Raw genomic sequence first — 54,864 nt, 5'->3', positions numbered from 1 at the left:
GACAAATCCACGCGTGAGCAACGCGTCAAGCACGCGTGAGAAGTCAACCTCATCGTATGGCATCACGGCCACCTTTAGCTGCCGCGGTCGCCAAGCGAACCTCCCTTCCCGATCGCACTGCGTCCACAGGCCAGCAAATGCCAGCCGCAACGGCAGACTAGTCTGATGTTCAGCCTCGAACAGATCTTCGTGTGTGAAGAATTCGGGTTTGATCGTTCGAATCCTGGACATCAAAAAGACCTCGCTGCGTTCCGAACAGCCGAGCAGGCGATGTCGACGAATAGGTCGACGGTCTTCACCGCTCCGTTGCGCTGTTTGGCGATGATGAATTCAAGCTTGTTCTGGCAGTCGGCGAGCTTCTCCGAGCGTTCAAACTCCTCTTCCTCGTCCTTCCCCTTGGCCTTCTCTAGGTAGTAGGCCTCGCGGTAGAGAAACGCGACGGTGTCGGCGTCCTGTTCAAGGGATCCGGAATCACGAAGGTCCGACAGCATCGGCCGCTTGTCCTCGCGACCTTCGACACCGCGGCTGAGCTGCGAAAGCGCGATCATGGCGAGGTCTTTTTCGCGGGCGATCTGACGCAGGCCGGCCGAAATCTCCGAGACCTCGTTATTGCGGTTTCCTGAGTATCGCGACGACGCTGCGACGAGCTGCAGATAGTCTACGATCAGGAGATCGATCTTGCTGCCGGCGCGTTCTGCGACGTCCTGCATGCGCTCAACCTTCACTCGAAGGTCGGAGATCGAAAGGCCAGATTGCTGTTCGATCCAAAGCGGCAGAGAGTTTAACCGCTGCTTTGCGTCGCAGATTTTCTCGAAGTCCTTTTCGGACACATTGCCGGTGATCAGATCGGAGTAAGGAATCCTCACATTCCAATCATAGGCGATATCTGTCAGGGCGCGCATCGCAAGGCGATTTGCACCCATCTCCAGTGAAATAAATCCAACCCCAGCGCCTGCCTGTGCCGCCTTAACACCTACCCCAAGTCCGACCGCCGTCTTGCCCATAGAAGGCCTGGCGCCGAGAACAACCATCTCCCCGCGGTGAATGCCGCCGGTCAGCCTGTTGATGTCACTAAGGCCCCAGGTAATCCCGGTGATGCCGCCGCCGTTGCTCATGGCATGCTGGACTTCGTCCAGAGCTACGTCGGCAGCCTCGGAAAGGGAAAACCTTGTTCTGCTGCGGGTGCCGCTACGAAGCCCGGATGCAATATCGTCGAAAGCCCGCGTCGCGTTGCGGATCAGCGCGCCCGGATCGACGCCGGGGTAGTTCGCCGCGGCGGCGATATTCTCGGCCTCGACCGCCAGACTTATCCGCGCGGATTGCGAAAGGAGATTCGGGATACTGTTCTTGAAACCGGCAACGCCGTGAACGGTGTTCGAAGCGAGCGCGGCCAGATAGGCAGACAGCGGGCGCCCAAGAGACTTGCTCCACTGCGCTGCTTCGTCTTCAGGAAACAGCTTAAACACGATGGCGATGCTTGAACTGCCGTATCGATCATGCGCAAGGAGCATGTTCTCGAATATGCGGCGATGCAGCGGCTCAACAAAATGCTCGGGCTTCACGATGCCCAGCGCTGCCGTCACGCTACCGACCATCAGCAGAGACCCGAGAATTTCTTGCTCTATCTCAGCAATGAAATTAGAAGCCGGCGCAGCCGTCATCCGATGACTCCTCCGCGCGGGCCTTCGACGAAGTTCCGCTGCTCGGACGTCATGAACAGATCAAGCCATCGGCGCCAAGCACGGCCGGCGGTTATGCCGTCCTCAACGCTGCCAGTCGATTGAGCCAAGCGCTGCGCGGAGACATATGCGTCCCAAGACTCAATTTGCGCCTCCAGCGATGGCAGATCATCGTTGGCGACATTCGTGGCGCGCAGCGCGCTTCCGCGGGTGTATGCGTTAGGGCCCGTCATGATGACATTTCCTCCTAGCGCTGCACTGTGGCTTCCGGTGGGTAGAGATCGGGGCGAAGATCCGATCGGTCGACGCCGGAAATCTTCTCGATTTGTAGGACACGAAAATATGGGGCCTGCGTCCACTGGCTGATGGCCTGGGGTCGGATACCAAGCTTTCGGGCAAGTTCGACGCGACCACCCGATTTCTCGATCGCTAATTTGAGGGCGAGATTCATGTTTCGGAAACCTTTGCGATGTATGCAATGTAAGTAAGACAGACTTTCCTTGCTTACGCAAGTAATTTTTGCGAGATTTCAAACATGACAAGTTCGCTAGGTACTCTCATCAAAGAACGACGCCAGGGTCGCGCTTGGTCTCAGCAGGCGCTCGCCGACAAAATGGAAGTCTCGCGCGTGGCAATCGGCCAATGGGAAAAAGGCGAGACAATGCCGGCGCTTGAGCGATTGCTGAAGCTCTGCGATCTTCTCGAGATCAATTTTGAAGAAGTCGTCTCAACAAAGGATCGAGCGCTAGCGCGTGACCACCGTCTTACTGCAGATGCGAATCCGTCGTCGGTGGGCACTCCGAACACGATTCCTGTCTTCCTGACCGTCTATGCCAGCGATGAAGCGGATTATCTCAAGGGCAGTACCGTAATATCGACCGTGCGACGACCGCCTGGCTTGGCCGATGTATCGGGAGATGGCGCGGTATACGCCGTTTACCTTCCGTCAAGCGCTCTCTCGCCTCGATTTAAAGAGGGCGAGATGATCTTCCTGAATAAGAACCGGCCACCCTCTCCTGGCGATATGGTCTCGGTAGAGCTGCCTAATCCGGCAGAACCTGAAAAGGATCGATGGATTTTGCGGCGATTGCTTGAGCGAAAGCAGGGGAAAATCATCCTGGAAAAAATAAATTCCGGTGAAAAGGAAACCTTGCAAAATCAGGAGTTTCTTTCGGTACATCGCATTGCGGACTGGCCGGAATTGCTAGGCTGAAGAAAGTTTACTTTACAAAAATAGGAAAGAATGACTTTCTATTCTCCATCCACCGATGGAGCTGCTATGCATCTGAACATCAACCCGATTAATTCTGACATCGTCGGCGACCTGCTGTTTGACCAGTTGCGCCGCAGCGACGCTTTTGACGCGATCAACGCTCATCTCGTCGCAGTCCACTCAGACGAAGCTCGATTCACCGACGCCGGCTTCGCGATCGACGGCGCAGCAGCCGAGGAAACGCATACCGTCGAGGTCAAGAGCTTCAACGCCCTAATCCGCACGCCCTGCCAGTCCGGGGAAGATGTCCAGGCGAAGCTCCTATGATCAACGCGGTAGCGACCTTGGGTCAATCCTCCGTTGGTCTGTTTGCAGAATTCGCATCGATGTTCGGACGGCCCAGCACTCTGAACGCGGAGTCGGGTGCGAGACCAGCGTCAAAATTTCTCAAGAAATGGGCATCGACAAACGTTACTGCGTTTTTCCCCGATTTTGCAATGATAGGGATCAGCCTGAGTTCAGATCCATCACCTTCGAGGAACGCGTTCGCAATGTCGGTTAATACCCATATTCTTTTTGGGTCGCTTTCCTGTGAAATTGGGTCGACAAACTTCTTCACAAATTCGAACAGCGCGTTCGGAGGAGCCGGATATGCCTCTTCCAGCGTGGCAACGATCTCGGCATTCATCGACCTGTTATTCGCCTCCGCCGCAGACTTGATCCGATCTCGGAGGCCGTCTGGCAAGCGTACGATAAACTGGTCGGAGGCGCGGCTCGGTCTGCCCATCGTAAAATCCTTAAGTTTTCATATCACTGTGCGATTACCGCTCTTGCGTCAATCATCGCTCCGTGCGATGTTATCGCACAGTGATACACGTCATCCCTTAAGAAATGGAGAATGAAATGAAGGGAGCGCGCGGAGCACCTGGAATTTTGGTCCGAATGCCAGAAGAGTTGAAGACCTTTCTTGCGGATCAGGCGGCTCGCTACGGCAGCAGCCAGAATAGCGAAATCATACGCTGCATCAGAGAGCGCATGGATCGAGTAACTGAAAAGGAAATGTCGGCTTCAGCCGTGAAGTGACCCGAAAACCCTTATGGCTGTTTTGTTCGGCCGCGACAGTGAATTATGCCGAAATGAAAACGGCGACCTAACGAGGCTGCAACCTCATCGATCGCCGATTTCGAAGACTGCCGCGTTAGCGCGCGGAAATCCGATGTCCAAATAACATAAGGAGGTTTTTATGGACTCCCTGACAGATAGCATGCCGCCCAATGGCGGTAAAGGCATACGCATGTCCAGCCGCGAAATTGCGGAGCTGACCGGTAAGCGGCATGATCATGTGAAGCGCGATATCGAAAAGCTGCTTGCGGACCTTGGCGAGGATATCCCCAAGTTTGGGGGTATCTATCTGGACAGCATGAACCGCGAGCAGACAGAATACCTGCTCGATCGGGATATGACCGAAAACCTGCTCATGGGTTACAGCGCCCTCGTTCGGCAGAAGGTCATCGCTCGGATGCGCGAACTGGAGGCGCTGCTGGCGGAGCCAAAAATCCCAACCACGGCCGAAGCATTCGCAAACGCCTTCAGGCTCTTGGCTGACAGCGAGCGCCGGCAGGCGCAGCAAGCCGCCGAAATGAAGTACGTCACGACCCGTATCGACATCATCGAGCAGCAGGCCCCGTTGAAGGCAAAACCTCAAAATGCCGAGACGCGGTCAGAAGTTCGGATTCGGATGAACCGGCGGTATGGGCTGTCTAGTCCGATCGTCGACAGCGTGCTCGACCATGAGGCTTACGGCCTACGTCCCTTCGGCATGGTGAAAAACGGCCATGAGGATGCCCAGGGCAGCAGCTATGGCGTTTATTGGATCAGGGATATCAGCGCCTTGTTCAAACGCTTCGCCAGCGAGTGCAGACCGCACTCGGAGACAATGGTCCGTCACGACATCATCGCCAGGCCGTTCAAGCTGAGCCAACCATTGGAGGCATAACCAGCGACCGGCGTAATTTTGCGCCGATCTCCTCCCCACATTTTGGAGACTACTATGCCGAATACGATTCCGGCCACCGGCGAAGCCGTGACCAAACAAGCCCACTCCCTCAATCTTCTCGACGTTGCCGCTAAGTCCGGCGACAATGTCATGTCCACCACTCGCAGATCATTTCTTTCGGCGCTGCCTGGATTGGCAGCTGCGTCTGCCATCCCGGTGGTGATTGCCATCGACGGACGAACCGCCCATGCCGCGCCTGGGCCGTCTGCAATCGTAGCAGGGCCACGGGAAAATCCTGAGCTGCTTCGAGCTTATGACGAGCTGATTGCCGCCCGTGCTGAACTGGCAGAGGCGCAAGACGCGCTGGAGTGGCTGGCAGATGAGTGGCGTCATCTCTGGCCCCTTGCTCCCGAAGAGCTCTTGGAAGGAGCCAACGCTCATCAAGGCTATCCGCGCAACGACAACGCCGAGAGAGACATAATCGGTCGTTTCATGATGCGAGACACTGCCGATCTTACGAATAGGCTAAATCGCCAATTCCGGGAGATGAACGAAAAACAATGTTTCAATGTCTGCACTGTGGCGGAAGCAGAAAAATACATTGCCAATCTTTCGCGGCAAACACCGAAGGGACGCACAGAAAAGGCGTTGGCCCGCGACCGCGCCTGGATCAAGGATAGGCTAGCCATATGGAACAAGAGGCTCGTGCTTGCCCGCGAATACGAAGCCGAAACGGCACGTCTTCGTCATGAATCTGGGGTTCAGAGAGTAAAGCAACAAATTTCCGTTGCTGAACTGGCGGTGGTCAAGTCTCGCGTGGAGATATCAAAGATCCCGGCATTCACGCACGAAGGCCTGCGCATCAAGGCTGAAGCCCTTAAGATGTATAGCCTGTTTGACGGCCAAATTGATTTAGGTGGTCCCCTCGATGAAGCGGCTCGTTTCATCAAGTCTGTTCTCGACGTGGCAGGGAATCAGAAATCGGAGAGCGCCCAATGAGCCAGCGCATCACGCCGCCTCACCTGAACGCGGCCGACCTTTCCACCCACGACCTGTGCCGCCTCTATCGCATCCTCGACAATCTGGAAGAGACCGCCAACATGGCTCTTCACTATATCATTTGTCTGGATGGTGGTGCCACAATGGCCGGAGCATATGTGGACAAGTTCCAAGAATACCTTTCCGAGGAAAGGGGCAATATCATCGATGCCCTTCGGGAACGGCCCAACACCACCGACGGCGACGGTCAGAGGCGCATGGGGACCATCGTCCAGTTTGAGGCTTGGTGCCAAGAATTCCACAAGTCCACTTTGGATGAACTCATCACCAATCCCCTTTCAACTGAAGCTATTTGAGTTGGCCGCGATGGAAACGAACTCCAACGAAAAATATACGCTCGACGATATCCATGGCGATATCGGTCACCTCGTCCATCTGCTCGACGGGAGCATGACAAAGATCCTCGACGTCGACCACGACTCTCTCGAATCCCTTGACAAGCACTGCCTAAACCGCGCTTCGGCTTTCTGCTGGATCGCTCGGGATATCGCTGAGCGCGTCGACGGGCAATTCTCGAACGCCGGGATTGCAGCAAAGCTGACGCTTAGCGAAACCGTCAAGGCCAAGATTGGCGCTTGGCAGGCGGCAGAAACCCGATACCGCAAGGAAATCACGCTCAATCCAGAGAGTGACCACGACGAGCTTTGGAAAGCCAAAGAGAGTGCCGAAGATGCGATGATAGAAGCGCCCTGCCAGTCGATCGAGGACATCAGAGCAAAAGTTTTGATCGCAATGCGAGACGAAAATGTTTTCGGCAGCATAGCTGACTGCACATGGAACGGAGAGCATGGACTGAAGATATTTCTTCGTTCGCTGATGGGCGCACCGCCTGTGGATAATGGGGGAAACTGATCGATGTCAGCCGAAAATCCCCTCATCGCCCTTGTCAAGGCACTCGCCAGGCGCCGGGCGCGACTTGACGCCATTCCGCCAACTCCCGCTAATGAGAACCTTCCGAGGGATGAGCAGGCGATAAAACAATGAAACGCGCAGCGATCTATGCCCGGTACTCGACCGACTTGCAAAACGACAAGTCGGTCGAGGATCAGATCAGCCTTTGCAGGGCATATGCCGAGCGCCACGCCTTCAAGGTAATCCGGGAGTATTTTGACCGCGCCAAATCCGGCGCATCGATGTTCGGACGCCCAGGCCTTGCAGATCTGATGCAGGCTGCCGAGCGCGGCGAGTTTGACGTTCTAGTGTCGGAATCGCCAGACCGCATCTCCCGTGACATTGCCGATCTCGCGAGCGTTCACAAGACTCTAAGGTTCCGCAGCATCGTCATGAACTGCGTCAACGGTGGCGAAATGGATACGATCCAGATCGGCATGCACGGCGTCATCGGCCAAATGCAACGCGAGGAAGGCGCCAAGAAGGTCAAGCGCGGCATGACCGGCGTCGTTCGCTCCGGCCGCAATGCCGGCGGCAAGGCGTACGGCTATCGACCTGTCTACGGGAAAAGGGGAGAGCTAGAGATCGTCGAGGAAGAGGCCGCTGTCGTCCGCCGGATATTCGACCTTTATTCGGCCGGCATCGGACCAAGGTCAATTGCTGCGATGCTGAACGACGAAGGCGTAGCTGCACCACGTGGGAGGCAATGGAACGGCTCCACCATCAACGGTAATGAAAAGCGCGGATATGGCATCCTGCGCAATCCTCTCTATGTGGGGAAAATCCTGTGGAATCGGGTCCGGATGGTGAAGGACCCGGCAACCGGACGGCGCGTATCGAGGGAAAATGAAGAGACCGCAATCGAAACTATCGATGCCCCTCACCTTCGGATCATCGATGACGCGCTGTTTCAGGCTGTTCGGAGCCGGAAGGAGGCGGTCGGCGGCAAACATGCTCATACCGCCCCCAGGAACAAGCGATTGCTGTCGGGGCTGCTGAAGTGCGGGGCCTGCGGGGGCGGCTTGTCCATCATCGGCACCGATCGCAGCGGCCCACGCGTCAGCTGCAGCACATGGAAGGAATCAAAGAGCTGTTCAAACAACGCGCGCTACTATGTCCAGAAGATCGAACGCGACGTGATTGATCGCTTGCGCATCATGTTCGCCGACACTTCCGCCATAGACGCCTATGTCGAAGAATATAGGGCTGAGAGCAAGCGAATTGCCACCGAGCGACGCAATAGCCGCGGCGCAAAGGAAAACGCGCTGGCAGACGTGCAGATCAGAATTACGCGTGTGATTGAGCAGGTTTCGAGGGGAACAATCGCGGATGAGGACGTTCTGGCCATTCTTCCCGGGCTCAAAGCTGAGCGGATGCGCCTGAAAGCTGAACTTGAGGCCGAAGAGGCTCCAACCAACATCATCGAGCTGAAACCAAAGGCTGTCGAGAAATTCAGGGAGGATGTCGAGCAGCTCGCCGATATCGCCAATAGTACCGGCGCTGAACCGTCGATCCAGCTTGGAAAGGCCTTCAGGGAAGTGGTCTCGGGTGTAATCGTCCACCCACGCCAACCAGGCAAAAAATATCAATACGAAATTAAGGGCTGGCTGTCCGCAATTGTCGGCGAAGAGTTGTCGGCTGTTTTGATGGTAGCGGAGGAGGGATTTGAACCCCCGACACAAGGATTATGATTCCTCTGCTCTGACCTACTGAGCTACTCCGCCACGTCTGCGCATAATAATTGCCTATGATGCACAAAGGTCAAACGAACCACTGCTCGAAAAGCGTTGGCCCGTCGGTTGAGCGGCTTATAAGGTGCAGCTCGGCTTGGTGTCAAGCGGATGATTTGGAAAAATCAGTGCTTTCTCTTGGCCGGGCCGCTTGCCCCTTAAGCCGCGACAGGGCTTGCCAGCAAAGCCTTCAGGGAGGCCTCGGCAATCGGCTCGCGCTCGGAGCGCTCGATGAAGCCGCCGCCGTAGACGCGGGCGTCGTCGCCTGGCGCCGAATAGAGCGCGCAGGCCTGCCCCGGAGCAACGCCGGCCTCGCCGATCGTCAGGTCGACATAGATGCCGCTGGCATCGGTGTGCAACACGGCCGGCGACGGTGCGCGGGTGGAGCGGACCTTGGCGTAGCAGGCAAAGCCCTCGCCTGAAGCTGCCTGTGTCAGCGTTTCGTCGCCCAGCCAGTTAACGTCGCGCAGATAGACGCGGTGCGTTTCCAGCGCTTCCTTGGGGCCGACGATGACGCGGCGCGAGCGGGCGTCGAGATAGACGACGTAGAGCGGCTCGCCAGTGGCGATGCCGATGCCGCGGCGCTGGCCGATCGTATAGTGCAGGATGCCTTCGTGCTGGCCGAGCACGCGGCCATCGAGATGGACGATCTCGCCGGCGAGCGCCGCATTCGGCTTCAGCTTGGCGATCACATCGGAATATTTGCCCTGCGGCACGAAACAGATGTCCTGGCTGTCGGCCTTCTTGGCGACGACAAGGCCCATTTCCTCGGCAAGCGCGCGCGTCTCCGCCTTCGGCATGCCGCCGAGCGGAAAGCGCAGATAGTCGATCTGCTCCTGCGTCGTGGCGAAGAGGAAATAGCTCTGGTCACGATCGGCATCGGCCGGGCGATAGAGCGCACGCCGGCCGGGATTGTCGGCAGAAGGGTTCGGGCGCGAGCGAATGTAGTGGCCTGTCGCCAGAGCATCAGCGCCGAGCTCTTTGGCGGTCAACAGAAGGTCGGCGAACTTGACGGTCTGGTTGCAGGCAACGCAGGGGATCGGCGTCTCGCCGGCGACATAGCTCTCGGCGAAAGGATTGATCACCGTCTCGCGGAAGCGCTTTTCGTAATCGAGCACGTAATGCGGGATGCCGAGCGTCTCGCAGACGCGGCGCGCATCGTCGATATCCTGGCCGGCGCAACAGGAGCCGGCGCGATGCACGGCAGCGCCATGATCGTAGAGCTGCAGCGTGATGCCGAGCACATCATAGCCCTGCCGCTTCAAAATGCCGGCGACGACGGAGCTGTCAACGCCGCCCGACATGGCGACGACGACGCGGGTATCTTCCGGCCTCTTGTCAAAATCCAGTGTATTCACGGTCGTTGCCGCCAGTCTTGAACGATCTTCGATGCTGCCGAGCGGGATGACTTTTTTTTCGAAACGTCGTCACGCTCTCGCTATTTGATGTCGCATGATCTTATCCAAAAACCGCTGCACACTTTTTGGGATCATGCTCTTCTCGCCGAATGCCATGCAAAAGCGGCGAATTTTCATGCGGGACAATGGGCCGCACACTTTGCAGCCCGCCTCAATTGTGGACGGATATAGAAAGGATTGCCATCCGGCGCAAGGGGCAGGCCGATATGCGAATCACCCCTTGGCCTTCAAATGCCCGATCAGATTGCGCCCGCGCCGCAGCACGGTGACGGCCGACCCGATCGCAACGACCCAGAGGGCAACGGTCAGGACCCATATGCCGCCGCTCCACAACGCCTCGACAACAGAGAGGAGCGCCGCAGCGGTGACGACCGCCATGCGATGCTGCTTGGCCATCGGGCCGGAGAAATCGCTGGGGTTGCCGGTGGCGCGTCCGAGTTCGCGGACGTAGGCGGTCAGCACCGCGAAAGCGGCCGCAGCCCAGCCGAGCCCCGGCGCTGCAATGCCGTAGCCGATGCCGGCAAGGATGAGAATATCGGCGATACGGTCCGGGAATTCGTTCCAGAAGGGTCCGTCAGCCTCGCCCTTGCCGCCCTCTACCGCCACCATTCCATCGAGCAGGTTGCAGAGCAGGCGCAATTGGCAGAACAGCGCCGAAAGGATCAGCAGCAGCACGCGCATACCGACGCCGCCGGATCCGGAAAGCCAGAAGCAACCTCCGGCCAGCGCCGCCATCGCCATGCTCGCCTGCGAAATCTGGTTCGGCGTCACCGAAAGCGCGGTCATGCGCCGCGCCAAGGCCTGCGCCCAGCGCGTGTTGCGGCTGGCTAGAGGCCGCCTGTCGCCTGTTCCCTCACCCTTCATGGCCCTCACCTGTCATACTTCGACGCCTCCCGCCGGAAATCGAATAATTGTAGATCGCCGCATAGCTCGATGACACCAGCAGCGGCACCGCGATCGTCTTCAGGATCTCCGGCGTGCCGCTGAGAGCATGGATCGTCACCAGGATCGCCGCGGAACCCAGACAGGCGATCAGCGGCGGCGCCCAGAGGACTGTAAAGCCGCCGAACCGCCGCGACAGGGCCTCGACGGCCGACTTCAGAAACAGCGTCAGGCAGCCCGAAAGCACGCCTTGCACAAGACCCGCAATCAAAGGCCGCGGCATCGGATGCGTGCGATTGGCGAAGACGGCCCAGCCGCCCATGGCAAGGAACGCGAAAAGCACATGCACGATGCTGCTGCCGGCAAGTGCTTTCAGCCTGCCTGTCATGACACTGACCACCAGAAGCGGACGAGGTGGAAGAAGATGGGCGCCGAGAAGACGACCGAATCCAGCCGGTCGATCAGCCCGCCATGGCCTTCGATCAGGTGGCCCCAATCCTTGACGCCGCGATCCCGCTTGATTGCCGACATCACCAAGCCGCCGAAGAAGCCCATGATCGTGATGACAAAGGCGAGCAGGCCCGCCTGCAGCGGCGTGAACGGCGTTACCCACCAGAGCGCCGCCCCGATCAGCGAAGCGCTGATGACGCCGCCGACGAAGCCCTCCACCGTCTTCGACGGCGACAGCCGCGGAGCGATCTTGGTTTTCCCGAAGAGCTTGCCCCAGACATATTGCAACACGTCGCTCAATTGGACGACGATCACCAGGAAGGCGATGAGCAGCACGTTGCGGCCTTCATAGCCCGGAATATGCAGGGTGAGCAGTGCGGGCACATGCGAGGCGCAGAAGACGCAGATCATCAGCGCCCATTGCACTTCGGCGATGCGCACCAGGAACCGCTCGGTATCGCCGCGCAGCACCGCGACGATGGGCATGAACAGGAAGGCATAAACGGGAATGAAGATCGAATAGATGCCGTATTGCTCGGCCCAGAGCAGGTAATATTGCACCGGCAGGGCAACGAAGAAGGCGGCGGCAAGCGCCCAATGATCGGCGCGTCTTGTGTTGATCAGCGTCACAAATTCGCGGAGCGCGGCAAAGGAGCAGAAGGCAAAGAGCAAGATGACGCCGGCACGCCCGGCCACGAAGGCGATGCCGATCAGCACCACCATCACCCACCAGGCCTTGATGCGTGCATTCAGGTTTTCGATCGCCGCATTCGATCCATCCGGCGACAAGCGCCGCTGCAGCACGTAGCCGACGATGGAAGCGACGATCAGCACGCCAAAAATGCCGAGGACAAGGTGGATCAGATCGGCGCTGGCAGCATTCATGCTCAGTCTCCCGCCCGCTTCGGCGCAAGCGCCAGCAACGCCGATTCGGCTCTCGCCAGGAAACCCGCCTTTTCCTCGGTCTCGCCGATATGCAGCGCCTCGCCGAAGGTAACGGTGCAGATCAGTGGAATGGGCACGAACTCGCCCTTGGGCATGACGCGATTGAGATTGTCGATCCAGACGGGGACGAGATCGATATCCGGGCGGGCCTGGGCAAGATGGAAGAGCCCGCTCTTGAACGGCTGCAGCGGCACCTCCGTCAGATTGCGCGTACCCTCCGGAAACAGGATCAACGAAGAGCCGGCATCGAGTGCCTGCGCCATCTGCGTGACCGGATCTTCCTTGCGCGCCTCGCGATCCCGCTCGATCAGCACCGCATTGAAGACATCGCGGCCGATGAAACTGTTGAGCTTCGATTTCAGCCAGTAGTCGGCGCCGGCCACGGGCCGCACGCGCCGGCGCAGCCGGGGCGGCAGCACTGCCCAGATGAGGATGAAATCACCATGGCTGGAATGATTGGCGAAATAGATGCAACGGCCGGTATGCATGCCGCTCTCGGGCCAGATCGCCCTGACGGCGGTAACGGCTCGCGCAAACAGCACGATCGCAACGGATACGGGCTTTGCCAGCCACTCGATCGGCTTGCCCATCCCTTCCCCAAAAATCGTTTTCCAGAGTGCCTCCATGGCAAAGAGATAGGCCCGTTTGACCGGCCTCGATAGCCCGCCCGGCCGACTTATCCACAACCCTGCCAACAGTAGTGGAAACCCGGCGCAACTTACGTCGCGCCGGGTTTCAGGACGGCTCTTGGGAGGAGCAAATGGATCGCCCCGCCTCCTCCTTTGCGAAGGCGGCGGGCTTAGTCGACGTTGAAGACCAACGGCTTGGCCTGGCGGATCGCGTGATGGGCGGTCAGCTTGGCCAACACATCATCGCTGATTGGGCCATCGACATAAAGCAGCGCGATCGCGTCGCCGCCCTGCTTGTCTCGGCCGAGCTGGAAGTTGGCGATGTTGACGCCAGCGGAGCCGAGCGTCGTGCCGATGAAGCCGATCATGCCGGGAACGTCGGTATTGGCGAGGTAGACCATGTGGTTGCCGACATCGGCGTCGAGGTTGATGCCCTTGATCTGGATGAAGCGCGGCTTGCCATCCGAGAAGACGGTGCCGGCAACGGAGCGGGTCATGGTATCGGTGGTGACAGTCAGCTTGATGTAGCCGTCATAGACGCCGGTTTTGTCGCGCTTGACTTCGGCAAGCACGATGCCCTTTTCCTTGATCATGATCGGCGCCGAAACCATGTTGACATCGGCGACCTGATTGCGGATGAGGCCGGCCAGCAGCGCGCTCGTCAACGCCTTGGTGTTCATGCCGGCGGTGATGCCGTCATAAAGGATCTCGATTTCCTTGATCGGGTCTTCCGTGACCTGGCCGACGAAGGCGCCGAGCACGTCGGCAAGCTTGATGAACGGCTTCAGGATCGGCGCTTCCTCGGCGGTGATCGACGGCATGTTGATCGCGTTGGAAACCGCACCCTTGACGAGGTAGTCAGCCATCTGTTCGGCGACCTGGAGAGCGACGTTCTCCTGCGCTTCCGTTGTGGACGCGCCGAGATGCGGCGTGCAGACGACGTTCGGCAGGCCGAATAGCGGGCTTTCCTTGGCGGGCTCGACTTCGAAGACGTCGAAGGCGGCACCGGCGACATGGCCCGACTTGATAGCAGCGGCAAGAGCCGCCTCATCCACGAGACCGCCACGGGCGCAGTTGATGATGCGCACGCCCGGCTTGATCTTGGCGAGCGCTGCGGCGTCGATGATGTTGCGGGTCTTGTCCGTCAGCGGCACGTGCAGCGTAATGAAATCGGCGCGGGCGAACAGCTCGTCGAGCTCGACCTTGGTGACGCCCATTTCCTCGGCACGTTCCTTCGAAAGGAACGGGTCATAGGCAACGACATGCATCTTCAGGCCGATGGCGCGGGCAATGACGATAGAACCGATATTGCCGGCGCCGATGACGCCGAGCGTCTTGCCGGTGATCTCGACACCCATGAACTTTGACTTTTCCCACTTGCCGGCCTGAGTCGAGGCGTCGGCAGAGGGAAGCTGGCGGGCAACGGCGAACATCAGGGCGATGGCATGCTCGGCCGTGGTGATCGAATTGCCGAACGGCGTGTTCATGACGATGATACCGCGACGCGAAGCGGCGGGAATATCGACATTGTCGACACCGATACCGGCGCGGCCGACAACCTTGAGGTTCTTGGCCGCTTCGATGATCTTCTCGGTCACCTTGGTGGCGGAACGGATGGCGAGACCATCATAATTGCCGATGATTTCGAACAGCTTGTCCTTGTCCTTGCCGAGCTGTGGCTGGAAATCGACTTCGACGCCGCGATCGCGGAAAATCTGGACGGCGGTTTCCGACAGTTCGTCGGATACGAGAACGCGAGGTGCCATGATAGGCCTCCTGAAAGGGTCAGCGGTGATGAGCAATTCCAGGAAGATGCGAAGCGGTTTTCCGTCCGGAATTGCGTGAAAGCAAACAGATAATTCGGAATGCTGGGCTCCGCCCCATCGGCGGAGCCGTGAACGCTTGAAGTCTCAGGCAGCGGCCTGGGAGAGCGTCGCCTTCTGCGTTTCGAAGGCCCAGGAAAGCCAGGGCATCAGCTTCTGCATGTCGGCGGCTTCGATCGTCGCACCGGCCCAGATGCGCAGGCCCGACGGTGCGTCGCGATAGTGACCGACGTCGTAGGCGACGCCTTCCTTTTCGAGAAGCGCGACCAGACCCTTGGCGAAATTCGCCTGGCCGTCTTCGTCCAGAGCGGCGATATCCTTGTCGACGATCTTCAGGCAGACGGACGTGTTGGACTGCGTCTCGGCCTTGGCGGCGAGATTGGCGATCCAGCCGTTGGCGGCGACGAAGTCATGGATGACCTTGGCGTTGGCGTCGGCGCGGCCGATCAGCGCCTTGAGGCCGCCGATCTCCTTGGCCCAGAGCAGAGCATCGATATAATCCTCGACGCAAAGCATCGACGGCGTGTTGATCGTCTCGCCGGTGAAGATGCCTTCGATGAGCTTGCCGCCGCTGGTCATGCGGAAGATCTTCGGCAGCGGCCAGGCGGGCTGATAGGTGGTCAGACGCTCGACGGCGCGCGGCGACAGGATGATGACGCCGTGTGCGCCTTCGCCGCCGAGAACCTTCTGCCAGGAGAAGGTGACGACATCGAGCTTGGCAAAGTCGAGGTTCTGCGCGAAAGCGGCCGAGGTGGCATCGCAGATCGTCAGGCCCTTGCGGTCGGCCGGGATGAAATCGGCGTTCGGAACGCGGACACCGGAGGTGGTGCCGTTCCAGGTGAAGACCACGTCGCGGTCGAAATCGACGGTGGAAAGATCGGGCAGTTCGCCGTAGCCGGCTTCGAGCTTGCGGACGTCCTTGAGCTTCAGCTGCTTGACGACGTCGGTGACCCAGCCAGCGCCGAAGCTTTCCCAGGCGAGCATGTCGACACCGCGCTCTCCAAGCAGCGACCAAAGCGCCATTTCCACGGCGCCGGTATCTGAAGCGGGAACGATGCCGATGCGGTAATCCGCCGGCACTTCCAGAATTTCGCGGGTAAGATCAATGGCCTGCTTCAGCTTGGCTTTGCCAACCTTCGCGCGGTGCGAACGGCCAAGGGCCGCGTCGGAAAGAGCGTCGAGCGACCAACCGGGGCGCTTCGAGCAGGGGCCAGAAGAAAAATGGGTATTCTCCGGACGCGTGTCCGGCTTGGCGAGCTTAGTCATGATGCTATCCTCTCAGATAGAAAGCCCTTCGTTGGGGAAGGGTGTCCCGCCGCCGGATATATTGGAAGCCGCCTGCAAGCGCAACAGAAAAATATACTCGTGTTGCTGCATCACGGATTCGTGCGAAAAGTTTGATGGGGCAAGTTACACGCAATGAAATTAGGTCAAATTCAGCCTCACAAAAGCTGGTTTCTGTGCCGACACGCAATCATATAAAGCATGGCGCTTATTGACTTGCGCCGACAGGAAATAACAAGTGTGCTCGATGTCTCTAACTGCACTCGCCGAAAGCCACTTCATGCCCGCGCAGCCAGTGCCTGTCTATCTGATCAACATTGATCGAGCGACAGACAGACTGGCGGAAATTCAACGGCAGAGCGATGAACTCGGCATTCGGTTCGAGCGCGTCGACGGCGTCGATGGCGGACTCTTGCCGCGCGACCAATGGGTCGACGTCGATCACCTTCGCTTTCAACGCCGCCACGGCAGGATCATCCTTCCCGGAGAATACGGCTGCTATCGCAGCCATCTGATGGCCTTGCGCCAATTTTTGGCCAATGGCGGCGAAATGGCGGTCATCATCGAAGACGATGTGGCCTTGGACGCTGATTTCCTCGCCCGCGCCATGGCAGCCAAGAAAGCAGCTCCCACGGCCGATCTGATCAAGCTCGTCAATCACCGCTGGGGCGGCTTCCGCGTCGCAACGCGCAGCGACAAGGGAGATGCGATCGGTCGTTGCCTCTTCGGTCCCCAGGGATCAACTGCGTGTTATCTGGTGACGCGAAGCGGGGCTCAAAAGATCGTGAAGTCGCTGGCCATCATGTCCCTGCCCTGGGATGTCGCGGTCGAGCGCGGCTGGGACATGCAGACGTCCATCTTCAGCACGCGCACCAATATCGTCGGCTTCAGCCGCTTGCAGAAAAGCACGATGATCGGCTGGCGCCGCGACTATCGCGCGGCCAAATCCTCAGCGTGGCGACGTGTTCCCGCACACCTCTTCCGGACCTGGGATTTTTTTCGCCGGATCGCCTATGTGCTGACGACGCAGTAGGCACCCGACCTACCAGGTGGTTACCCGCAAACCGATGCGTATCTCGTGGCGCGACAGGGCGCCATCGCGGCCCGTCGTCCCGCCGGCGCTTGCGGATGAATCGCCGAACATATCGCCGCCGGCGATGTGGGAGAAACGATAGCCGAGATCGACCTTTACATTCGGCGCCACCTCGTAGGCGACGCCGGCCATCAGGGCATAGGTCATGCGCCAGTCGCTGTCGCCGGGATAGCGTGCGCTGACCGAGGCCGCGCCACCGCAACCCGAAGCGCCGTCGATGCACGAGCCGACCGCATCGACGCTGCTCCAGGAAACCCGCGTCGCGCCGAGGCCGGCACCGAGATAGGGCGTGAATCCGGCAAGCGTCCCCAGATCGACGTAGCCATTCACCATCAAGCTGCCCGCCCTGAAGGAAGAGCGCGCCTTGGTGGAGCAGCCGGTACCGCCTGCCCCGCCGGAACAAGGCGAAGCGCTTGAGACGCTGCCATTGAAGTCACCGCTGAAGAAATCGCCGGTGACGTCGGCGCGCAACAGGTCATTGAACTGGTAACCGACACCGAGACCACCGGAAAAGTTGCCGCCGAACCGATCCGAATCGAAGCGTCCGGAGCTGTTATCGCCGCCAGCCGGATCATAGGCACGGAACGTCGTGTCGTTGCGGCTGGCGTTGACGGCGTAGCCGAGATCCCCGCGGACATACCACCCCTTCGCATCCTTGACGCTGACTTCGGGCATCTTGATTTCCGGCGGCGCGTCGCCTGCAAGGGCAGCACCCGCCGATGCGCCTGCCATCACCGTGGCCAGCGCCAGAGCGTCGAAACGGATCATTACCCCTCGCCTTCCATCCTTCGGGCGCAGCCCGCACACCGACCCGGCTGATTTTTGTCTTCCGCTCCGGGCTCCAGCACGAGGATCCGCGACGGAATGACCATCATTCTCATTTCATTAACCATAGGGAATTCATGGTTAATGAAGCTTTAAAACGCCGAACAATTGCTTAACGAGGGAGATGAAAAAGCAAAAAGCCGCCCGGATGAAACCGGACGGCTTTTCAATGACTTGCGCGAGAGACGCTTACTTGTAGACCGGCTGCGGCTGGATCGGGATATCGGCCGGCGGCATGTAGCTTGCGGTCTGGCAACCGCCGAAGGTGTAGCGGGCGCCGATGCGGGCTTCATGCAGGTTGAGGCCCTTGTCGTAGCCAGGACCGCCGTTTTCCGCGTAACCGAACATGTCGCCGCCCTGGATGTGACGGAAGCGATAGCCAACGTCGGCCTTGAGGTTACATGTGAGGTCGATGGACGTACCTGCCATCAACGCATAGGTGAAGCGCCAGCTGCCGCGGCCATTATGCGTGACGGAGCCGTCGCAGGAATCCGGATTGGCGTCCGAGCACGAGGTGTTCTTCAGATTGCTCCATTTGACATAGGTGCCGCCGAGACCGCCACCGACATAAGGGGTGAACGCGCCATAGGTGCCGAGATCGACATAGGCGTTGGCAAGCAAGCTGTAGGCCGTCAAGGACGCCACGTCGCGGGAAGTCGCCGGAACAGCCGTGAAATCAGGGCCGCAGCCGCCGCAATCACCCTTCGTCGAGCCCTTGAAGTCCGACTTGAAGAGATAGTCCAGCGTCACGTCCGTCCGGAGGTAGTTGTTGATCTGGTAACCGACACCGCCGCCAAGCGTAACGTTGCCATCCAGCTTTGCGCTGTTGAAATCCACCAGGCTGGAATTCGAACCCTGGAAGTAGTTCGAGCCGCGCAGGTGGGTAAAGGCGTAGCCGACATCGCCACGCAGATACCAACCGCTGGATTGGGCGACTGCCACTTCCTGCGCCGGCTGCTGGGGCTCCGGTGTATAAAGATCAGCGGAGAACGCTGACGTGCCGACTAGCAACGTGGCAAGTGCTCCAATCAGGAATTTCATCATGGTTTTGGCTCCAAATTTCTTGCCATTGGCACAGCAGATGCTTGCCAATCAAAACGACATGGCACGGATAATGATGAAAAGGAGTTAAAACCTGATTAACTACGAATATTTACCCTATCTATTCACGAATTATACTTTAATTTATACATTAGGAATAGATTATTTTATAATGAAGAGAACGGGATGCGCCCGTCCAGCCCCCTCTTCGCGGCGGAAAACGCGTGTATCTGCAAGTACAGCCGGGGCCGGCTTTCTAAACCAATTGGCAACAATCGTACCATTACAGTGCGGCAGCCGGGGGTTAAGCCCAGGAGGGAGTCGTTGACTTACCATCGAAAATTATGCGCCGGCCTGTGCCTTGCCCTTGTCTTCCTGAATTCCGCGGCGCTTGCCGGCGCGATGCCGGTGAAGTCGGTTGCCGCTGCGGCATGGAACAAGGGACGCGAGACCGGATTGCCGATCCCACGCTATGTTTCGTTGAAGGCACACAAGGCGCGCATGCGGGTCGGCCCGTCGACGATCTATGCCACCAAATGGATCTATATCAAGCCCGGCCTTCCCATGGAGATCATCGACGAATACGGCCACTGGCGGCAGGTTCGCGACGATACCGGCGTCACCGGGTGGATGCACAGCGCCCTTCTTTCGGCGACGCGCACGGCGGTGGTCGCACCCTGGCTGACGAAGAATGCAATGCTGCGCGCCGATCCGGAGCCTACCGGAACACTGGTTGCCGAACTGCAACCACGGGTGCTGCTTTCACTGCACTCCTGCACCGGAGTTTGGTGCCGCGTTTCCGTCAGGGAACATGCGGCAAAAGGATACATCAGGCAGGACACGCTCTGGGGCGCCTATCCCGGCGAGATGTTCCAATAGAACAAGGCCACGCCGTCGCCGAAAGCAGCATGGCCGCCCTTAACGGAGCGGCCACGAATCTCATATGCCCGATGGATTGCTGATGCTCGATCAGGCAGCCGTGCGGACGCTTGAGATCACATCGATCAGCCCACCGACGATGCGCTCGATCTGGCTGCGATCGTCGCCCTCCGCCATGACGCGGATCAGCGGTTCCGTGCCGGAGGGGCGGATGACCAGGCGGCCGTTGCGGGCAAGCTCGCTTTCCGCATCGGCGATCGCCTTCCGTACCTGATTGTCCTCCAGAGGCTTGCCGCCGGAAATGCGCACGTTGCGCAGCAATTGCGGCACCGGTTCGAAACGCCGGCAGACTTCGCTCACCGGTTTGCCCGTGCGCTTGACCGCGACGAGGATCTGCAAGGCAGCAACGAGCCCGTCACCGGTCGTGCCATAGTCGGACAGCACGATATGGCCGGATTGCTCGCCGCCGACATTGTAATTGTGCTGGCGCATGTGCTCGACGACATAGCGGTCGCCGACCGCCGTACGTGCCAGCGACATGCTGCGCTCTTCCAGGAAACGTTCCAGCCCGAGATTGGACATCACGGTCGCCACGATGCCATTGCCGCGCAGCAGCTGGCTCTCGGCCCAGCTCTCGGCAATGACGGCCATGAGCTGATCGCCGTCGATGATCGTGCCTGTTTCGTCGACGATGATGACGCGATCGGCATCGCCATCCAATGCGATGCCGATATCGGCACGCACTTCATCCACCTTCCTCTGGAGCGCCACCGGGCTGGTGGAGCCGCAATTGAGGTTGATATTGGTGCCGTTCGGCTCGTTGCCGATGGTGACGACATCGGCGCCCAGCTCCCACAGGACGGCAGGCGCGACCTTGTAGGCAGCGCCATTTGCGCAGTCGATCGCAATCCGCAGCCCCTGCAGCGTGACGTCGCGCGGCAAGGTGCGCTTGGCATGTTCGATATAGCGGTCGTGCACGCCGTCAACACGCTTCGCGCGGCCGATATTCTCGGCCTTGGCAAGATGCTCGGTCATATCCTTTTCAAGCAGATCCTCGATCTTCATTTCGAGATCGTCCGACAGTTTGTACCCGTCGGGGCCAAAGAGCTTGATGCCGTTATCTTCGTAAGGGTTATGCGACGCGGAGATCATCACGCCGATATCGGCGCGCAATGACCGTGTGAGCATGGCGACGGCCGGCGTCGGGATCGGGCCGAGAACGAAGGCATCGACGCCGGCTGCGGTGAAGCCCGCGACCATTGCATTCTCCAGCATATAGCCGGAAAGGCGCGTATCCTTGCCGATAACCACCCGATGTCGATGACTACCTCGATGGAAGATCGTGCCGGCAGCGATACCCACGCGCATGGCAAGATCGGGCGTCATCGGATAGATGTTGGATTGACCGCGAATTCCGTCGGTTCCGAAATAGCGACGTTTCATATGCACTCCTGTCGTTGCGGCATCCCATGAGATGCAGCGGCATCGAAATCGCTGCCTCGGATTCCGGAGACACGACGAGCATCGATGCTTGTGGCTCATGCCACAGATTGTAAAAATCGGCACTTAAATTACCGAGAACGGCTATTACAACGCGTTACCATTAATAAGCACTAAAAAACTGCATAGGCGTGAGACAGGCAATATTCCGATTTCGCGGATCAAGGCGTTTGCGTTACTTCGCCCGGGTCCGTGGATTGTCATGCCGCTTCGCCAACGCTCAGTGCATTACCTCCTGTTGCACGCCGAAAAACAAAAGGCCAGCTCCCTATTCGAGGTAGCTGGCCCTTCATTTTTGCAGTTTGGTGCTCTTGATCCGCTAGCGCGGCTGCGGCTCGAAACCACCTTCAGGCTCATCGCCCTTGGTGCCGAGCGAACCATCCTTCTTGGCGCCGGTCTTCGGCACGGCCGAACCGCGGCTCGGCGGAGTGTCGTCGCCAAGATCGCGAGCAGGCTTTTCGCCGCGGATGAGGGCCTTGATCTCTTCGCCGCTCAGCGTTTCGTATTCAAGCAGGCCTTCGGCGATTGCCACGAACCCGTTATGCTGTTCGGTGAGGATATCCTTGGCCTGATGATAGGCCTGATCGATCAGGCGGCGCACCTCGTTGTCGATCGTCTGCGCGGTCGCTTCCGAAACGTTCTTCGACTGCGAGACGGAGTGGCCGAGGAAGACTTCCTGCTGGTTCTCGCCATAGGCGACCAGGCCGAGCTCGTCGGAGAAGCCCCATTGGGTCACCATCGCACGGGCCAGCTTGGTGGCCTGTTCGATATCGGAGGATGCACCTGACGTGATGTTCTCCTTGCCGAAAGTCAGCTCTTCCGCGACGCGGCCGCCCATCATGATGCAGAGGCGCGACACCATCCACTTGTAGCTCATCGAGTAGCGGTCGCCCTCGGGGAGCTGCATGACCATGCCGAGCGCACGGCCACGCGGAATGATGGTCGCCTTGTGCAGCGGATCGGCGACTGCGACATAGAGCGCCGTGATCGCGTGACCGGCTTCGTGATAGGCGGTGAGCTTCTTTTCCGCTTCGGTCATGGCCGAAGAGCGGCGCTCGGCGCCCATCATGATCTTGTCCTTGGCGTCTTCGAACTCCTGCATCGTCACCAGCCGCTTGTTGCGACGGGCGGCCATCAGCGCAGCTTCGTTGACGAGGTTCATCAGATCCGCACCGGAGAAGCCGGGCGTGCCGCGGGCAAGCGTCTTCAGATCGACGTTCGGAGCCAACGGGACATTGCGGGCATGAACCTTGAGGATACGCTCGCGGCCGACGATGTCCGGGTTCGGCACGACAACCTGACGGTCGAAACGGCCTGGACGCAGCAGCGCCGGGTCGAGAACGTCGGGACGGTTGGTCGCGGCAATCAGGATGATACCCTCATTGGCCTCGAAGCCGTCCATCTCGACCAGCAACTGGTTCAGCGTCTGCTCGCGCTCGTCGTTACCACCGCCGAGACCGGCGCCACGATGGCGGCCGACCGCGTCGATTTCGTCGATGAAGATGATGCAGGGTGCATTCTTCTTCGCCTGCTCGAACATGTCACGGACGCGGCTTGCGCCGACGCCGACGAACATTTCGACGAAGTCGGAACCGGAAATGGTGAAGAACGGCACATTGGCCTCGCCGGCGATGGCGCGCGCCAAAAGCGTCTTACCCGTACCGGGAGGTCCCACAAGCAGAACGCCGCGCGGGATGCGGCCACCTAGGCGCTGGAACTTCTGCGGATCGCGCAGGAATTCAACGATTTCCTCGAGATCCTGCTTGGCTTCATCGACACCGGCGACATCATCGAAGGTGACACGGCCATGCGCTTCCGTCAAAAGCTTAGCCTTCGACTTCCCGAAGCCCATCGCACCCCGCGAACCTCCCTGCATCTGCCGCATGAAAAACAGCCAGACGCCGAGGATCAGCAGCATCGGCAGCAGCGTGCCGAGATAGCTCAGGAAGCTCGAGGAGCCATCCGACTCCGGACGACCAACAATGTTGACGTTCTTGTTTTGCAGGCGTTCAAGCAAGCTGTCATCCACGACCGGAGCGTAGGTCTGGAATGGTGTACCGTTTTCCACATAGCTGCCGACGACGCGATTGCCGGTGACGGTGACGTCACGAACGCGGCCGGAATCAACTTCCCGGAGGAACTGCGAATACGGAATTTCCCTGGAGCCTGTTTGTGCCGGCGCGTTCTGAAACATACTGAACAGGGCAATCAACAGCAGAGCTATGATTGCCCACAGAGCGAAATTACGAAAATTAGGGTTCATCGAACTCCCCAGCACTGAAACTTCCGCCGCAAAGCGACGGCATTACTTGATCCCTAACATAGGGTTGCGCCAAGCCGTTGCCAAGGCAAACCGCGTCGGTGCATGTTTTTTCCGTCTATATGACTGAAAGCGGCAGCCGCCTATAGGCTTCACGACCAAAAGCGACCGAAAGCCGATCTGCGAATGTGAGATCGAATCGTGTCAAAAAGCGGTCGAACGGTGCAAGATAGGGCGAGATGGTGACGTCTGCAGCCATATTGGCCTTATCCGCCTCGATCAGAGGCATCGCGGCGCGGGCGCGCTGTGCAGCCCCTCTCGGCAAATCCGGAGGAAGAAAGGCCGCTCCCTCCGCCCCGGCGGCTTGCACATGGACAGGCGCCCGGCCTGGATTGACCACTTCGAAACGGCCATCCCAAATGGCCCTCGCGCCAGGCATGAGCGTCAGCGGCTCGATGTTGCGGCTTTCACGCATGAGGTAGAGCGCATCGCGGCGCAGGTCGAAGACCACCCCACCTGCCGTGCGTCGCCCAGGGCTTCCCGTAGTCACGAAATCGAGAATGCGTTCCATTTGCCCACGGCCAGGCCCGTAGGCTTTGCCGCCGAAAGCTGCTGCAAGATAGGACAAACTGTAGACGACAACCGTTTCGTCTGACGAAAAGGCCGCTCGGTCGATGACACAAAGCGCGTTCGCATGAATGGCGGCGTAATCATCCAGCCATGAGGCTGCTTTTGCGGAAAGCGCGGCTCGATTTGCTCCACCATCCACGAAAAGAGCAGGGGCCGGTTCCCGCGCGAGGCGCATGCGCGTGCGCACGCGCTCGAACCGGCTATCCTCATTGCTGGGGTCATCGAGCCAGGATACACCATGCCTTTCGAGATAGGCGCGTATATCCATGCGCCGGCAAGCCAGAAACGGTCTGGCGATCCAGATGCGACGATCAAACAGCACCGCGTCGGCAATGCCGGTGCCCATGCCATCCCCGCCCTCACCTCTGCGCGCGGCACGCATGGCCATCGTCTCGCGCTGATCATCCAGGGTATGAGCCGTAACGATCACATCCGCCGAGATTTCGGATGCCAGGTCGGCGAGTAGTCCGTAGCGCGCCTCGCGGGCAGCGGCCATGATGCCGCTCTTGGGCTTTTCGCCCTCCCAACGGCGCACGAAATGAGGAATGCCGTAAAGGGCACAGAGCGCGGCGACCTCTAGCGCTTCGTCCGTAGAGCCGGCGCGCAAGCCGTGATCAATGGTCGCGGCGGCAAGAGTAATCGCGGAATGGGGAGAGGATTTCAGCTGCTCGGCAAGGGCGATCAGAAGACCGGTGGAATCGCTGCCGCCGGAAATGGCGACCAGGATATGAGCAGGCTTCGAAAGGGAATGGAGAAAATCGGATGCTGCGGCTTCAGGCGTACGGGCTGTGGCAGCACCGGTCACAGCTTGAGTGGGCATGGCGATCAGCAGGCAAGCCGCTTCTCTTCGCTGGCAACCTTGCCGGTAACAGCTTTCGAAGCCTTGGGATAACGCTTGGTCACCTCGCGAAGCGTGGCGCAGGCCGTATCCTTGTTATCGAGCGCGGCAAGCGACATGCCGAGCTTCAGCAGCATTTCAGGCGCCTTTTCGGAACCGCTGTATTTCTGATGCGCATTCAGAAACGTCTTGGCAGCGTCGTTGTACTTGCCCTGGGAATAGAGCGCTTCGCCGAGCCAGAAATTGGCGTCCGCAGCCCGCGCGCTGCTCGGATAGCTGTCGAGATACTGGCGGAACTCCTGTTCGGCGACGCTGTAGTCGCCGGACAGGACGTGGCCGTAGGCAGCCTTATACTGGTCACCTTCATTGCCGAGCGACGCCGTCTGCGCTCCGGAGCTGGCGCTTGGCGGCGCGCCCGAGCCATTATTGGCCGGCGTCAAGGCAGAACCCACCTGTTTACCGCTCTGATCGAACTGGATCGAACCGAGTTGGCTCGGCGGCTTGCCCGTGCCGCTCCCCTGTTGGGGCGACACGCCGTTGCTACCGGAATCGCTGATGACGCTGGCGATGTCATCCTGCCGACTGCCGGCGCCCTGGGCCGGAACGTCGGCTTCGCTCTTCTTCATCGGCGCATTGCTGGCGGCAGGGGCGCTACCGCCGCGCTTCTCGAGCTGCTGGAAGCGGAACTCGTTGTCTTCCTGCGTCTTGCGAATCTGCTCCTGCATCTGCAGCAACTGATAGCTCATCTCCTCGACGCGGCCGTTCAGCTGGCGCATCTGGTCTTCGAGCTGCTGAAGACGCACTTCAGCATCGCTGTTCTGAACATTGACGACAGGCGCCTGGCCTTGTCTCTGATAAGCGTTGTTCGGAGCCGACTGCGCGGAGGCGTCGCGGCCTCCGAGGTGGATTCCGAACAGCGACAAGGCAGAAGCGTCGCGCTCACTGCCTGCAACGGCAGCGAGACAAAGCAGGCTCGCCACGACAAGTCTTCTCATATGGATCTTCCTGTCTCATTGATTCTTCGGGCCATGGGGCTCGAACAGGAGATTTTTACAATTGCTCTCAAAAAGCAACGGAGTTCGGCCAAAGTGTGGTCAAAAAAGTAAAGGCGGTCACGAGGACCGCCTTTATGTATTTCGACCGGTGCTTTGCCCTATCAGGAGCCAGCGCCGTTGAGCACGGTAACGGCACGACGGTTCTGCGACCAGCAGGAGATGTCGTCGCAGGTCGCGACCGGACGTTCCTTGCCGTAGGAGATCGTCTTCATGCGCTTAGCCGGAACGCCGCGCGAAGCGAGATAGTCCTTGGTGGCAGTCGCACGACGGGCGCCGAGCGCCAGGTTGTATTCGCGCGTGCCGCGTTCGTCGGCATGGCCTTCGACGGTGATCGAATAGTTCGGATAACGGGCAAGCCACTGAGCCTGACGATCGAGCGTCTGGCCGGCATCGGCGCGAATCGACGAGCTGTCGGTGTCGAAGAAGATGCGGTCGCCGACATTGACGGTGAAATCCTGCGGCGAACCCGGAGCAGCATTGCCGGCACCATTCAGGCCAAGACCATTGGCATCATTCGGCAAGCCCTTCTTGGATGCACAACCGGCGAGCGAAAGGCCGACGAAAAGCGCGATCAGGATCGGGTTGCGGGCGAGGTTTTGCATATGGCCAACGGCCGGGGTTGCGATGCGGCTCATTGCCGGTCTCTCCTTAGTCTCTATCAGGGTTGCCAGACTGTAACCGGGTTCGGTTAATCCGATTCCAACAAATATGGTTAATGGTGTCCTAAAATTGTCCCGAAACGGTCCACTCACAGGACTTTGCGGCGATAACGTGGCAAGCGCCCCGTTACTCGAGAAGCGGCGACCAGGCCGGGTCGGAAGCAAAGCCCGAGGTCGGGATCTTCTGCTCGTTATAACCTGTCAGATCGATGGAATAGAGTTGCGGACCGCTGGAGCCGGCCGGTTCGCGGAAGAACATGATGACACGGCCGTTCGGCGCCCAGGTCGGGCCCTCATTGTGGAAGCCGGTAGTCAACAGACGCTCGCCCGAACCGTCCGTCTTCATGACACCGATCGAGAAGCTTCCACCGGCCTGCTTGGTGAAGGCGATGAGATCGCCCCGCGGCGACCAGACCGGAGTGGAATAGGAGCCATCGCCGAAGGAGATGCGGTGCTGGTTGGAACCGTCAGCATTCATCACGTAAATCTGCTGCTTGCCCCCGCGGTCGCTTTCAAAGACGATCTGGGTGCCGTCGGGCGAATAGGACGGCGAAGTGTCGATCGCAGCCGTCGACGTCAGACGAGTCGTGGTGCGCGAGCGCAGGTCCATCGTATAGATGTTGGCGTTGCCTTCCTGCTGCAGGCTCATGATCACGCGCTGCCCGTCCGGCGAGAAGCGCGGCGAGAAGGTCATGCCGGGGAAATTGCCGACCAGTTCGCGCTGGCCCGTCTGCAACTGCAGCAGATAGACGCGCGGCTGCTGGTTGGCAAAGGACATGTAGGTGACTTCCTGCCGGTTCGGCGAGAAGCGCGGCGTCAGCACCAGGTCGCTGCCATCGGTCAGCATGCGCGCATTGGCGCCGTCCTGATCCATGATGCCGAGCTGCGTCTTGCGGGCCGTCTTCGGGCCGCTTTCCGCAACGAAGACGACGCGGGTATCGAAATAGCCCTTCTCGCCGGTGATCTTCTCGTAGATCCCGTCGGCGATGATATGGGCGACACGGCGCCAATTGTCCGGCTGGGCATAGAATTGCTGGCCGACCATTTGACTATTGCCAAACGTATCCCACAGACGGAATTCGGCGCGAAGGCGGCCGCCTTCCTGCGTGACGCGACCCGTCACCAGCGCCTGGGCGTTGATGGCCGTCCAGTCCGGGAAGCGCGGCGTCGAGTCCGGATTGCTGATCTTCTCGATGAAGGCCTGCTTGTTGATCGGCGCGAACAGGCCCGAACGCTGCAGGTCGGCCGCAATCACACCCGAGATCTGCTGGCCGAGGCTATCATTCGACAGAAGGTCGGTGATGGCGATCGGCATGGGCTGGACATTGCCCTTGTTGATGTTGAGCTCGACCACGGCATAGGCCGGAGTGGCGAGTGCTGCCGTCAGGCCCGCCAGCACCAGCAGGAGACGAACGAGGGAGTTTCTGATCATATGTGCCAAGCCTTTCAGCATTAAAGCGCCATGTCGCCGGGTTCGAAGTTCAAGATAACTTCGACCGAACTAGTTTCATTGTCGAATTGAGCGCGTGGCAAACCCGTGAAAGGCGCCGCCCTGAGGACGGCACGCACCGCACTTGCCGCCACAATTTTTTGGGTCTTCTCCGGACCGCCACGCGCGACGACTTCCGGTTGACCCATAATCTTTCCATCGCGATCGAGCTTCATGCGGACCTCGACATGAACCGCATTCATACTAGGCAGGTCCGTCGGGCGGAGCCAATTCCTCGTAATCTTGTCGCGGATACTATCTGCAGCCGCATGCTCAAGCTGATGTTCACCAGCGCCGTTCGCAGACTGGGCCGATGCTGTCCCCGAGAACACGACAGCCAGAGCCATGAGCAAAGACGGAGCGATATGCGGACAGTGGTTCGTCGAATGCTGCAGTTCCTGCATCAGAGCCCCAAGTCCCTCGGATCGAAGTTGAGCACCAACTCGTTCCAACCATCCGCGCCGTCATACTTATCCGGTGGCAACAATCCTCCGGCATTCACTTCCTTTTGCAGATCAGATCGGCTTTTCATCACCGCACGCTCAGCCGCCCCTCTCAGGGCATTCTGCGTCGTGGCCGGTCCACCGCTGACGGAAACTTCAGGCGCGCCGATAATCTGTCCTGATTTGTCGAGACGAACGTGAACCTTGATCGTGACATCGCTCGCCCCTTCCATGCCTGGGATGACGTTCCAGTTTTTACCGATCAGATCGCGCAAACCGTCCTTCTGGCTCTGGCTAAGCTTACCACCGCCGAGCGACTTCATCCCGCCGCGCGAGGCAACCTGAGTTTCTGCCCCGGCAGAAGCCTGCTTGGACGACCTTGCAGCACCGCCCTTCGACGATGTGTTGTTCAGCATGGCCGCAATATCATTCTCGTTGAAATCGCTCTGGGTCGACTTGGATCCCTTGGCGGACTCACGCTTCTTGTCCGCGTCCTTCTTGCCGTCGTCAGCTGATTTTTCCTTGCTGATACTCTGGGTTGCGGTCTTGTCCGTCGGCTTGGCTTCGGCCACCTTCACGTCCGGCTTCGGCGTCGGCTTGACTTCCGGCTTCTGCTCAGCGGTCTTCGGCGGCGTCGGTTGCGGCTTTATGTCCGGTACGGGAACATTATTCGGCAGTTGGATCTCGGCCTGCTGCGTAGGCTGTTGGGCCGGCGGCGGTGTCGGCGTCGCATCCGCTTTCGGGGTCGGCGGCGTCGGATCGGTCTTCGGCGTGGGAGTAGGCGTCACATCCGGCTTTTGTTGCGGAACGGCGGCCACTTCCTTGGGCGCAGCCTCGGTTTCCTTCTGCTCAATCGTCTTGGCATCGTTCGGGCGTGGATCGTCCTGTGGAACGGGCGTGTCCACCTTCTTGGGCGCCAATGCCGCGGTATCGCTTTCCGGCCGCTTGGTCGGCACGACCGGATTCTTGATGTCGACGTTGTTCTCGCCAACGTTCTGGGCGTTAGCGACCTGGTCCTGCCTCGTCGTCTGTTTGCGCGAGACGTGATCGGTTACCGGTGCCTTCTTCTCGCCCTGCTGGAGCTGTTCTGCCGGCACGATATCGACATCCATCGCCGTGCTTTCCGGCGTCGCCAACGGCGCCGGTGCACTCAGCGTCACCATGGCGCCGATGAGCACCAGGATGTGAACTACCGCAGATGTGGCAAGACTGCGCTTCATGGCGATTGATCAGTGATCCGTTATCTGCTGCGTGACGAGGCCGATATTCTTGTAACCGGCTTCCTGGATGCGTGACATGACGTCGGCGATGACGCCGTAAGGCGCCTTGCCGTCGCCACGCACGAAGATGCGCTCGTTGTAGCCTGTCGTCGCGATCGCCTGCAGCTTGGCGGCAATGTCTGCTGCCTGGATCTGCGTTTCCTGCAAGAAGACCTGGCCGTCGGCCTTGATCGAAATGGTGATCGGCTGGGTCTGCGCGTTCAGCGCGCCTGCCTGCGTCTGCGGCAGGTCGATCGGCACGCCCGACGTCATCATCGGCGCCGCCACCATGAAGATGATGAGCAGCACGAGCATGACGTCGACCAGCGGCGTCACGTTGATATCGGAAATGGGGCCGCCCCGGCCGCTGCCGCGACGGCTGCCCCGGCGGCCACCGCCGCCACCCTTGCCTCCAACAGACATTGCCATATGAGTTCTCCGGTTCTGTCCGCTACTTATTGTGCCGCTTGACGAGGCTGCAGCTTCTCATCGATCTGGCGCGAAAGAATGGCGGAGAATTCATCCGCGAAGCCTTCCATGCGCCCCGAAAGCTTGCCGGCATCGCCAGAGAACTTGTTGTAAGCGATAACGGCGGGAATAGCCGCGACCAGACCGATGGCGGTCGCCAGCAGCGCTTCGGCGATACCAGGCGCGACAACCGCAAGATTGGTCGATTTGGAACCGGCGATGGCCTGGAACGAGGTCATGATACCGACGACCGTGCCGAACAGACCGATGAACGGACCGGCCGAACCGATGGTGGCCAGAGATCCGAGGCGAGCCATCAGATGTTCCGATTCACGCGCCAAGGTAACGTCCATGGCCCGGTCGATACGCATCTGCAGGCCGATCGGCGACCGCGCGCCGCGCTCGAACGATTTCTTCCATTCCCGCATCGCCGCGACGAAGATGGCGCTGAGGCCCGTATTATTGCGCTCCGAAAGCGTCCGGTAAAGCTCTTCGAGCGATTGGCCCGACCAGAAGACCTGCTCGAAATGATCGAACTGCCGGCGCGCTCTCGCGTAGCTCAGATACTTGTCGATGACGATTGCCCACGTCCACACGGATGCGGCCAGAAGGCCGATCATGACAAGCTTGACCACCAGGCCCGCCTGCATGAATAGCGACCAGAGGGTGATGTCCGGTGTGGTGGCCGCTGCCAATGCTACTTGTTCCATTGATCCAAAATCCCCGAATCCAAACGCCCGGCGCTAGACCGGGCGGCTAAAAGTGATCTCACAAGAAATGTTTGGCAGCCGCCGCTGAACGCCCTGGTCAAGCCTTCCAAGCTTACAATTGCCTTCTTGCCGTCAAATTTGGTCAAAGGAAGGCGTGCACCGCACAAACTCCGACTTAACTAGTAAGACACTATTATGGTTAAAAGAATGTTAGCGTCGAAACATGAAGGATTTAACGGCGACGAAGGCTTATTCTAGCTCCTGGGAAGAAATGACAGGGCGAAACCGCCGGCAAACGCAGACAGATCTTGCGCCGCGAATTCCTTCACACAAAACTCAAGTTTTTGCAAGCACCGGCAGACAGTGGTCATATCTTTGCGTGCAGCCGCTTGCCCCACGAGACGTTGACTGCCTTGCTAGCCAGCGGATTGCGATGCCGAGAGCATCTGTGCCGCCAGCTTTTCCGGCAGCCGCCGCGGTCGCCCCTTCGCGTTGATTACGGCAATGATGACCTTGGCGGCGATCAGCAGCGTGTCGCCGCGGCGTATTTCCTGGGAGAGCACCATCTTCGCGCCGCCGGCTTTCTCGGTGACGGTGCGAATCAGCAGCACATCATCCATGCGGGCGGGCCCCTTGAAGTCGATCTCCATACGGTGGACCACGAAAACAAGCCCTTCCTCGTCGGCACTCAAAAGCTCGCGCTGTTCCACACCGAGACAGCGCAGGTAGTCCGTACGGCCGCGCTCGAGGAAATGCAGATACCGCGCGTGATAGACGAGGCCGGAAAAATCCGTATCTTCGTAATAGACTCGCTGCACCAGCCGGTGGCTTCCGGCTTCCAGTTCCCCAGCTATCAGAAAGGGGCTGTTCATCGTTGCCGCATCTCCTTGTATGTCCGGCATCTCTTTGGCCGAAGTTCTGCCATCAAGCAAGCTTTGAACAATTGTCATAAACTCCGACTATCCGGAATGGTGCCGGCTAGCGGTTCGGCGCAGAAGGAAAAATCTCATGAAAATAGCGGTAATGGGTGGCGACGGATTCATCGGTTGGCCAACCTCGCTCCATCTCTCCGATGCCGGTCATGAGGTCCATATCCTCGACAATCTCTCTCGCCGATGGATCGATACGGAACTCGGCGTCCAGTCCCTGACGCCGATGGACTCGATCCAGGAACGCACTCGCATCTGGCACGCCGAAACCGGCCGCCGCATCCACTTCAATCTCATCGACCTCGCCAAGGACTACGAGCTCCTGAAAACGTGGCTGGCCGAGCATCGCCCCGATGCGATCGTGCATTTCGCCGAGCAGCGCGCCGCCCCCTATTCGATGAAGAGCGACCGCCACAAGAATTACACGGTCAACAACAATGTCAGCGCCACGCATAATCTGCTGAACGCACTCGTCGAACTCAATCTCGATGCCCATCTCGTGCATCTCGGCACCATGGGCGTCTATGGCTATTCCACGGTCGGCGCCGCCATTCCGGAGGGCTATCTGCCTGTTGGTATCGAGACGGCCGACGGGCGGTCCGTCAGCCAGGAGATTCTCTATCCGGCCAATCCCGGCTCGATCTATCACATGACGAAATGCCTCGATCAGCTTCTCTTCCAATTCTACGCCAAGAACGACGGCCTCAGGATCACCGATCTGCACCAGGGCATCGTCTGGGGCACACATACGGAGCAAACCCGCCGGCATCAGCAGCTGATCAACCGTTTCGACTATGACGGCGACTACGGCACGGTGCTCAACCGCTTCCTCATCCAGGCGGCGATCGGCTATCCCCTGACCGTACACGGCACCGGCGGCCAGACCCGTGCCTTCATCCACATCCAGGACTCTGTGCGCTGCATCGAGCTTGCGCTGAAGAACCCGCCCCAACGCAACGCCCGCGTCGAGATCTTCAACCAGATGACGGAAACACATCGCGTCCGCGATCTCGCCGAGATGATCGCGAAAATAAGCGGCGCCGAAGTCGTCCGCCTGCCCAATCCGCGCAAGGAAGCTCCCGAGAACGATCTGATCGTCAACAACGACAAGTTCCTCAATCTCGGGTTGGCACCCATCACGCTCGAAGCCGGCCTTCTGAGCGAAATCGTCGATGTCGCCAAGAAGTACGCCTATCGCGTCGATCGCTCGCGTGTCCCGGCCGTCTCCGCCTGGACCAAGGATATCGCGGCGACTGTCAACCACGATCCCGAGGGCAAGAGATTGAAGTCCGTGTCATGATGCCGGGAAGCGAAATGCTGCAGGGACTTCGCTCGCAGACCCGCCCCCGCTCCGGCCAAGCATTCGTGACCCTCGTCACGAATGCCGATTACGCCATGGGCGCTACGGCGCTGGCGCGGTCGATTGTTCGGACGCGCACGAAGGCCGATATCGTCATCCTGCACACGGCAGGCGTCCACGAAGGCGATCTTGCCCCGCTCATCGCGCTCGACTGCCGGCTGATCGAGGTCGAACACCTGCCTCTGTCCGATACGTTCAACGAACGGCATGCGCGCGGCAATCTTCATGCCGCCGCTCCCTTCACCAAGGGCCGCAAGCCTTCCTTTCACACGCCGCTCGACAATTTCTGCAAGCTGCGGCTCTGGCAGCTCATTGAATACGACACTTGTGTCTTCATCGACGCGGACGCCCTCGTGCTGAAGAATGTCGACAGGCTTTTCGATTACCCTGAGTTTTCCGCCGCGCCGAATGTCTATGAAAGCCTTTCCGATTTTCATCGGCTGAACTCCGGCGTCTTCGTCGCCAAGCCGTCGCTTGCGACGTTTCAGGACATGCTGCAGCGGCTCGATCGCCCCGACGTCTTCTGGCGGCGCACCGATCAGACCTTTCTCGAGACATTCTTCCCGGATTGGCACGGCCTGCCGATCTTCATGAACATGCTGCAATATGTATGGTTCACTATGCCGGCGCTCTGGGACTGGAACAGCATTTCGATCCTGCATTACCAGTATGAAAAGCCTTGGGAGGAGAACCATCCGAAGGCTGCGCTGCTGAGACCCTTGATCGACTTGTGGCATGGCTTCCATACCGGGCTGGATATGCCCGATATCGCGACGCTCGCAAATCCCAAAGAGGCTGCATGAAGGTTCTCATATCGGGCGGAACGGGTCTTGTCGGCCGATATATCGCCGAGGAGCTGCTGGCAGCCGGATACAAGGTTGCGGTCGGCGGACGCGCCGCGCCGCAGGCAGGTCTCTTTCCCCATGCTGTTTCCTTCGTGCCGCTGAGCCTCGACCCCACCGAAGACCATAGCCATGCTTTCGAGGATGCCTATTTCTTCGTGCATGCGGCTTTCAGTCACGCGCCCGGCAAGTATCGCGGTGGCGAAGGAGAAGACCCCGAGCGGTTCCGGCGGCTCAATCTGGACGGCACGGTCAAGCTGTTCGAAACGGCGAGAAAGGCCGGCATTCGACGCTGCGTCTTCCTGTCGTCTCGTGCTGTCTATGGCGATCGGCTGGCGGGCGAGGTGCTGACGGAGGCAAGCAAACCGGCACCGAATACGCTTTATGGGGAAGTGAAGCGCGATGCCGAACATGCGCTTTTCTCCCTCTCCGCTCCCGGTTTCGCGACGGCAAGCCTGAGGGCGACAGGCGTCTATGGCGACCTGCGTCCGAACAAGTGGGACGCTCTGTTCGACGATTATCTGAACGGCAAGCTGGTTCCCTCTCGCGCGGGAACGGAGGTCCACGGCCGCGACCTAGGCCGCGCCGTTCGGCTGCTGCTGGAGACCGAAAAAGGACGGATCGACGGCGAGGCCTTCAATCTGTCGGATATACTGACCGACACGCACGAGATCCTCGGGCATCTGCAGCGGGCAACGAACTGTCCTCATGCCCTCCCAGCCCCGGCGCCCGAGGGCGTCGTCGGTACCATGGATACGTCGAGAATTCGTGCGCTTGGATGGCAGAGCGGCGGAAAGGTGTTGCTTCGGCAAACGATCGAGACCTTGGCGAAGGCAATACCGCCGCGCCATGCCGCCATCAACGCATCAGCTTCGTCTCGTCCCAGCTGAGCACCGCCAATTCCGCGCCCCTGAACCTCGCATCGTCGGCAACGATGAATTCATCGAGCTGCGGCGGCGCGACACTGGTTCCGGCCAGCATCGCATGCACCTGGCCGCGATGATGAGTCTGATGCTGCAGCACATGGCTCAGCACATCGTCGGCCCGCTCGCGCTGAATACGATCGCTGCGTTGAATGGCGACCGTCCGCGTGGCCGTCTCCGGCGTCAGGCCCTCGCAAAGCACCACCAGCCGGCGATCGACATCCGCCTGCTGCCTGGACAAGTCTTCAAGCTTGTCGAACGGCTCCTCGATGTCGAAGGCCCCCAGCCCCAGGGTGCCGCCTTCCAGCGCATCGACATAGAACCAGTCCACGGTCAGGATGTGATTGAGGGTCGATTTGATCGACGGAAAGAAGCTCGTCCGCTTCGCCTCGAACTCGCCCGGCTGCAGCGCCGCGCAGGCTCGATGCAACCGGATATTCGCCAACGCATTGTTGTAGGCGAGCTTGCGAAACACACGAACCGCATCGAAAGCGGACATCGGATATCTCCCCTAGGCCTTGTCGAGATCACCGTCCCGCCAGACGAGATGACGCGGCGTCAGCGGCAGATCTTCGATTTCCTCGGCAATGAAATAGGGCGGAATATCGAGCGCCACCAGCGCCTCCCGCGTTGCCCGCACCCATTTGAATTCGAGATCGTTATCGCCGTCCCGGATGCGATGCACGATTTTATCCGGCTCGAACGGGAAGCCGTGGGGTAGGTCCATCAGGTAGTAGAGACCGAGTTCGTGCCAGTCGCGCTGCTCGTAGTGAAAGAAATTCTCCACGGACCAGAGAAGGCGCCCGACTGTCACATCGACGCCCAGCTCCTCGACCATTTCTCGCTGCAAGGTTTCCTCCGACGTCTCGCCGATCTCGGCGCGACCGCCAGGAAAGGTCCAGAATGTCTCGTGCTCGGCCCGGTGGACAAGCACATGCCCGTCACGAAAGCCGAGGCCCGCCACGCGCATCTGGAATCGCGAGCGGCCCGCATTCAGTCTGATAAGCTTGCGTTTCGACACGATCTTCATCCCACATCGATCACGACAATTTCCGGCGGCACGCCGAAGCGAACCGGCGCAATGGAGCAGCCAAGGCCGCCGGAAACGATGATATGACGCTCTTCCTCTGTAATATGGCCGTGGACATATCTGTCGCCATACCGCGACGGCGTATAGGGTGACCAGCCGAAAATCCTCACCTGGCCGCCATGCGTATGTCCCGACAAGGTCAGCGACACACGCGAAGGCACATTGGGAAAGATATCGGGCTCATGAGCAAGAAGGATCACGGGCGCATCGTCTGCGACTTCCGCAAGGGTGCCGCCGAGATCATCCAGCCCTTTCGTATATGGGCGCTTCCAGCGCATGCTCCGTCGCAGGGCCAGCTGATCCTCGACGCCGGCAAGCCAGAACCCTTGCCCGTTCTTTTCCAGGCGCGCGGAACGATTGGAATAGACCTCGATGCCGACGCTGGCCAAGGCCCGGTGGCTGAAGGTTGGCCCATGACCCTTTCTCTGGGCGGCCGCGTCATGCCACCAGTCGTGATTGCCGATGACAGCATGAACCCCGAGCGGCGCCTTCAGCTTCGCCAGCTCTGCCGCCCAGGCCTGATGATCGACGCGAGCGGTGATGAGATCGGTCCCTGACGTGTAATCGCCGAGCAGGACGATGATGTCACCGCCGAGTTCATTGGCCCGAGTGCAGATCGCTGCAATGCGCTCGGCTGACATCCACGGTTCGCAGGCATGGAAATCGGCGAGCGCCACGATCCGCAGTTTGAGCCCCGGCGTCCATCGTGGCGGGGTCAACGCATAGCGGGTCACATTCAGGCGGACGACAGGCTCATATCCAAAGGCGTATCCCCCGAGTGCCATCAAACCGAATATGCTGCCGCCGAAGAGCTTCAGAAAGGCGCGACGGCCAAGCATTCAATCTCCCTCCTGGAACAACCGGAACTGCGCGGCCTCAAGGTCCTTGGGCGGCTGCATGCCGAGATGTTTCCAGGCGATCGCGGTCAAAACACGGCCGCGCGGTGTACGTTGTATGAAACCCTGCTGGATCATGTAGGGCTCGATAATATCCTCAATCGCATCGCGCGGCTCGGAAAGGCCGGCAGCGATGGTTTCGATGCCGACCGGCCCGCCACCGAAATTGACGGCAATCATATTGAGATAACGCTTGTCGAGCTGATCGAAGCCGACATTGTCGACGAGAAGCCGCGTCAAAGCTTCGTCGGCGATCTCCCGTGTCACCGCTTCGACCTTGGCCACTTCGGCAAAATCGCGCACGCGACGCAGCAGGCGGCCGGCGATGCGCGGCGTTCCGCGCCCGCGCCGCGCAATCTCGCGTGCCCCTTCGTCGGTCATGCCGAGCCCCATCAGTCTCGCGCCACGCCGGACGATGAACTCAAGCTCCTCGACGGTGTAGAAACTCAATCGGACCGGAATGCCGAAACGATCCCGCAGCGGCGTCGTCAGCAAGCCGAGACGCGTGGTGGCGGCAACCAGCGTGAACTTGGCAAGATCGATCTTCACCGAGCGCGCTGCCGGGCCCTCGCCGATGATCAGGTCCAGCTGAAAGTCCTCCATGGCCGGATAGAGGATTTCCTCGACCGCCGGATTGAGACGGTGAATTTCGTCGATGAAGAGGACGTCGCGCTCCTCGAGATTTGTGAGCAATGCTGCAAGATCGCCCGCCTTGGCGATGACGGGGCCGGAGGTCGAGCGGAAATTGACGCCGAGCTCCTTTGCCATGATCTGCGCCAGGGTCGTCTTGCCGAGGCCGGGCGGGCCGACAAAAAGCACATGATCCAGCGCCTCACCGCGTCCCTTGGCCGCCTCGATAAAGACCTTCAGATTGGCGCGCGCCTCCGCCTGACCGGTAAATTCGTCCAGCGATTGCGGCCTGAGCGTCGCATCAATGTCTTCGCCCCGCTTCTCCGGCGATATCAGGCGTGCGGCTTCACTCATGTCAGAGGTTCCATTCCCCATATGCGTTTCGCGGCTCTTTCGCCGATGCGGCATCAAGGCTTGCCGCGTTCAAAATAGTCCCGCACGAAAGAGCGTCGCAAGTCGATCTCCCGACTTTGAGACAATAGTAAGGAATGCGGAAGGTGCAAAGCCTCACCGCGCCAGTTCCTTGAGGCCGAACCGGATCAGCTTGGCGCTGTCGGCGCCCTCGCCGGCCAGTTTCATCGCGGCCGCAACGGCGTTGGCGGCCTGGTCGCGGGAATAGCCAAGATTGGTCAGCGCAGAAACGGCGTCGGCGACGGGTGCGGCGGCAACTCCTTCGCCCAATTCCTGCTTCAAGCCGATATTTGCCGCCTCGCCGGCAAAGGCCGGCGCCTTGTTCTTCAGCTCGGTCATGATACGCACTGCAACCTTCGGGCCGACACCCGGCGCGCGCGAAACGGCGGCGCGATCCTGCAGCGCGATCGCATTGGCAAGCTCGGCTGGCGTCAAGGTCGACAACAGCGCCAGTGCCACTTTCGCGCCCACGCCCTGCACTGTCTGGAGTATGTTGAACCACTCCCGCTCCAGTGCCGTCGTGAAGCCGAAGAGCCGGATCTGGTCTTCGCGGACATAGGTCTCGATGAAGAGAATGCAGGCTTCGCCGACGGAGCCGAGCTTCGACAGCGTGCGGCCCGAGCAGTAGGCGACATAGCAGACGCCGTGCACGTCCACGAGCACATAATCCTCGCCGAGCTCTTCGATTGTGCCTTTCAGCTTGCCGATCATGAATGATGTCCGTCAGGGATGGGTTTCAGGGGAAATGAGGTCGAGCGAAGGAAAGTGGGAACGATAGCGCGAGGCATCCCGTGTCAGCAGCCTGTGTCTTCGCCACTCGGCATGGGCACCGATGAGAAAGTCCGGAAGGGTTCTCTCCCTTTGGCCACCGGCGAGCCGATATAGACGATGCGCCTTGCCGGCTCGAAACGCAGCCTCGAAGGGTATGGCTTCGCGCTTCATGTCGAGCCAGGACAAGGCGACCGTCAAGTCCTCCTCACTCAAAGGCGAAGCAGCGAGTTCCGACCAGACCACGGGGCTGATAACGAGATCACCCTCTCCGATACATTGTTTCAGCAACTTTGCCGACCATTGCCGCTGGGCCGATGCCGGACCGAGGATATCGATGAAGATGTTGGTATCAACGAGGGTCGACGTCGTCACGCGGACCTCTCAGAAACTCCATAAATTCGTCGGTTGTCATGCCGCCAAGGTCCATCGTACCCCCGACGCGCTCCAGCCAATCGTCGAAATCGCGAATAGCCGGATCCGATGCCTCGGCGATCTTGACGAGCATCGCCCCGCTGCCCGAGGCGATAAAATCAACCTCCGAGCCCGGGCCGATGCCGAGCCTGTCTCGAATTTCCTTCGGGATGGTCACCTGACCTTTTTCCGTCACACGCATGGTAATACCTCTTCAGTAATACTTAGCGGCCAACCCGGAACAGGTCAAGAACAAACTACTCTGCCAATGCCGCCTGCCGCAGCCGGTTGGTGCCGCGATTATGGGCGTGGCAAATGGCAATGGCGAGTGCGTCGGCGGCGTCATTGCCCTTGAACTCGACCTTGGGCATCAGGATCTTCAGCATCATATGAATCTGCTGCTTCTCGCCATGCCCCACACCGATGACGGCTTTCTTGACGGCATTCGGCGCATATTCGGACACCGGCAAACCCGCGCGCGCCGGCACCAGCATGACGACGCCGCGCGCCTGCCCGAGCTTCAGCGTCGCCACCGCATCCTTGTTGACGAAGGTCTGCTCGACGGCAGCTTCATCCGGCTTGTAGCTATGAACGATCTCCGCAAGCCCGTCGTGAAGCTGGCAAAGGCGAGAGGCGAGATCCATATCGCCGTCCGAGGTCACCGTTCCCGATGCAACGAAACGCAGGGAATTGCCAAGTATATCGATAACCCCCCAGCCGGTGCGGCGCAGGCCCGGATCGATACCGATGATGCGAATCGTGTTTTGCATGGGTCAACCTATCTTTCAGGCCGAAGATGTGCCAGCAAAATGTGAACAAAACAAAAACAAGCCACAGATTGCCGGCGGTTCCCGCCGCGCTGAAAGCATCGTGACGAAATCGTGGCGGCAGGGTTTGGAATGAGGCCCCGGCGCTCCTACATGGTGGAAACACATCCTCCCTTTCACCACGCAGGTTTCTTGCCATGGTTCCCTTTTCCATCCTCGATCTTTCGCCCGTTGCCGAAGGCAGCACCATCCGCCAGTCCTTCGACGGTTCGAAGCGCATGGCGCAGAAGGCGGAGGAGCTCGGTTACAACAGGTTCTGGCTGGCCGAGCACCACGGCATGCCGGGCGTCGCCAGTGCCGCGACGGCTGTCGTTATCGGCCATGTCGGCGCGGCAACCTCGCGCATCCGCATCGGTTCGGGCGGCGTCATGCTGCCGAACCATTCCCCGCTTGTCATCGCCGAGCAATTCGGCACGCTGGAAGCCTTGTTTCCCGGCCGTGTCGATCTCGGCCTCGGCCGGGCGCCGGGCACCGACATGCGCACGGCGCAGGCCCTACGCCGCAACATCGATGCCGGCGCGCAAAGCTTCCCCAACGATATCGTCGAGCTGCAGCATCTGTTCAGCCCGGCCGACGAGAACCAGATCATTCTCGCCGTTCCCGGCCATGGCGCCAACGTCCCGATCTGGCTGCTCGGCTCCAGTCTCTACAGCGCCCATCTCGCCGCCATGCTCGGCCTTCCCTATGCCTTCGCCTCGCATTTCGCGCCGGAAGCCCTGCTTGACGCGGTCGCCATCTACCGGGAACGTTTCACGCCATCGGCAACGCTCGACAAGCCCTATGTCATGGTCGGCGTCATGGGCTCGACGGCAGATACGGATGAGGAGGCGCAATACCATTTCACATCGGCACAGCAGCAATTTGTCAACCTGCGCCGCAATGTACGCGGCCCCTTCCCTCGCCCGCGCAAGGACATGGACGATTTCTGGACGCCGATGGAAAAGCTGAATGTGGAAAACACGCTGCGCTATGCCGTGGTCGGTTCCCCGGCGACCGCCGAGGCGAAACTCCGGCAATTCATCAAAGATACCGAGGCTGACGAGGTCATCATTTCGATGCCGATTCACGATATCGAAGCGCGATTGAGATCGGTTGAGCTGTTCGCTACGCTTCCGAGCTTCAAGAAGGTGTCCTGACTTTCGAGTGCGAACTATCCGGTGAGCGGATCTTCTGTGAGCGGCTCACCGGGCGATCGACGAGGTCAGGATACGAGCCTCGTCTTCCAGTGGCGCCGGATCAACATATCCAACGACAGCTTGCCGGCGCCGGCGACGATCAGCACGAACATTCCACCCGAGATCGCCAGGTCTTTTTCGAAGTGCAAGAGTTCATTGTGACTGGCGAAGTTCGTGTGAAACAATAGCGCTGTCAGCAAGCAGAACAGGCCGAGACCGAATGCCGCCAATCGGGTCGTGAACCCGAGCGCAATGGCAAGGCCTGCAGCAAGCTGCACGGCGATGGTTGCAGTCGCGATAGGTGCGGCGACGCCAAGCTTTGCCATGGCTTCCAATGCATTATCGAAATGGCTGGCGAGTTCGATGCCCTCTTCCAGAAAGAGTAACGACAGCAGCATGCGGCCGAACAGCAGTGCCATGTCCGCCATATTGACGAGAGCGGCACTCTCCTCTTCGTATTCCATGGATTTCCTCCTTCACTGCAACATCCGGGCGGTTTCCGCTCTCGGCGGCATCTCCACGACTTGGTCGAATGGAAATGCCGCCGGGTCAGTTGGGGCCGAGTTCTAGTTGCTTGCCTTCGCGGCGATCGCCTTGGTCAGATCATCCAGCTCCTCGCAGCCGCCGGGGCAAAGTTTGGTGAGTGTTGCAAGCTGTTCGCGAGCCTTGGGCATGTCGCCGGTTTCGACATAGAGTTCGCCGAGATATTCATGCGCGCCCTTGTGATCCGGCTGCAATTCCAACGCCTTGGTGTAGTAGGTCAGCGACGTTCGATAGTCCCCGGTCTTGCGCAGGGTAAAGCCCATCAGATTGTAGACATCGGCCTGCTGATGCTCCTCGGCGATATCGCGAAGCTCGGCAAGCGCGCCGACATAATTCTTCGCATCGATCTTGGCGCGCACCGACGTCAGATCCGGCGCGTCGGTGGCCTCCATATTGTCGACGGCGAAGGCGACGCCGGCCGTTGCGGCGGGAATGACGATCACGGCGCACAGGCCGGCAATTCCGAGAATGGCATGTTTCAACATGGTCTTGCTCCTTCTTGGCCGCTCAGGCCTGGATGGTGGGGGTGAATCCGTAGGCGTTGCCGTCCTTGACGAAGGTACCGGAGCCGGGGAACGGAAAATGCGAGCCGCAAATCCTGATCTTGTCGGCAATAACGCGGTCGATCAGCTTGCGGCGGGTACCGACGGCCATCGGGCCGTCCTGGTCGTAGGCTCCCTGCCATTCGGGATGGGGGGCGAGCAGCGCCGGCACGTACATGATGTCGGCCGAGACCATCAGCTGCTCGTTGCCGCCATCGACGAGGAAGACCGAGTGACCGGGGGTGTGACCAGGCGCGGCCATGATGCGCACGCCCGGCGCGACCTCGGCGCCATCATCTACCAGCCGCCAGTTCTTCCACGTCGGAAAGACGGAAGCGATGCGCCTGCCCGCTTCCTTGCGCCCCTCCGCCAGCTTGTCGACGCGGCCTGGATCGGTCCACCAGTTGTACTCGGTGGCATTGACCACAAGCTCGGCATTGGCGAACACCGGCGCATTCGTTCCTTTTTCCATCAGGCCCCAGACATGGTCCGGATGGAAATGCGAGATCATGATCGTGTCGATTTTCTTGTAGTCGATGCCGGCGGCGGCCATGTTGGCCGGAAGATGCGTGGCATTGGTCTGCCACTGCCCGACGCCCGACCCGGCATCCATCATGATCTTTCGGCCACCGATATCGAGGACGACGACGGTCAACGGAATGGGCATGAACTCCGTCGTCAGGCCGGCCTTGGAAAGCGCCTCTTTGGTGTCATCGACGGAGGCGTTCTTGATGAAGGCCGGATCGTGCGGCTTGCGCCAAATGCCGTCATAGACGGCCGTGACGTCGATCGAACCGACCTTGTATTTGTAGAAGCCCGTCGTCGGCTCCAGTGGGGTCACGGCGAAGGCTTGCGGAATGAATTCGAGCTTCGACGACAGTCCGAAGGCTGCCGCAGCGGCGGCCGTCCCGAGCACGGCGCGGCGGGTCATGTCAAACATCGCGATATCTCCTCAAGGTTATGGCTTTGGGGCCAGGCGGAGGGCGCTGCAGATTGCCGCCCCCGCTGAGGAAGAAGATCAGCGACTGCAGGCACTTATTCCCTGCAGCACGGAAGATTCATTCAAATAATTGAATTTAATAGGCTATTTTAGCTGGATGCCGAAAGCCCGGATCGCAATCCGCTGGGTGCAGAGCGCCTGGGGGCACCGTCTTCGACTTTTTCGCATCCGATCGGGAATAAAACCCGAGCAAGTGCGATCTACGTCTTTAGGCAAGATTGCAAGCGCCGGACCCGAGGCTTACAGTCAACATCGGCGTTTCGCGGGGACCATGATGACAGACGCCCAGATTATAAGCGCGATTTCATTCGACCGCCGGTTTCACGCCATGAACTGGAGTCGCCTGCAAGCAAGCGTGATGCGCAGCCTGGAGCCGCTTCTCATCCGGTTGGTTGGCCCGTTTGCCGGACCGAAGGCGCACGGAACGAAGGAGGCCAGCTACTCCAGCCTCATGATGGTGGCCGAGACAGCGGCAAATGACGAACCGCGCCTGCATACAATCTCATCGTCGGACGAAACCATGCGCCGCTTCCAGCGCACGATCGTTCCGCATCTGGATGCCGCCTATAATTTCGCGCGCTTCTTGAGCAGGGATGCCGATGCCGCCCAGGATATCGTGCAGGAGGCATTCCTGCGCGCCTATCGCGGCTTTGGCGGCTTTCGCAATGGCGATGCCCGGGCCTGGACATTCACCATCGTCCGCAACTGCTATCACGCGTGGCTGCAGGAAGGGCGACGCAAGACCCGTTACGAACAGCCGATGACCGATGGCAATGACTCACCGGAGGATCCGCCGTCGTCCGAACCGGCCTCCGAGGAAGACACCCCTGAGGCGGCGTTAATCCGCAAGGCGGAAACGCTGCGGGTGCGCCAGGTCATCAACATGCTGCCCGATGCCATGCGCGAAGTCCTCGTCCTGCGTGAGCTCGAAGATCTTTCCTATAAGGAGATCGCCGAAATCATCGATGCGCCGATCGGCACCGTCATGTCGCGCCTTGCCCGCGCTCGCCGCGATTTCGGCGAAGCCTGGCGCAGCCTCGACGCGAAAGGGGCGGCGCGGTGAGCAACGGGGAACACAGTGATCACGGCGAATGGAGCGACCTACTGCATGGCTTCATTGATGGCGAACTCGATCCGGCCCACACCGCAAGTTTCGAGACGCATCTTGCGACCTGCCGAGAATGTGCCCACGAGATGGAAGAGGCTCTTATGGTAAAACGCCTTGCCGGCCGCGAAGGAGTGAAATGGCAGGCACCGGACGCCGTCCATGCACGCGTCCAGGCCGCGTTGGCGCTGGAACAGGTCATGATGGCACGCGCCGTGGCGGCAACGATCCAAACGGAGAACCCATGGCGTAGCTTCTGGCGGTTTGTCCGGCAATGGAGCTTTATACCATCGCTCGCAGCCCTGGCAGCCAGCCTCATGCTGGTTTTGAACATGCCGCAGCAGAGCCAAACGATCGAAGATCAGCTTCTTGCGAGCCACGTGCGCTCGATGCTCGCCGATCACCTGACCGACGTGCTGACCTCGGATCAGCATACCGTCAAGCCGTGGTTCAGCGGCAAGATCGATTTTTCTCCACCGGTGGTCGATCTGGCGGCACAGGGTTTTCCCCTTGTTGGCGGCCGCGTGGACTATCTGAACGGTCGGGTCGTGGCGGCGCTGATCTACCACCGGCACGGCCATATCATCAATCTCTTCATCTGGCCCGGCACGGCCACCACTCGCAGCAGCGCCGAGAAGGAGGGCTACAATTTCGCCGAATGGTATGCGGACGGGCTGGTCTTCTGGGCAGTATCCGATGTCAGCGCCACCGACCTTTCTGCCTTTCGTGATGATTTCTCGCGCGCCACCGCACCCTAATGCGCAAAAAAGCCAGCCGCATGGGCTGCGGCCGGCTTTTTGCAAGCAGTTTATCCGTATCAGGCCGAGAGCTTCGCCAGCACTTCCTCGGTAACCTCGAAGTTCGAATAGACGTTCTGTACGTCGTCGTCGTCTTCGAGGCTGTCGATAAGCTTCATCAGCGACTGAGCCTTTTCTTCATCGACCGGCACATTGTTCTGCGCGCGCCAGATCGCCTTGACCGTTTCGGCCTCGCCGAGCGTCGCTTCGAGCGCCTTGGCGACTTCGTTCATCGCTTCGAAGCCGCAGATGATGGTGTGGCCCTCTTCGTCGCTCTCGACGTCATCGGCGCCGGCTTCGATCGCTGCTTCCATCACCTTGTCGGCGTCGCCGACTGTCGGCTTGTAGGTGATCTCGCCGACATGGTCGAAGGAGAAGGAGACCGAGCCGGTTTCACCGAGCGCGCCGCCTGCCTTGGTGAAGATCGAGCGGACGTTGGAAGCCGTGCGGTTGCGGTTGTCTGTCAGCGCTTCGACGATGATCGCCGTGCCGCCGGGGCCGTAGCCCTCGTAGCGGACTGCATCGTAGTTTTCGCCGTCATTGCCGGCCGCCTTCTTGATGGCGCGGTCGATATTATCCTTGGGCATCGACTGGGCCTTGGCGTTCTGGATCGCGAGGCGCAGACTTGCGTTCATGGTCGGGTCAGGCAGACCCGCCTTGGCGGCGACGGTGATTTCACGCGCCAGCTTCGAGAACATTTTCGAACGCACCGAATCCTGACGACCCTTGCGGTGCATGATGTTTTTAAACTGTGAATGGCCAGCCATGGCACCCCTGTTCACGTCTTTTGTTGGGAATGGCCGCCTTATAAGAGCGAAGCGGCCTTCATTCAAGCAAAAAGCCGGATAATGGCGTCGGTCGAGGCCTTCCGCCACTATTCCTACGGTTTGACGGCAAGCTTGCCTGCCCGAATATCCGCAACGGTTTCCATGGCCTTGTTCAATCCCTCGAGCGACGCGCGTTCGTCCTTGATTACGGGCCGCAGATCGGGCGACCAGTCATTGATGGCGCCAACGCGCGCTAGGAAAGTGCTACCGCTTCTCATCTGGTGAATGATCCGGCTTGCCGGAACGCAGCCCTGTGCATCCGTAGCAACCGCCGGATGGCTATCAACTCTGATCAAGGCAGTCATGCCCGGCGCATCATGCGACAAGAGGCAGACGCGTTGCGGTGTTGGTGAACTTCCGTAGTCGATGAACAAAGCCCCCGACAGGGACGTAATGCTGCAATTGCGTTTGTCAGTCATTGCATCGGTTGGGCATGACACGCTCCAACTGCCAGCGGCTAACAGATTTGCGCTTTTGCCGACAGAAACAGTTCCCTGACTGAATTTTTGGAGGCGATAGCCATCGGGCGTCGTGTTGACCGGGTTTGATGAGACGCAGCCCGATAGCGCTGCAGCTATTATTGTAGTCAAAAGAACCCGATTCATGCGCTTCCCCCAATGGTATGGCGCAATCAATCACGGCCAGCGGAAGTTGCATAGGTGAGTAGGATACATATCCCAACGAAAATCGTCACAGCCCCTTGAGCACATAGATCAGCGGCTTGCGCGGCAAGGTCTTCACCGACACCGTGACGCTCGGGGTCGGCGCGTAGGCGACGTCGAAGTCGGGACCGAACAGGGCCAGGAACTGATCGACCGGTGGACCCCAGCGATGCATGGGCAGGATCAGCGACGAACGCAGCCTTTTCACCACCCGGCTCATGCTGTCAGCCCCCATGGTCAAGCCGCCGTCCACGGGCACCATCACGACGTCGAGACGGCCGATCTCGGCATATTGCTGGTCGGTAAGCTCGAAATGCAGATGCCCCAGATGGCCGATGCAGAGACCGGCGACCTCGAAGATGAAGATCGAATTGCCGTTGGGCTCGATGCCGCCGCCCCAGGAGCGGATATCGGTCACCACGTTGCGGATCAGCGTGTCGCCGACGGTCAGGTGGATCTTTGCCGGTTCGCCAGGCGTGTCGCTCCAGCCATGCAGCACATATTTGATCGCCGGGTCGGGCGTCAGCGTGTAATGGCTCGGATGCGCCTTGTTCATGGTAACGACGTCGGGGGTATGGGGCGGCGAATAGGCGCCGCTGAAATCCGTGGCGATGGAAACGCCGCCGGGCGTCTCGATGAACAGGGTCGCATGACCGAGGAAGGTGATTTTCACATCGCCATTGACGGGATCGTTGGCGGGTGTCGGGCCTTGGTTGGAAAAGCTGGCGAAAGTCGCCTTGGGCAAGGACTGCGCAATCGCCTGGCATTGGCTGGGCTGAGGGCCTGAAGGCTTCTCCTGGGCGTCCGCGGCGCTCCAGCCCGCCGCAGCCAGCAGAAAGAACACGGCGAAGACAGGAAACCGCAGCATCTGCCACCCCTTCAAGCCCAGGAAGGCCGGAAGGATGCTGCATGACCGAAAACAGGTCCAGCGCCAATCGGACACGATTGCTCACAATCGCGTCATTGCGCTTCGTCGATTAATTGCAGGGCACGATCAGCGCCAGAACTCGGGAATGGTCTCGGCCAGACGCGGCCCGAGCCTAAGCGGCGCGATCTTCTCGGCAAGCCCCGTCGCATCCGATATCTCCACGCCGACGCCGCAGATGGTGGCCGGACCGGATGCCGCTTCGAACCGACCCTTCGGCATTTTCGAAATGAACCGGTTGAGCGGCTCCTCCTTCTCCATGCCAAGCGAGGAATCATAGTCGCCGCACATGCCGGCATCCGACATGTAGGCTGTGCCACCGTTCAGGATCTGCGCATCGGCGGTCGGCACATGTGTATGCGTGCCGACCACAAAGCTGGCGCGGCCGTCGACGAAATGGCCGAAGCATTGTTTCTCGCTGGTCGCCTCCGCATGAAAGTCGAAGATGATGGCGTCCGCCTGCTCCTTCAGCGGGCAGGCATCGAGGATGACCTCTGCCGATTTAAAGGGATCGTCGAGCTCCGGATGCATGAAGACGCGGCCCATGATATTGGCAACGAGCACGCGGGCGCCATTGCGCGCATAGTAGATACCGGAGCCGCGGCCGGGCGTGCCGGCCGGATAGTTGGCGGGACGCAGGAACTGATCGTGGCGCTCGCAGAACACCACAGCCTCCTTCTGATCCCAGACATGGTTGCCCGTCGTCACCACATCGGCGCCGGCATTTATTGTTTCGAGGAAGATGTCCTCGGTGATGCCGAACCCGCCGGCAGCATTCTCGCCATTGACGATGACGAAATCGAGCTTCAGATCGGACACGAGCCCCGGAAGGCGGTCCCATACCGCAGTTCGTCCGGTCTTGCCGACCATGTCACCCAGAAAAAGCAGCCGCATTCGCTATCCAATCGCTTCCGAAACGAAATTGAGTCCGCTCTCGGTCAAAATCGCGTCAAGACGGACATCATGCGGCTCAGCCGGTACTGATGGCACTTCTTGGCAATCGAATGCAATGCCGATGAGCCTCGGATTCAAGCCTTTTTGATGCAGACGGGTGATGGCGCGGTCGTAATGGCCTGCTCCGTAGCCGATGCGATGGCCGGTGCTGTCGAACGCCGAGAGCGGCACCAGCATGATATCGGGATCGAGCACTGCCGCATCGGGCCCCGGCCCGGAGGTGCCGAACCCGGTCGCGATGAGCGCTGCACCCGGCACGAGCTCGCGAAAGACGATGGTGCTCCGGTTGAGGATCACGGGCACGCAAAGCCGCGCACCGCGCTCCCTGAGCCGCGCCATCAACGGCCTTATATCCACCTCGGACCGGATCGGCAGAAAACCGGAAACGATCGCTCCCGGCGCGACATCGATGGCATCGCCACCATGGGCAGCCATGGCCAGTCCCATCTCGATGCGTTCATCGGCTGGAATGGCGTCACGCGCCGCCAGACGCTCGTTGCGATATTGGGCTTTCAGCTCTTTGGGGGTCATCGGATCTTCGCGATTTTCTGTGATATCACGAAAACATAATGAGCCGGCGGCCTAATGCAATGCGCGAAAACGACATCTGGCGATGGTATGATGCGAGCCGCAATCAACCACTCGTGCGCACGACGGACATCTTTCCGTCGCCATCCGTATGCGCGCGGACATTTTCATAGTTCAGCAGCGTCGAGTGGCCGGTTTCCACCGGATGGGAATGCGTGGCGGTGATCACCATCACATCGGCGCCTGCGGCTTCGCCTGCCTTGATGCCGGCCATCACATCCTCGAACACAAGGCAATCGGAAGTGCGCAGGCCAAGACGTTCCGCCCCGAGAATGTAGCACTGCGGGTCCGGCTTGCCGACCTTGACGTCCTCGGCGGTCACGATGAAGCGCGGCACCGGGATGCCGGCAGCGTCAAGTCGGGCCATCGCCAGACGGTACGGGGAAGAGGTCACGATCGCCCACCGCTCCGGCGGCAGGGACGCGAGGAAATCGATGGCTCCCGGCAGTGCGACCACGCCCTCGACGTCGGCAATCTCCGCCTCCACGATGCCCGCCGACTCGGCAACCGGATCGACGCCGGGCAGGTTCAACTGGCCGATCGTATCGACACCGCGTTTGCCATGCATGGTCGGCATGAACTTTTCAACGTCCAGACCCTTGCTGCGAGCCCAATTGCCCCAGACGCGTTCGGCGGCTGCGATCGAATTGATGATCGTGCCATCCATGTCGAACAGGAAGCCGGAGTAGGCTTTGGTGAAGGCGGAAGAGGATGCAGCGGACAAGGCAGGCCCTTTCTGGACGTGAAAACGAGCGGCCGGCGCAGCCGCGCCACTCGCAATATGTGCTTCATCCGACTAACGACAGCCGCGGCAAGAAGCAAATGATTGCTGAGCAACGGGCGTAGGAAAAGCCCGTTCATTCGTTTCAACCGATGCGACATCGGAAGAAAGCGCTTGCATCACCATCGGCAGATGGCGAAACGGAAGCGTGCGACTGAAGAGATCAGCCGCACGCCTCGATCAGTTATTCGCCGAGGCGGCTCTTCAGACCATTGATGATATGGTTCGCCAGCGCCTCGTAGTCGTCATCGAAATGGTGACCACCATTCATGGCAATGACTTCGGCGCCGGTGCCCTTCAGCAGCGGGCATCCGACATCCTCGTCGTCGTCCTTGCCGTAGACGCATTGCACCATCTTCGGATTGATCGACTTGAGGTCATTGATGGGATCGCCGCCCTTGCCCTCGCTCGAAGCACCGAGCCAGCCCATGACCGAAATCACGTAATCGACCTTCTTCGACAGCGACAACAGGGACATCTGCACGATCTTGTCCTTGTCTGGCTGCTGCAGGCGGTTGTAGCTCGCCGGCAGCACATCGGCACCGAACGAATAACCGATCAGCACGACATGCTTGACCTTGAAGCGCTTGGTATAGAACTGGATCATGCGCGCGAGATCGTTGGCAGTCTGTTGCGGATCCCGCTCCGACCAGAAATAGTGCAGCGAATCCACACCCACGACCGGAATGCCCTGATCCTGCAGATAGCTGCCGACTTCCTTGTCGATGTCGCGCCAGCCGCCGTCGCCGGAATAGACGATCGCAAGCGTGTCCTCCGTCGGCGTGGTTTCCATGACATCAACGGGCAGGCCGAGCGGCGATTTCGCGCTGTCGATCGACTTCATCAGGTCCGCCAGCGAAGCCTCGAGCGTCGCATAGGTATCGTCGATCCCGGAATCCGTGGTCTGGACCTCGGGATGATCCTTCTGGATCTCCTCGACGTGATCGCGTCCATCCTTCGGAGCATTCGGCGTGAAGGTCACGAGAATCGGGTTCGGCAAAGCACCTTCCTGCAGGCCGAAGGACACCATGTCGCCATCGGTCTTCTTCTCGGCCGGCGTGCAAAGCTCTTGCTTCAGCCCGATGCCGGATGTCGGATCCACGGCAACCGTTCCGGCAACCGTGGCATCCGGGGTCTGCGCGGCTATCGTCAGTGCCATGGCGCCGCCTGCGCCGACGCCGGCGATGATCGGCAGCTGATAGGTGCTGTCGGCAAAGGAACGCTGCACCTGCTGGCTCAGTGATTCCAGATCCGAGACCATGTAGATGCAGCCATCGTTCTGACTGACGTCATATTTGTTCAGCGAAGCCAGGAAGGACGGGTAATCGATGCCGATGACCAGCGAGCCACTGGCGACGAGCTTGTCGGCAACCGCCTTCTCCTTGTCGCCCCAGCCTGCAACGTCGGAGATTAGAACGACCTCGCTCGTCACCTTGCCTTGCGGGCGCAGGATATGCGGCGGCGAAATCATGCCCAGATCGTATTTGGTATCGTCTTCGTCGGCCCGCGCCGAGCCTGAAGCAAGCAGACCCATCGTCAGCATGCATGTGAAAACCAATGATATTGCGTATTTCAAGATCATTTCCTCACGACCCCCTTTAGTCCGCCCCCGATGAGGAATGTGGCATCCATCAACGCGATCATGGGACTCACACCTCCCGAAACAGCCAGATAGCGCGGCTGCCATTCGGGATGGAATTTGGATTTGAAGGCACGAAGCCCTTTGAAATTGTAGAAACGTTCGCCGTGCTCGAACACGGTCCCTCCGACCCTGTCCCAAACCGGCGCCGACTCCCGTCTCGACATGCCCGAAAGCGGCGCCATGCCCAGATTGAATCGATAAAACCCCTGCTCCTTGAGGTATTCGAGGATCTTCACGAACAGAAAATCCATCGATCCCTTCGGAGCATCGGGCGAAAAACGCATCAGATCGACGGACCCCTCCTCCTTGGTTTCCGTCATCAGAATATTCGCAAAAGCGACGATCTTACCATCCTTTTTCAACACGCCGACCGGCTGCGAGCTCACGTAGTCCGGATCGAAAGCGCCGAGCGAAAAACCCTTTTCCTTGGCATTGTGATCTGCGAGCCACGTATCCGAAACATGCTCAAGCTGGTCCATGATTTCGGGCACATGTTGAGGGTCGATAACGGCAAATTCTAGTCCGTCACGCACTGCTCTGCTCGCTGTTTGCCGAAGATTGGCCCATTTGCCGCCCTTCAGCTCGAAATTTGCGAGCTGAACCACCGCCAGTTCGCCAAGCTTGAAGGCACGCAGGCCGGCATCCGCGCAATAGGACAACAGCGCTGGCGAGATCTGATAGAAGACCGAGCGGCAACCGGCGGCACGGGCAGCCTCGACAAATCGCCAGATGAGATCGGGGAGTGCCTGACGTGGGCCGACGGGATCGAACAGCGCGATCCACGAACGGCCCTGCTTGCCATACATGATGAAGGCATCGCCCTTTTCGGAGAACATGATGCTCTTATCGCCCATGCGCACCAGATTGGCGTCGGCGACCCCCTGTTTCCGGACGATTTCGACGGCCCGTTCGACCGCATGGTCCGTAACCGGTTCCAGCCGCTTCGTCGCCGGACGCAACAGGCTGAAGATCGCGATCGCCGATGAAACAATGGAAATGCCGAGCACGGCGCGAAGGCCGCGCGGGGCCTCGTCTGCGAATTCAAATTGCCACCAGAGCTGATTGCTGTAGCCGACATCGCGGTAGACGAAGAACAGGATGACGACGGCGCCGATGCAGATGACGGCAATGGCCGTCAACCATCCGGCCGTGAGCGCTTGGCTCAGCAGAGATGCCGGGCGGGTGAACAGCCGGCGGCTGACGACGAGGCTGAAGACGAGAAACGCCAGCAACCCGGCCTCGACGATGGCAATGGCCTTCAAGAGCGATAGCAGCAGTGCAAACACCGCCGAGAAGATCGACACCCACCAGGCACCGTCGAGACGCTGGCTGAGACCGCGCGCGGCAACGATCATGGCCACGCCCAGAATGCTGGAAAGGAAATGCGCGCTTTCGACGAGCGGCAGGGGCACATAGTCGGAAAGGACGATCAGGTTCTGGTCGGGCGTTGGTGTCACGCTCGAAAATACCAGCATCATGCCGAGCAGCAGCCCGAAAGCCGACAGCAGCTGTGGCATCAGCCTGCCACCGACACGGCGCATGCTGGAGGCAACCGGATGATCGACGAAACGGCGCAATTCCGCCACCGAGATCGCCGCGATCGCGATGACGAGCGGAATGACGTTGTAGATGACGCGATAGAGAACCAGCGAACTCAGAACGGCGTCCTCATTCACCGAGCTCCCGAGCCAGGCGATGATGATCGTCTCGAAAACGCCGAAGCCGGCTGGAACGTGACTCAGCACGCCGAGACCGACAGCGATGGCATAGATGGCCAGAAAGGCCGGCCAGGCGATCGCCGTTTCAGGCAACAACACGTAGAGCACAGAGGCCGATGCCGCGATATCGAATGCGGTCACCAGGAATTGCCGCGACCAGGTGCGCGAATCCGGCAGACGAACGGCGATCGGCCCAATGCGCACTTCCCGGCCGTTGCGGCCGATAAAGACAACGAAGGCAAGTGCCGCAAGAATGGCGACGGCAATCAGACGAAGCCACAGGCCGTCGACATTGATCAGCGGTCCGATCTCGTCGGCGATGACCAACAATGCGATGGCGCCGACGGCGGCAAGGCCGAGGCCGAAGGCAAGTGTTACGAAAGCGATGACGCGGGTGATATCGTCAGGCGACAGGCCGAGCCGCGTATAGGCGCGGTAGCGGATCGCGCCGGCGCTGAGCGCGCCGAAGCCAGCGGTATTGCCGACCGCGTAGGCGCTGAAAGAGGTCAGCGCCACATGCGGAAATGGCAGCCGCTTGCCGATATATTCCAGCGCGTTCTGGTCGTAATAGATCAGGGAGACGAAGCTCAGCCCCGTAAACAGCAGGGCGAGCAGGATGGAGGAAATCTTCGTCGTCGTCAGGGCATGCACGACGTCGTCGTAGCGCACTTCATTGGTGAGATCGAAGATTGCATAGGCGGCAATACAGAAGACGGCGACGGTCAGAACGGCGACGATCAGCGTGCGGTAGCGGTTCAGAAAGCCGCTGATACCGCCACGCTCTTCCAATTCTTCATCGGCTTTTTCCAAATCGATCGGCGTCGACATGTTCTACCTGTTTATCTTGACTTTCGCCCGGCCCGATTGCTCGGATATTCAGTAACAGCGACGATGCATCTTCGTATTGCCGTCTACACTTCTTTCGACAGGCCCGTTGTCACGCGAGCTCCCATCATTCTGAATTTAGGCAATTTTGGCGCAGGCCCCATTCCACCAGCGCTGGATCGGCCATTATTTAAAGGAATTTGTCATTCATCCCGAATTTTAGCTTATCCACACACAAAAGTGATCGTTGCATCCCACCTTAGGCGCAGCTCCCTATCAGGAAATTATAACAAGGTCACCTCTCCCCACGCGCCTTTCGAACGAACATATCGTCCCACCCTCACTCGCGCCCGCAACGCAAGTTTGCTTGAGCGTTTCAGGCTGATCATATGCAGCGCTGCCGAGCGACGCAGCCAGCCGAGATAAATGCGGGATCAGGCCTTCTCGTTCAGCCGCAGCAGCTCCTTCAGCTTCTCGTCGGTCCCGCCCTCAAGGGGTGTGTAGACGACCAGCTTCATATCCGTTCGATCGATAACGGCAAG

General features: G+C 59.8%; 60 protein-coding genes, 1 tRNA gene and 1 pseudogene (2 of these 62 only partly in view). 16 read left to right on the top strand and 46 right to left on the bottom strand.

What is annotated here, in order from left to right; all coding sequences use genetic code 11:
• The 3 genes from FHT29_RS02005 to FHT29_RS01995 form a co-directional block, all read right to left on the bottom strand.
• Positions 1-231: the beginning of a hypothetical protein gene (locus FHT29_RS02005; RefSeq protein WP_168599056.1), read on the bottom strand. Its footprint begins 663 nt before the window's first position; only the first 231 of its 894 coding nucleotides appear in the window; the start codon lies at positions 229-231; its stop codon lies off the left edge, out of view.
• The gene (locus FHT29_RS02000; protein WP_168599055.1) at positions 231-1,661 is read right to left on the bottom strand and encodes a DnaB-like helicase C-terminal domain-containing protein; all 1,431 of its coding nucleotides are present in this window, start codon (positions 1,659-1,661) and stop codon (positions 231-233) included. The genes FHT29_RS02005 and FHT29_RS02000 overlap by 1 nt, the downstream gene beginning before the upstream one ends.
• Before the next feature lie 265 nt (positions 1,662-1,926).
• On the bottom strand, positions 1,927-2,130 hold the full coding sequence (locus FHT29_RS01995) for a Cro/CI family transcriptional regulator (RefSeq protein ID WP_168599054.1): 204 nt from the start codon (positions 2,128-2,130) through the stop codon (positions 1,927-1,929).
• Between the two features lie 84 nt (positions 2,131-2,214).
• On the opposite strand from FHT29_RS01995, the gene FHT29_RS01990 reads away from it, so the two are divergent.
• Entirely contained in the window at positions 2,215-2,892 is a 678-nt protein-coding gene (locus tag FHT29_RS01990; RefSeq protein WP_168599053.1) for a helix-turn-helix domain-containing protein, read from the top strand.
• 66 nt (positions 2,893-2,958) lie between these two features.
• On the top strand, positions 2,959-3,219 hold the full coding sequence (locus FHT29_RS01985; RefSeq protein ID WP_168599052.1) for a hypothetical protein: 261 nt from the start codon (positions 2,959-2,961) through the stop codon (positions 3,217-3,219).
• A 22-nt stretch (positions 3,220-3,241) separates the two neighbouring features.
• Here FHT29_RS01985 and FHT29_RS01980 read toward each other — a convergent pair whose 3' ends face one another.
• Entirely contained in the window at positions 3,242-3,679 is a 438-nt protein-coding gene (locus FHT29_RS01980) for an Arc family DNA-binding protein (RefSeq protein ID WP_168599051.1), read from the bottom strand.
• A 116-nt stretch (positions 3,680-3,795) separates the two neighbouring features.
• Here FHT29_RS01980 and FHT29_RS01975 point away from each other — a divergent pair, with 116 nt between their 5' ends.
• The 6 genes and pseudogenes from FHT29_RS01975 to FHT29_RS34335 form a co-directional block, all read left to right on the top strand.
• Positions 3,796-3,975, top strand: a complete 180-nt coding sequence (locus FHT29_RS01975) for an Arc family DNA-binding protein (RefSeq protein WP_168599050.1) — start codon at positions 3,796-3,798, stop codon at positions 3,973-3,975.
• 160 nt (positions 3,976-4,135) lie between these two features.
• Positions 4,136-4,888: a Rha family transcriptional regulator gene (locus tag FHT29_RS01970; protein WP_210255350.1), complete on the top strand. Its 753-nt coding sequence runs from the start codon at positions 4,136-4,138 to the stop codon at positions 4,886-4,888.
• 54 nt (positions 4,889-4,942) lie between these two features.
• Positions 4,943-5,887 carry a hypothetical protein gene (locus FHT29_RS01965; protein WP_168599049.1) on the top strand — a complete coding sequence of 315 codons (945 nt, stop codon included), beginning with the start codon at positions 4,943-4,945 and terminating at the stop codon, positions 5,885-5,887.
• On the top strand, positions 5,884-6,243 hold the full coding sequence (locus FHT29_RS01960) for a hypothetical protein (RefSeq protein ID WP_168599048.1): 360 nt from the start codon (positions 5,884-5,886) through the stop codon (positions 6,241-6,243). Before FHT29_RS01965 ends, FHT29_RS01960 begins: the two co-directional genes overlap by 4 nt.
• A gap of 10 nt (positions 6,244-6,253) precedes the next feature.
• Positions 6,254-6,799, top strand: a complete 546-nt coding sequence (locus FHT29_RS01955) for a hypothetical protein (RefSeq protein ID WP_168599047.1) — start codon at positions 6,254-6,256, stop codon at positions 6,797-6,799.
• A gap of 128 nt (positions 6,800-6,927) precedes the next feature.
• Positions 6,928-7,932 (top strand): annotated as a pseudogene (locus tag FHT29_RS34335) (recombinase family protein); the annotation flags it as partial.
• On the opposite strand, the gene FHT29_RS34330 reads toward FHT29_RS34335, so the two are convergent.
• The 9 genes from FHT29_RS34330 to FHT29_RS01910 all read right to left on the bottom strand — a co-directional run bounded on the left by FHT29_RS34330 (position 7,933) and on the right by FHT29_RS01910 (position 15,981).
• Entirely contained in the window at positions 7,933-8,520 is a 588-nt protein-coding gene (locus FHT29_RS34330; protein ID WP_246702971.1) for a hypothetical protein, read from the bottom strand.
• Positions 8,486-8,562: transfer RNA gene (locus tag FHT29_RS01945), tRNA-Met, on the bottom strand. Before FHT29_RS01945 ends, FHT29_RS34330 begins: the two co-directional genes overlap by 35 nt.
• Before the next feature lie 164 nt (positions 8,563-8,726).
• Positions 8,727-9,926, bottom strand: coding sequence for a tRNA 2-thiouridine(34) synthase MnmA (gene mnmA, locus FHT29_RS01940; RefSeq protein WP_047555387.1), 1,200 nt, complete (start codon positions 9,924-9,926; stop codon positions 8,727-8,729).
• A 273-nt stretch (positions 9,927-10,199) separates the two neighbouring features.
• Positions 10,200-10,850 (bottom strand): CDP-alcohol phosphatidyltransferase family protein, encoded by a 651-nt coding sequence (locus FHT29_RS01935; RefSeq protein ID WP_047555386.1) that lies wholly within the window; start codon positions 10,848-10,850, stop codon positions 10,200-10,202.
• Entirely contained in the window at positions 10,840-11,256 is a 417-nt protein-coding gene (locus FHT29_RS01930; RefSeq protein ID WP_047555385.1) for a hypothetical protein, read from the bottom strand. The genes FHT29_RS01935 and FHT29_RS01930 overlap by 11 nt, the downstream gene beginning before the upstream one ends.
• A complete protein-coding gene (locus FHT29_RS01925) occupies positions 11,253-12,203 on the bottom strand; it encodes a phosphatidate cytidylyltransferase (protein WP_037196519.1) in 951 nt (316 codons plus the stop codon). Before FHT29_RS01925 ends, FHT29_RS01930 begins: the two co-directional genes overlap by 4 nt.
• A 2-nt stretch (positions 12,204-12,205) precedes the next feature.
• The gene (locus tag FHT29_RS01920) at positions 12,206-12,853 is read right to left on the bottom strand and encodes a lysophospholipid acyltransferase family protein (protein WP_051963448.1); all 648 of its coding nucleotides are present in this window, start codon (positions 12,851-12,853) and stop codon (positions 12,206-12,208) included.
• A 209-nt stretch (positions 12,854-13,062) separates the two neighbouring features.
• Complete coding sequence (serA, locus tag FHT29_RS01915) at positions 13,063-14,658, bottom strand: phosphoglycerate dehydrogenase (protein WP_037196518.1); 1,596 nt, start codon at positions 14,656-14,658, stop codon at positions 13,063-13,065.
• Between the two features lie 144 nt (positions 14,659-14,802).
• Positions 14,803-15,981, bottom strand: a complete 1,179-nt coding sequence (locus FHT29_RS01910; protein WP_037196517.1) for a phosphoserine transaminase — start codon at positions 15,979-15,981, stop codon at positions 14,803-14,805.
• A 265-nt stretch (positions 15,982-16,246) separates the two neighbouring features.
• On the opposite strand from FHT29_RS01910, the gene FHT29_RS01905 reads away from it, so the two are divergent.
• On the top strand, positions 16,247-17,032 hold the full coding sequence (locus FHT29_RS01905; RefSeq protein ID WP_244655179.1) for a glycosyltransferase family 25 protein: 786 nt from the start codon (positions 16,247-16,249) through the stop codon (positions 17,030-17,032).
• Between the two features lie 9 nt (positions 17,033-17,041).
• Here the strand turns inward: FHT29_RS01905 and FHT29_RS01900 are convergent, their stop codons facing one another.
• Both FHT29_RS01900 and FHT29_RS01895 read right to left on the bottom strand, forming a co-directional pair.
• Positions 17,042-17,860 (bottom strand): outer membrane protein, encoded by an 819-nt coding sequence (locus FHT29_RS01900; RefSeq protein ID WP_047555384.1) that lies wholly within the window; start codon positions 17,858-17,860, stop codon positions 17,042-17,044.
• 246 nt (positions 17,861-18,106) lie between these two features.
• Positions 18,107-18,961 (bottom strand): outer membrane protein, encoded by an 855-nt coding sequence (locus FHT29_RS01895; protein WP_047555383.1) that lies wholly within the window; start codon positions 18,959-18,961, stop codon positions 18,107-18,109.
• Between the two features lie 321 nt (positions 18,962-19,282).
• On the opposite strand from FHT29_RS01895, the gene FHT29_RS01890 reads away from it, so the two are divergent.
• Positions 19,283-19,837 carry an SH3 domain-containing protein gene (locus FHT29_RS01890; RefSeq protein ID WP_047555382.1) on the top strand — a complete coding sequence of 185 codons (555 nt, stop codon included), beginning with the start codon at positions 19,283-19,285 and terminating at the stop codon, positions 19,835-19,837.
• A gap of 90 nt (positions 19,838-19,927) precedes the next feature.
• On the opposite strand, the gene glmM is transcribed toward FHT29_RS01890, so the two are convergent.
• The 11 genes from glmM to ybgC form a co-directional block, all read right to left on the bottom strand.
• Complete coding sequence (glmM, locus tag FHT29_RS01885; RefSeq protein WP_037196514.1) at positions 19,928-21,280, bottom strand: phosphoglucosamine mutase; 1,353 nt, start codon at positions 21,278-21,280, stop codon at positions 19,928-19,930.
• Positions 21,281-21,656: 376 nt separating this feature from the next.
• Positions 21,657-23,600: an ATP-dependent zinc metalloprotease FtsH gene (ftsH, locus tag FHT29_RS01880; protein ID WP_034503653.1), complete on the bottom strand. Its 1,944-nt coding sequence runs from the start codon at positions 23,598-23,600 to the stop codon at positions 21,657-21,659.
• A gap of 115 nt (positions 23,601-23,715) precedes the next feature.
• Positions 23,716-25,047, bottom strand: a complete 1,332-nt coding sequence (gene tilS, locus FHT29_RS01875; protein ID WP_168599046.1) for a tRNA lysidine(34) synthetase TilS — start codon at positions 25,045-25,047, stop codon at positions 23,716-23,718.
• Positions 25,048-25,052: 5 nt separating this feature from the next.
• Complete coding sequence (ybgF, locus tag FHT29_RS01870) at positions 25,053-26,060, bottom strand: tol-pal system protein YbgF (RefSeq protein WP_037196512.1); 1,008 nt, start codon at positions 26,058-26,060, stop codon at positions 25,053-25,055.
• A gap of 161 nt (positions 26,061-26,221) precedes the next feature.
• Positions 26,222-26,755: a peptidoglycan-associated lipoprotein Pal gene (pal, locus tag FHT29_RS01865; protein WP_037196511.1), complete on the bottom strand. Its 534-nt coding sequence runs from the start codon at positions 26,753-26,755 to the stop codon at positions 26,222-26,224.
• 151 nt (positions 26,756-26,906) lie between these two features.
• Positions 26,907-28,211: a Tol-Pal system beta propeller repeat protein TolB gene (gene tolB, locus FHT29_RS01860; RefSeq protein WP_037196610.1), complete on the bottom strand. Its 1,305-nt coding sequence runs from the start codon at positions 28,209-28,211 to the stop codon at positions 26,907-26,909.
• Positions 28,212-28,231: 20 nt separating this feature from the next.
• Positions 28,232-28,672, bottom strand: a complete 441-nt coding sequence (locus FHT29_RS01855; RefSeq protein ID WP_051963446.1) for a cell envelope integrity protein TolA — start codon at positions 28,670-28,672, stop codon at positions 28,232-28,234.
• A complete protein-coding gene (locus FHT29_RS01850) occupies positions 28,672-29,931 on the bottom strand; it encodes a hypothetical protein (RefSeq protein ID WP_037196509.1) in 1,260 nt (419 codons plus the stop codon). Before FHT29_RS01850 ends, FHT29_RS01855 begins: the two co-directional genes overlap by 1 nt.
• Before the next feature lie 9 nt (positions 29,932-29,940).
• Positions 29,941-30,399, bottom strand: coding sequence for a protein TolR (gene tolR, locus FHT29_RS01845; protein ID WP_037196507.1), 459 nt, complete (start codon positions 30,397-30,399; stop codon positions 29,941-29,943).
• A gap of 26 nt (positions 30,400-30,425) precedes the next feature.
• Positions 30,426-31,148: a protein TolQ gene (tolQ, locus tag FHT29_RS01840; protein ID WP_034476136.1), complete on the bottom strand. Its 723-nt coding sequence runs from the start codon at positions 31,146-31,148 to the stop codon at positions 30,426-30,428.
• Between the two features lie 416 nt (positions 31,149-31,564).
• A complete protein-coding gene (gene ybgC / locus FHT29_RS01835; protein ID WP_037196608.1) occupies positions 31,565-32,020 on the bottom strand; it encodes a tol-pal system-associated acyl-CoA thioesterase in 456 nt (151 codons plus the stop codon).
• Positions 32,021-32,156: 136 nt separating this feature from the next.
• On the opposite strand from ybgC, the gene FHT29_RS01830 reads away from it, so the two are divergent.
• From FHT29_RS01830 to FHT29_RS01820, 3 genes are read left to right on the top strand one after another with little or no spacing between them, the layout of a single operon-like run.
• Positions 32,157-33,377, top strand: coding sequence for an NAD-dependent epimerase/dehydratase family protein (locus FHT29_RS01830; protein ID WP_037196505.1), 1,221 nt, complete (start codon positions 32,157-32,159; stop codon positions 33,375-33,377).
• Between the two features lie 14 nt (positions 33,378-33,391).
• Complete coding sequence (locus FHT29_RS01825; protein ID WP_052212000.1) at positions 33,392-34,240, top strand: glycosyltransferase; 849 nt, start codon at positions 33,392-33,394, stop codon at positions 34,238-34,240.
• On the top strand, positions 34,237-35,169 hold the full coding sequence (locus FHT29_RS01820) for an NAD(P)-dependent oxidoreductase (protein WP_047555380.1): 933 nt from the start codon (positions 34,237-34,239) through the stop codon (positions 35,167-35,169). The genes FHT29_RS01825 and FHT29_RS01820 overlap by 4 nt, the downstream gene beginning before the upstream one ends.
• Here FHT29_RS01820 and FHT29_RS01815 read toward each other — a convergent pair.
• The 8 genes from FHT29_RS01815 to ruvC all read right to left on the bottom strand — a co-directional run bounded on the left by FHT29_RS01815 (position 35,138) and on the right by ruvC (position 40,181).
• Entirely contained in the window at positions 35,138-35,701 is a 564-nt protein-coding gene (locus tag FHT29_RS01815) for a DinB family protein (protein WP_047555379.1), read from the bottom strand. The genes FHT29_RS01820 and FHT29_RS01815 overlap by 32 nt on opposite strands.
• Positions 35,702-35,713: 12 nt before the next feature.
• Positions 35,714-36,223, bottom strand: coding sequence for an NUDIX hydrolase (locus FHT29_RS01810; RefSeq protein ID WP_173411176.1), 510 nt, complete (start codon positions 36,221-36,223; stop codon positions 35,714-35,716).
• A gap of 5 nt (positions 36,224-36,228) precedes the next feature.
• Positions 36,229-37,131 carry a metallophosphoesterase gene (locus tag FHT29_RS01805; RefSeq protein WP_047555378.1) on the bottom strand — a complete coding sequence of 301 codons (903 nt, stop codon included), beginning with the start codon at positions 37,129-37,131 and terminating at the stop codon, positions 36,229-36,231.
• Positions 37,132-38,172, bottom strand: coding sequence for a Holliday junction branch migration DNA helicase RuvB (ruvB, locus tag FHT29_RS01800; protein ID WP_037196500.1), 1,041 nt, complete (start codon positions 38,170-38,172; stop codon positions 37,132-37,134).
• Between the two features lie 153 nt (positions 38,173-38,325).
• A complete protein-coding gene (ruvA, locus tag FHT29_RS01795) occupies positions 38,326-38,940 on the bottom strand; it encodes a Holliday junction branch migration protein RuvA (protein ID WP_037196499.1) in 615 nt (204 codons plus the stop codon).
• Positions 38,941-38,952: 12 nt separating this feature from the next.
• A complete protein-coding gene (locus FHT29_RS01790; RefSeq protein WP_037196497.1) occupies positions 38,953-39,372 on the bottom strand; it encodes a type II toxin-antitoxin system VapC family toxin in 420 nt (139 codons plus the stop codon).
• A complete protein-coding gene (locus tag FHT29_RS01785) occupies positions 39,350-39,613 on the bottom strand; it encodes an AbrB/MazE/SpoVT family DNA-binding domain-containing protein (RefSeq protein WP_047555377.1) in 264 nt (87 codons plus the stop codon). Before FHT29_RS01785 ends, FHT29_RS01790 begins: the two co-directional genes overlap by 23 nt.
• A gap of 55 nt (positions 39,614-39,668) precedes the next feature.
• Complete coding sequence (ruvC, locus tag FHT29_RS01780; protein ID WP_047555376.1) at positions 39,669-40,181, bottom strand: crossover junction endodeoxyribonuclease RuvC; 513 nt, start codon at positions 40,179-40,181, stop codon at positions 39,669-39,671.
• A gap of 194 nt (positions 40,182-40,375) precedes the next feature.
• Here ruvC and FHT29_RS01775 point away from each other — a divergent pair, with 194 nt between their 5' ends.
• Positions 40,376-41,374 (top strand): LLM class flavin-dependent oxidoreductase, encoded by a 999-nt coding sequence (locus FHT29_RS01775; RefSeq protein WP_047555375.1) that lies wholly within the window; start codon positions 40,376-40,378, stop codon positions 41,372-41,374.
• Positions 41,375-41,439: 65 nt separating this feature from the next.
• Here FHT29_RS01775 and FHT29_RS01770 read toward each other — a convergent pair whose 3' ends face one another.
• The 3 genes from FHT29_RS01770 to FHT29_RS01760 all read right to left on the bottom strand — a co-directional run bounded on the left by FHT29_RS01770 (position 41,440) and on the right by FHT29_RS01760 (position 43,438).
• Positions 41,440-41,877, bottom strand: a complete 438-nt coding sequence (locus tag FHT29_RS01770) for a DoxX family protein (protein ID WP_037196493.1) — start codon at positions 41,875-41,877, stop codon at positions 41,440-41,442.
• A gap of 102 nt (positions 41,878-41,979) precedes the next feature.
• Positions 41,980-42,441 (bottom strand): tetratricopeptide repeat protein, encoded by a 462-nt coding sequence (locus tag FHT29_RS01765; RefSeq protein WP_208864998.1) that lies wholly within the window; start codon positions 42,439-42,441, stop codon positions 41,980-41,982.
• A gap of 22 nt (positions 42,442-42,463) precedes the next feature.
• Complete coding sequence (locus FHT29_RS01760) at positions 42,464-43,438, bottom strand: MBL fold metallo-hydrolase (protein ID WP_168599045.1); 975 nt, start codon at positions 43,436-43,438, stop codon at positions 42,464-42,466.
• Positions 43,439-43,772: 334 nt separating this feature from the next.
• Here FHT29_RS01760 and FHT29_RS01755 point away from each other — a divergent pair, with 334 nt between their 5' ends.
• Positions 43,773-44,561, top strand: a complete 789-nt coding sequence (locus FHT29_RS01755; protein WP_246702970.1) for a sigma-70 family RNA polymerase sigma factor — start codon at positions 43,773-43,775, stop codon at positions 44,559-44,561.
• Positions 44,558-45,361, top strand: coding sequence for an anti-sigma factor (locus tag FHT29_RS01750; protein ID WP_168599044.1), 804 nt, complete (start codon positions 44,558-44,560; stop codon positions 45,359-45,361). Before FHT29_RS01755 ends, FHT29_RS01750 begins: the two co-directional genes overlap by 4 nt.
• Before the next feature lie 59 nt (positions 45,362-45,420).
• Here FHT29_RS01750 and FHT29_RS01745 read toward each other — a convergent pair whose 3' ends face one another.
• The 9 genes from FHT29_RS01745 to FHT29_RS01705 all read right to left on the bottom strand — a co-directional run.
• A complete protein-coding gene (locus FHT29_RS01745) occupies positions 45,421-46,167 on the bottom strand; it encodes a YebC/PmpR family DNA-binding transcriptional regulator (protein WP_047555371.1) in 747 nt (248 codons plus the stop codon).
• Between the two features lie 113 nt (positions 46,168-46,280).
• Complete coding sequence (locus tag FHT29_RS01740) at positions 46,281-46,832, bottom strand: hypothetical protein (RefSeq protein WP_141694054.1); 552 nt, start codon at positions 46,830-46,832, stop codon at positions 46,281-46,283.
• An 85-nt stretch (positions 46,833-46,917) separates the two neighbouring features.
• Entirely contained in the window at positions 46,918-47,757 is an 840-nt protein-coding gene (locus FHT29_RS01735) for an MBL fold metallo-hydrolase (RefSeq protein WP_168599043.1), read from the bottom strand.
• Positions 47,758-47,883: 126 nt separating this feature from the next.
• The gene (locus FHT29_RS01730) at positions 47,884-48,708 is read right to left on the bottom strand and encodes a TIGR00282 family metallophosphoesterase (RefSeq protein WP_047555368.1); all 825 of its coding nucleotides are present in this window, start codon (positions 48,706-48,708) and stop codon (positions 47,884-47,886) included.
• 3 nt (positions 48,709-48,711) lie between these two features.
• On the bottom strand, positions 48,712-49,299 hold the full coding sequence (locus FHT29_RS01725; protein ID WP_047555448.1) for a 5-formyltetrahydrofolate cyclo-ligase: 588 nt from the start codon (positions 49,297-49,299) through the stop codon (positions 48,712-48,714).
• Between the two features lie 103 nt (positions 49,300-49,402).
• Entirely contained in the window at positions 49,403-50,080 is a 678-nt protein-coding gene (locus FHT29_RS01720; RefSeq protein ID WP_047555367.1) for an HAD family hydrolase, read from the bottom strand.
• Between the two features lie 241 nt (positions 50,081-50,321).
• Complete coding sequence (locus FHT29_RS01715; RefSeq protein ID WP_037196481.1) at positions 50,322-51,719, bottom strand: AcvB/VirJ family lysyl-phosphatidylglycerol hydrolase; 1,398 nt, start codon at positions 51,717-51,719, stop codon at positions 50,322-50,324.
• Positions 51,716-54,325, bottom strand: coding sequence for a bifunctional lysylphosphatidylglycerol flippase/synthetase MprF (mprF, locus tag FHT29_RS01710; protein WP_037196479.1), 2,610 nt, complete (start codon positions 54,323-54,325; stop codon positions 51,716-51,718). Before mprF ends, FHT29_RS01715 begins: the two co-directional genes overlap by 4 nt.
• A 431-nt stretch (positions 54,326-54,756) precedes the next feature.
• On the bottom strand, positions 54,757-54,864 hold the end of the coding sequence (locus tag FHT29_RS01705; RefSeq protein ID WP_047555366.1) for a helix-turn-helix transcriptional regulator. It continues 753 nt past the right edge of the window; the window shows 108 of its 861 coding nt (coding positions 754-861); the start codon falls outside the window, past its right edge; its stop codon occupies positions 54,757-54,759.

It is taken from the genome of Rhizobium sp. SG741 (genome assembly GCF_012275435.1).
Taxonomy (GTDB): domain Bacteria; phylum Pseudomonadota; class Alphaproteobacteria; order Rhizobiales; family Rhizobiaceae; genus Rhizobium; species Rhizobium lusitanum.
Note: the sequence above shows the minus strand (reverse complement) of the source record. Positions and strands in the feature narration are given on the sequence as shown.

Excerpts from the sequence above, each read along its gene's own strand:
- FHT29_RS01990 (WP_168599053.1), top strand. The coding sequence starts at position 2,215 with ATGACAAGTTCGCTAGGTACTCTCATCAAAGAACGACGCCAGGGTCGC.
- FHT29_RS01855 (WP_051963446.1), bottom strand. The coding sequence starts at position 28,672 with ATGCAGGAACTGCAGCATTCGACGAACCACTGTCCGCATATCGCTCCG.
- ftsH (WP_034503653.1), bottom strand. The coding sequence starts at position 23,600 with ATGAACCCTAATTTTCGTAATTTCGCTCTGTGGGCAATCATAGCTCTG.
- serA (WP_037196518.1), bottom strand. The coding sequence starts at position 14,658 with ATGGCACCTCGCGTTCTCGTATCCGACGAACTGTCGGAAACCGCCGTC.
- pal (WP_037196511.1), bottom strand. The coding sequence starts at position 26,755 with ATGAGCCGCATCGCAACCCCGGCCGTTGGCCATATGCAAAACCTCGCC.
- ybgF (WP_037196512.1), bottom strand. The coding sequence starts at position 26,060 with ATGAGAAGACTTGTCGTGGCGAGCCTGCTTTGTCTCGCTGCCGTTGCA.
- ruvC (WP_047555376.1), bottom strand. The coding sequence starts at position 40,181 with ATGCAAAACACGATTCGCATCATCGGTATCGATCCGGGCCTGCGCCGC.
- ruvA (WP_037196499.1), bottom strand. The coding sequence starts at position 38,940 with ATGATCGGCAAGCTGAAAGGCACAATCGAAGAGCTCGGCGAGGATTAT.
- FHT29_RS01755 (WP_246702970.1), top strand. The coding sequence starts at position 43,773 with ATGACAGACGCCCAGATTATAAGCGCGATTTCATTCGACCGCCGGTTT.
- FHT29_RS01825 (WP_052212000.1), top strand. The coding sequence starts at position 33,392 with ATGCTGCAGGGACTTCGCTCGCAGACCCGCCCCCGCTCCGGCCAAGCA.
- FHT29_RS01965 (WP_168599049.1), top strand. The coding sequence starts at position 4,943 with ATGCCGAATACGATTCCGGCCACCGGCGAAGCCGTGACCAAACAAGCC.
- FHT29_RS01785 (WP_047555377.1), bottom strand. The coding sequence starts at position 39,613 with ATGCGTGTGACGGAAAAAGGTCAGGTGACCATCCCGAAGGAAATTCGA.
- FHT29_RS01775 (WP_047555375.1), top strand. The coding sequence starts at position 40,376 with ATGGTTCCCTTTTCCATCCTCGATCTTTCGCCCGTTGCCGAAGGCAGC.
- ruvB (WP_037196500.1), bottom strand. The coding sequence starts at position 38,172 with ATGAGTGAAGCCGCACGCCTGATATCGCCGGAGAAGCGGGGCGAAGAC.
- FHT29_RS01820 (WP_047555380.1), top strand. The coding sequence starts at position 34,237 with ATGAAGGTTCTCATATCGGGCGGAACGGGTCTTGTCGGCCGATATATC.
- tolR (WP_037196507.1), bottom strand. The coding sequence starts at position 30,399 with ATGGCAATGTCTGTTGGAGGCAAGGGTGGCGGCGGTGGCCGCCGGGGC.
- FHT29_RS01985 (WP_168599052.1), top strand. The coding sequence starts at position 2,959 with ATGCATCTGAACATCAACCCGATTAATTCTGACATCGTCGGCGACCTG.
- FHT29_RS01715 (WP_037196481.1), bottom strand. The coding sequence starts at position 51,719 with ATGATCTTGAAATACGCAATATCATTGGTTTTCACATGCATGCTGACG.
- FHT29_RS01850 (WP_037196509.1), bottom strand. The coding sequence starts at position 29,931 with ATGAAGCGCAGTCTTGCCACATCTGCGGTAGTTCACATCCTGGTGCTC.
- FHT29_RS01815 (WP_047555379.1), bottom strand. The coding sequence starts at position 35,701 with ATGTCCGCTTTCGATGCGGTTCGTGTGTTTCGCAAGCTCGCCTACAAC.
- FHT29_RS01970 (WP_210255350.1), top strand. The coding sequence starts at position 4,136 with ATGGACTCCCTGACAGATAGCATGCCGCCCAATGGCGGTAAAGGCATA.
- FHT29_RS01930 (WP_047555385.1), bottom strand. The coding sequence starts at position 11,256 with ATGACAGGCAGGCTGAAAGCACTTGCCGGCAGCAGCATCGTGCATGTG.
- FHT29_RS01805 (WP_047555378.1), bottom strand. The coding sequence starts at position 37,131 with ATGCTTGGCCGTCGCGCCTTTCTGAAGCTCTTCGGCGGCAGCATATTC.
- FHT29_RS01920 (WP_051963448.1), bottom strand. The coding sequence starts at position 12,853 with ATGGGCAAGCCGATCGAGTGGCTGGCAAAGCCCGTATCCGTTGCGATC.
- ybgC (WP_037196608.1), bottom strand. The coding sequence starts at position 32,020 with ATGAACAGCCCCTTTCTGATAGCTGGGGAACTGGAAGCCGGAAGCCAC.
- FHT29_RS01735 (WP_168599043.1), bottom strand. The coding sequence starts at position 47,757 with ATGCTGCGGTTTCCTGTCTTCGCCGTGTTCTTTCTGCTGGCTGCGGCG.
- FHT29_RS01925 (WP_037196519.1), bottom strand. The coding sequence starts at position 12,203 with ATGAATGCTGCCAGCGCCGATCTGATCCACCTTGTCCTCGGCATTTTT.
- FHT29_RS02000 (WP_168599055.1), bottom strand. The coding sequence starts at position 1,661 with ATGACGGCTGCGCCGGCTTCTAATTTCATTGCTGAGATAGAGCAAGAA.
- FHT29_RS01975 (WP_168599050.1), top strand. The coding sequence starts at position 3,796 with ATGAAGGGAGCGCGCGGAGCACCTGGAATTTTGGTCCGAATGCCAGAA.
- FHT29_RS01905 (WP_244655179.1), top strand. The coding sequence starts at position 16,247 with ATGTCTCTAACTGCACTCGCCGAAAGCCACTTCATGCCCGCGCAGCCA.
- mprF (WP_037196479.1), bottom strand. The coding sequence starts at position 54,325 with ATGTCGACGCCGATCGATTTGGAAAAAGCCGATGAAGAATTGGAAGAG.
- FHT29_RS01980 (WP_168599051.1), bottom strand. The coding sequence starts at position 3,679 with ATGGGCAGACCGAGCCGCGCCTCCGACCAGTTTATCGTACGCTTGCCA.
- FHT29_RS01935 (WP_047555386.1), bottom strand. The coding sequence starts at position 10,850 with ATGAAGGGTGAGGGAACAGGCGACAGGCGGCCTCTAGCCAGCCGCAAC.
- FHT29_RS01745 (WP_047555371.1), bottom strand. The coding sequence starts at position 46,167 with ATGGCTGGCCATTCACAGTTTAAAAACATCATGCACCGCAAGGGTCGT.
- tilS (WP_168599046.1), bottom strand. The coding sequence starts at position 25,047 with ATGCCCACTCAAGCTGTGACCGGTGCTGCCACAGCCCGTACGCCTGAA.
- FHT29_RS01910 (WP_037196517.1), bottom strand. The coding sequence starts at position 15,981 with ATGACTAAGCTCGCCAAGCCGGACACGCGTCCGGAGAATACCCATTTT.
- FHT29_RS01765 (WP_208864998.1), bottom strand. The coding sequence starts at position 42,441 with ATGTTGAAACATGCCATTCTCGGAATTGCCGGCCTGTGCGCCGTGATC.
- FHT29_RS01725 (WP_047555448.1), bottom strand. The coding sequence starts at position 49,299 with ATGACCCCCAAAGAGCTGAAAGCCCAATATCGCAACGAGCGTCTGGCG.
- tolB (WP_037196610.1), bottom strand. The coding sequence starts at position 28,211 with ATGATCAGAAACTCCCTCGTTCGTCTCCTGCTGGTGCTGGCGGGCCTG.
- FHT29_RS01830 (WP_037196505.1), top strand. The coding sequence starts at position 32,157 with ATGAAAATAGCGGTAATGGGTGGCGACGGATTCATCGGTTGGCCAACC.
- FHT29_RS01740 (WP_141694054.1), bottom strand. The coding sequence starts at position 46,832 with ATGAATCGGGTTCTTTTGACTACAATAATAGCTGCAGCGCTATCGGGC.
- FHT29_RS01770 (WP_037196493.1), bottom strand. The coding sequence starts at position 41,877 with ATGGAATACGAAGAGGAGAGTGCCGCTCTCGTCAATATGGCGGACATG.
- FHT29_RS01955 (WP_168599047.1), top strand. The coding sequence starts at position 6,254 with ATGGAAACGAACTCCAACGAAAAATATACGCTCGACGATATCCATGGC.
- tolQ (WP_034476136.1), bottom strand. The coding sequence starts at position 31,148 with ATGGAACAAGTAGCATTGGCAGCGGCCACCACACCGGACATCACCCTC.
- FHT29_RS01895 (WP_047555383.1), bottom strand. The coding sequence starts at position 18,961 with ATGATGAAATTCCTGATTGGAGCACTTGCCACGTTGCTAGTCGGCACG.
- FHT29_RS01760 (WP_168599045.1), bottom strand. The coding sequence starts at position 43,438 with ATGTTTGACATGACCCGCCGCGCCGTGCTCGGGACGGCCGCCGCTGCG.
- glmM (WP_037196514.1), bottom strand. The coding sequence starts at position 21,280 with ATGAAACGTCGCTATTTCGGAACCGACGGAATTCGCGGTCAATCCAAC.
- FHT29_RS01960 (WP_168599048.1), top strand. The coding sequence starts at position 5,884 with ATGAGCCAGCGCATCACGCCGCCTCACCTGAACGCGGCCGACCTTTCC.
- FHT29_RS01730 (WP_047555368.1), bottom strand. The coding sequence starts at position 48,708 with ATGCGGCTGCTTTTTCTGGGTGACATGGTCGGCAAGACCGGACGAACT.
- FHT29_RS01900 (WP_047555384.1), bottom strand. The coding sequence starts at position 17,860 with ATGATCCGTTTCGACGCTCTGGCGCTGGCCACGGTGATGGCAGGCGCA.
- FHT29_RS01995 (WP_168599054.1), bottom strand. The coding sequence starts at position 2,130 with ATGAATCTCGCCCTCAAATTAGCGATCGAGAAATCGGGTGGTCGCGTC.